The organism is Alcaligenes faecalis, assembly GCF_005311025.1.
Classification (GTDB): domain Bacteria; phylum Pseudomonadota; class Gammaproteobacteria; order Burkholderiales; family Burkholderiaceae_B; genus Alcaligenes; species Alcaligenes phenolicus.
This window is the reverse complement of record NZ_CP031747.1, coordinates 2,498,707-2,554,967: the sequence shown is the minus strand read 5'-3', so window position 1 is coordinate 2,554,967 and position 56,261 is coordinate 2,498,707. Positions and strand designations below refer to the sequence as shown.

Below are 56,261 nucleotides of genomic sequence, written 5' to 3'. Positions count from 1 at the left end.
CGTCACGCTTTTGCTGCAGGTGATTCCCGAGCGTTTGCATCGCCCGTACGAGCTGCTGGCCACCACGATTGGTCTGGTGCTGGCCGCCTGGTGCACTTGGGAGACGGCTCATTTTGTTTATGAGTCCTTTATCTACAAGGAAGTGGCACAGGGCATGGTGGCGGTACCGCTGTGGATTCCGCAACTGGGTATGCCGATTGGTCTGGGATTGTTGACCCTGATGCTGTTGCGGCGCTTGCTGCACGCGGCGCAAGGTCAAACACTGGAGGCAACTGAACATGGCTGATTTATCTCAGGCAATAGTGCTGTTTGTTGTTCTGCTTGCCTTGCTGGCCAGTGGCGTGTGGGTGGCGCTGGTTCTGATCGCTTGCGGTATTTTGTCTATCTTTCTGTATGCCGACGCGCCTGCAGGCATTATTTTTGCCACCAAGGCCTGGGACTCTTCGGCCAGCTGGGCCTTGACGGCCTTGCCCCTGTTTATCTGGATGGGGGAAATTCTGTATCGAACGCGGTTGGCTGAAGACATGTTCAGCGGCCTGGGGCCGTGGGTACAGCGTTTGCCTGGGCGACTGGTGCACGTGAACACGTTTGGTTGCGGTATCTTTGCCGCGGTCAGTGGTTCCTCGGCGGCAACGGCGGCGACCATCGGGCGCATCTCCTTGCCCGAGCTGAAAGCGCGTGGCTATGACGACAGCATCAGCATTGGCTCCCTGGCCGGAGCAGGGACCTTGGGCCTGCTGATTCCACCGTCCATTGTGATGATTGTGTATGCCGTTGCTGCTCAGGTTTCCATCATTCGCCTGTTTGTGGCGGGGGTGCTGCCCGGCATCATGCTGATGTGCCTGTTCTCGCTGTACATCGCGATCTGGTCCTTGCGTCACCCGGACCGTGTGCCTGCTGATGTCGAAACCTTGACCTGGGGCGAGAAAATTCGCCGTCTGCGCTTGCTCTTGCCCGTGGTGCTGCTGATTATGGCGGTGATCGGCTCTATCTACGGCGGTATCGCCACCGCCACCGAAGCCGCGGTGCTGGGTGTGATCGGCTCTTTGGTCATCGCTGCGTTTGGACGATCGCTTAACTGGAAGAATTTTGTGGAGAGTTTGCTGGGGGCGGCACGGACCTCCTGCATGATTTCTTTCATCCTGATCGGCGCCGCTTACCTGACCAGTGCCATGAGCTTTACCGGACTGCCTGCGAATCTGGCCGCCTGGATCGGCTCCCTGGGTCTGAGCCAGTACGCGCTGATTGCAGTGCTGACGGTGTTCTTCATCATTCTGGGGGCATTCCTGGATGGCATCTCGATTGTGGTCTTGACCACATCGGTCTTGCTGCCTGCCGTGATCGCTGCGGGTATTGATCCAATCTGGTTTGGTATTTACCTGATCTTGACAGTGGAGATGGCGCAGATCACCCCGCCTATCGGCTTTAACTTGTTCGTGATTCAGGGCATTACCGGGCGCAACTTGTTCGAGCTGGTGCGCATGGCCTTCCCCTTCTTCCTGGTGCTGGTTCTGGCCACGGTGATTGTGACGATATTCCCGCAAATCGTCATGGTCTTGCCCAACGCCATGTAAGGGGGATGGGAGATGGCAATGGCTTACGTAACTCTGGGTTCTCAGCGCTACAAGGTAGAGCGCGCCTGGACTCAGGCGGACATCAGCAGCATCACCAGTGTGGCGGTGCTGGCTGATGGGCGCATCGCCGCCTTGCTGCGTCGCCCGGCCTGCGTGCTGGTGCTTGCTCCGGATGGGCAGGTGTCGGCGCGCTGGTCCCTGGAGGAAATTCTGTGTCCGCACCATATCAGCGCCCGGCCGCAAGGTGGGGTGCTGGTCACGGATCTGGACGGGCATCAGGTTCTGGCGCTGGACGCCCAAGGCAATGAGCAATGGCGTTTGGGCAAACCCGAGCAGCCTCGCTGGCAAGAGCCTTTCAACCATCCCACGCATGCGGTCGAGTGTGCCGACGGGGGCTTATGGGTCACCGATGGCTACGGCAATACGGTGGTCCATCGCTTTGACCCGCAACGCCAATGGCTGGCGGCATTAGGCGCGCCGGGCGCTGGTCCCTTGCAGTTCAGCACCCCCCATATGCTGGCCTGTGCCGCCGACGGCTCGGTCTGGGTGGCTGACCGGGAGAACAACCGTGTCCAGCATCTGGATGCGCAAGGCCGTTATCTGGGTGAGCTGCGCCCCATGCACAAGCCCATGGCGGTAGCTGTGCAAACAGACGGTGCGGTGTTAGTTAGTGATCAAACGGCCAGCCTGTCCTTGTTCGACCCGGATTCGGGCACCTTGGTGGGACGTTGCCGGGTACAAGGCGTGTACGGGCACGGCCTGTCCGCCGGTTTGGATGGGCGTATTTATATAGCGGAAATGTTGCCGGATTGTTTGACCTGCTTACAGCCTGCTTAATTGTCCACAAAGCATGAAAAAGTAGCCGGCGCTATGGAAGCTCTCAGAGCAAATCCATTAGACTATGCGCATGAATACGTCCGTGCCTCTGTATGTTCGTACAGATTCCTCCGGCCAGCTGCAATTGCTAGGCGATTGGTCCTTGCGTCACTACGAAGCGCTGCAAAGCAGTTTGCGCTCGCTCAGTGACAAGCAGGGCCGTTGGTCTTTGGATTTCAGCGAACTGAAGTCCTTGGACACCACGGGAGCTCAAGTTCTGTGCGAATGGCTGGGTGCCGAGCGTGTGCAGGCGGCGCTGGACAGTGCGCAAGGCTTGTCCAAAGAGCGCCATCAACTATTGCAAACCGTTGCCAAGGCGATGAGCCGCATGGACCATGAGCAGTTGGTTCCGGCGCGTTGGGGCATTACAGATTTGTTCGAACGCGTGGGCCTGTCCATGGTCCATATTTCGCGCAATGTGCGTGAGCTGTTGGGTTTTATCGGCCTGACGCTGGAAACCCTGATTCTGAACATGCTGCGGCCCAGCCAGTGGCGCGTTACGTCGATTGTGGCGCAGCTGGAAGAGACGGCCTTTAACGCCGTCCCTATTGTGGCCTTGCTGACTTTTCTGGTGGGCGCAGTGATCGCGTTTCTGGGGGCGACGGTGTTGGCGGACTTTGGTGCCACCATTTACACCGTAAACCTGGTCGGCTTTTCCTTTTTGCGTGAATTTGCGGTGCTCTTGACCGCCATCCTGATGGCAGGCCGCACCGCCAGTGCCTTTACCGCGCAGATCGGCTCCATGAAAGCGAACGAGGAAATCGACGCTTTGCGCGCCCAGGGCTTGAATCCCATGCTGATTCTGGTCATTCCGCGTGTACTGGCCATGTTGCTGGCCATGCCTATTTTGACTTTCGTGGGGATGGTGGCCGGGATCTTTGGCGGTGGGTTGGTCTGCGCCCTGATTCTGGATATTTCACCCACCATGTTCATCAATATCTTCAATCAGGATATTGATTTGCGGCACTTTGTGCTGGGTATGGCCAAGGCCCCGATCTTTGCCTTTTTGATTGCCGTCATCGGTTGTCAGGAAGGCTTCAAGGTGACCGGTAGCGCACAGTCCGTGGGTGAACACACGACCTCGGCGGTGGTGCAGTCCATCTTTATCGTGATCCTGATTGATGCGCTGGCAGCGCTGTTCTTCATGGAGATGGGATGGTAGAGGCCACCGCTCGTCCCATTATTCAAGTACGTGACCTGGACAATCGCTTTGGCGATCACGTCGTGCACGAGCATCTGGATATGGATGTGTATCCCGGTGAAATCGTGGGCGTGGTGGGCGGCTCCGGCACGGGCAAGTCCGTGCTGCTGCGCTCCATTCTGGGATTGCGCCCACCTACTGGCGGTACAGTACGCATTTTTGATCAGGAAATAGGCACGTTGTCGCCCGAAGCCCGTTCGCGGCTGGAGCGTCGTTTAGGCGTGCTGTTCCAGCAAGGGGCTTTATTCTCCTCGCTGACGGTGGTGGAAAACATTGCCATGCCCCTGATCGAGCATATTGGCTTGTCCCGGTCTTCTGCAGAACATATCGCCGCCATGAAAATGTCTCTGGCGGGTTTGCCGGCCAACGCGGCCACCAAATATCCGGCAGAGCTGTCCGGTGGCATGATCAAGCGTGCCGCTCTGGCACGTGCTCTGGCACTGGACCCGGAAATTCTGTTTCTGGACGAACCCACTGCCGGGCTGGACCCGGTCGGTGCGGGGGATTTTGACCAGCTTATTTTGACCTTGCGCGATGCGCTGGGATTGACCGTGTTTCTGGTTACACACGATCTGGATACGCTCTACACCATTTGTGATCGAGTGGCCGTGCTGGCGCAAAAGCGTGTGCTGGTTAACGACACATTGGCGCGCGTAGAGCAAGTTGATAACGACTGGATCCGGGAGTATTTCCACGGTCCACGGGGACGGGCCGCCGAACAGGCCCAAAACCGTCGTCAGGAGCATAGTTAATGGAACCGCGTGCCCATCATGTATTGATCGGGGTCTTTACCTTGGTAGTGGCTGTGGCTGCTGTCCTGTTCTCGCTTTGGCTGGCCAAGGCGGGGCAAGATGCCGAGACCCGCGATTACGATATTGTCTTTCTGGAAGGTGTGCGTGGTCTGTCTCGTGGCAGCGCCGTGCAGTACAACGGCTTGCGGGTTGGTGAGGTGCGCTCGCTGCGCCTGGACCCGAACGACTTGCAGCGTGTGCGTGCGCAAGTGTCAATTCAGGCCGCCATCCCTATTCACGAAGATACCCAGGCTCGCCTGGCACTGGCTGGCATTACCGGCCAATCCGTGATCGAACTTAGCGGGGGGACACCGAACAGCCCCTTGCTGGAAGCCACCGGCGATAACCTGCCCATGATTGTGGCTTCGCCTTCCCCTCTGGCCCAGTTGATGGCCGGTGGTGAAGAGTTGATGACGCAAATTTCCAAGCTGCTGGAGAACGCCAATACCTTCTTGTCGTCCGAGAACTCCAAGTCCCTGTCCGCCAGTTTGCAAAAGCTGGAAGCCTTGATGGGCCAGCTCTCGACCGCTAGCGAAGGCGTGCCATCCCTGGTCAAGGAGTTGTCCCAGGCCAGCCAGCAAGCCACCACCCTGCTGTCGTCTACACAAGGTCTGGTAGACCGTCAGGGTACGCAAGCCATGAATGCCATCCAGAAATCCATGGAGGATTTCAGCCGTGCCACACAAAGCTTGAACAAGCTGTTGGAGCAGAATTCGGCCGCTATTGGCCGGGGTGCTCAGGGTCTGACCGAGATCGAACCCGCCTTGCGTGAATTGCGTCAGGTGCTGGCCGGTTTCCGTGCCGTCACCTCCCGTTTGGAAGATAATCCAGCCGGCTACCTCTTGGGTCGCGACAAATTACAGGAGTTCACACCATGATGCCCACTGTTGTGCGTCGTTTCTTGCAGGTATCGCTAGTCGGTCTGGCCGTCTTGTCCACCGCCTGCTCGGTCCTGCCTCAGGCCGAATCCCTGACGTATTATCAGCTTCCCGCTACCAGTTTGAAGGCCCAGCAAGCGCCCGCTTCGCATAAGAGTCTGATTATTCAGGTGAACCGGCCCCACGCCGAGCGCCTGCTGGCCAGCTCGCGCATTACGGTTCTGCCTCAAGGTAACGAGCTAAGTGCCTACAAAGGCGTACGCTGGGGTGACGATGTGCCCGCCTTGTTGCGTAATCGACTGGCCGATGCCTTGCGTGACTCGGCTCAGTTCCGGGCGGTTGTGCTGGATACCGAATCTGTCATTGCTGATGTGGAAGTGGGCGGGACGCTGGGAGCATTCCAGGTCGAATATATTCAGGGCGCCCCACGAGTACGGATTCAGTTTGATGCGTTAGTGCGCGATCAGCGCTCGGGCCAGTTGATTCAGACCCGTCGCTTTGTCGCTCAACAGGATGTTGTCGGCACGGCCGTGCCACAGGTGGTTGAAGCATTTGGGCAGGCCACGGATGCCTTGTCCTTGCAGGTCAGCCAATGGTTAGCTTCTTTAACGGTCCAGGCTAATACTCTTTAATGACATGTATGAGTCACGTGATGAGCCCCTGATTACGGGGTGGCAATTTACCAAGCGCCTGTTGGCGCATGCCCTTATCGGTATTGTTTTTGTGGCCTTTTCTCTGATGCTGGGTGCATTGGGCCATATGTGGTTTGAAGAGAATGTGCACTGGCACGATGCGGCCTTGAATGCCGCCATGATGGTCGGTGGGCTGGGGCCGATGGCCTTGCCTGAAACGTGGGCTGGCAAGGTATTCTTTGCCATTTATGGCGCGTATATCAGTCTTGTACTGGCCGCGACTTTCGGTCTGATTATTGCCCCTGTGCTGCATAGAATTTTGCACACCTTCCATCTGGAAGACTAAGCAACAGAAAAAAGGCCCCACACTACGCTTTTCGGTTTGCTGCCGCCCGAGGGGGCTTTTTATTGGCGGCACCGAGTCTTAAGACGGTCTGGCGGCAAAAAAGGCACTGTGTTTTGAGCAGTTCCAACAGGTGGGATCTCCCTCTTTTGAAGAAACTGCCTAAAACACAGCGCCTTTTCTATTGCTTCGCTGTGAATCAGCTTTGTACCCGTTCCTGCTCCAACTTGGCGATCAAAGCGGGTAGCTCGTCCATGCGGCGGAAGGTGTCACGCACACCCAGGCGGCGCAATTCCTCCTCCTTATCAGGAACCGGGCAGTAGCCCAGCACCGTGGCGCCTGCGGCCAGGCCTGCACTTGCGCCAGTCACGCTGTCTTCCACGACCAGGCATTGTTGCGGGTCAACGCCCAGCCCTTGAGCGGCGGCCAGATAGACATCCGGGTAAGGCTTGTTGCGTGGCGTTTCAGCGCCGCTATAGATATGGGTGCCGAAGTAATCCAGCAGGCCGGTCTGGCCTAATTGCAGCACCAATTTGGCGCGGTCTGCGCCAGACGCGCAGGCAATCATGCCGGGCTTGTCGCGCAAGATCGCATCCAGCGTGTCCTGAATACCGGGAATGGCCATGACTTCATTTGTCAGGGCGTGGTTGCGGCGCATGCGAAAGGCCATCACCCATTCCATATCCAGATCTTTACCTGTCATCTTGCGCACGGTGGGCAGCTCGTCGGGTAGCGCCTTGCCAATGAACCAGTCATAGCACTGCTCATAAGTCATCACCCAGCCTTCTTCTTGCAACATATCCCGCAGTACACGAACCGTGATTGGCTCGCTGTCTACCAGCACACCGTCACAATCAAACAGCACAGCGGAAAATGTCATGGGTAATACCTTTTAAGCCAACAAAACTAGAAGACTGTGATGATACAGCAGGCCGTCCGCATACAGAATTCAGGTGCAATATCGGCGCCAGACCTTATGGGCCCGTAGCGCGCTTAGTGAAAACCCCGACTTATAAATAATTGATTATTGATATATTTATATCTAAACTAAAATTTCATAACAAACCTTTCTGCGGAAGTTCCGTCATGGTGAATAAAACAACTCGGGTGGTGGCAGCGGCCTTGCTGGCTTTGGGAATGGCTGGCGCGCAGGCAGCGGAAGTAACGCTGAAAGCGGTATCTGTCTTTACGATGGACACCTTCTTTACCAAGCGCTTCAAACAGTTTGTGGATAAGGTCAACGCAGAAGGCAAGGGCCTGGTGCAGATCAACGTGATTGGTGGTCCAGAGGCCATTCCTCCTTTCGAGGTAGGTAACGCGCTACGTTCCGGCGTGATTGATTTTGCCAATACCACAGCCGTATTCCACGCCAATCTGGTGCCTGAAGCATTGGCTTTGACGCTGACAGAAAAACCCATGAGCGAGCTGCGTCAGAACGGCGGCTACGAGCTGATGGACAAGATTCACCGCGAGAAAGCCAACATCACCTGGCTGGCTCGTACGACAGATGGTTTGCAATACCACATCTATACCAACAAGCCTGTGACCTCGGCAGACCTGTCGGGCTTCAAGCTGCGTGGCGTGCCCGTGTACCTGTCCTTCTTCCGCGAAATTGGCGCAACGCCGCTGCAGATTCCACCGGGCGAGGTCTACACCGCGCTGGAACGCGGCGTGGTTGACGGCTATGGCTGGCCTTCTGTGGGTGTGATGGAAATGGGCTGGCATGAAAAGACCAAATACCGTGTCGAGCCAGGCTTCTACAACGTGGAAGTGGGTTTCTTCATGAATCAGAAGAGTTGGGAAAAACTGGACGAAGACCAGAAAGCCTTCATGCGTAAGCAAATCGAGTGGATGGAGTCGCAGAACGTGACTGAACACCAGATGGCAATTGATGAAAAAGCGGCCACCGAACAAGCCGGTGTGCAAGCCTTGGTTCTGGAACCTGAAGTGGCTCGTGCCTTGCGTACCAAGGCTTACGAAGCAGGCTGGGCCGGTATCGATAAATCCAGCCCCAAATACGCCGCGCAACTGCGTGAACTGTTTGGTGGTTATCAGCCTTAAACAAGATTGCTGATTACGTAGTTTTTGACAGTGGACATTGCGCCCTTGGGGACAGTGTCCACTTTTTGATGGTGCCATACGGGCGGCAAGATGCCCGCCCTTTCAGTGACTTTGATCTGCGGAGAAGACGCGATGTCTGCTGCAACTGCCCCGGAAGGCCAGCCTTCCAACACGACCTGGGGGCGTCCTTACGCCCTGTTAATGAACGCTTGCGGAGCCGTTGCGGCGCTGACTTTCGGGCTGATGAGCCTGCTGGTTTGTGCCGACGTGGTGCTGCGCAACCTGGGTTACGACGCGCTGTCCACCAGCGTGGAAGTAACCGAATACATGCTGATCATTGCCACCTTCGTGGCAGCGCCGTGGGTGCTGTACCTGGGCGGTCATATCCGTATCGACGTGTTGTTCAACAATCTGCCCACGTCTGTCCAGCGCTTGCTGGACCTGATCTCCAACCTGCTGGGTCTGGTGGTTTGTGGTGTGTTGGCCTGGCAATGTGCCGTCGTCGCTCTGGATGCTCACGAGCAAGGAGCCATGGTATTTAAAGCCCTGGTGTTCCCGGAGTGGTGGCTGAATCTGCCTTTGCTGTTTGGTGCATCCATGCTGGCACTGGAATTCCTGCGCCGCCTGATTTCCCGTCCCGTTAAGCAAGGAGCCTGAGCATGGAATGGTACATGGCATTGATCCTGCTGCTGGGGTCACTTTTTCTCTTGATGGCTATCGGTACGCCGGTGGTTTTTGCCTTCTTGTCCGTGAACTTGCTGGGTGCCTGGCTGTTTCTGGGCGAGGCGGCAGGTTTGGCTCAATGGGCGCGTAACACCACCGCTTCCATTGGCAGTTTTTCCTTAACCCCCATCCCCTTATTCGTCCTGATGGGTGAGGTGCTGTTCCACACCGGGCTGGCCTTCAAAGCCATCGACTCCATCGAACGCATGATCTCGCGCGTGCCGGGCAAGCTGTCCATCGTCAGTATCCTGGGTGGAACGACCTTTGCGACTTTGTCGGGTTCGTCCATTGCCAACACCGCCATGATGGGCGGCGTGATGCTGCCGGAAATGCTGCGTCGCGGCTATCACCCCACCATGGCCATGGGCCCCATCATGGCCGTAGGCGGTATTGCCATGCTGATCCCGCCTTCGGCCCTGGCCGTCATGCTGGGTAGCCTGGCCGGTATCTCCATCGAACGACTGCTGATCGGCGGCATCCTGCCCGGCATGTTGATGGCAGCAGGCTTTCTGGCCTACGTGGTTGTGCGTAGCCGCCTGCGTCCGCAAGATGCCCCCATGAGTGACGACGATCCCGCCACCCGCCTGAAAGGCTGGGCCTTGTGGAAACCTTTCGTGTTCAACGTCGTCCCCCTGCTGGGCATCTTCATTGCCGTCGTCGGCTCAATGTTGGCCGGCTGGGCATCGCCTACCGAATCGGCAGCGATCGGCGTCGTGGCCTCGGTACTGGCAACCATCGCCTACCGTGCTCTGACCCTGAAAGCACTGTGGAAGAGCCTGATCGAAACCGCCAAAGTGTCGGTCGTGATCCTGTTCATCCTGGCCGCCTCCACCACCTTCGCCCAATTGCTGAGCTTCTCCGGAGCCAGCGCAGGCTTCCTGGGCATGATCAAAGACTACGACCTGTCGCCCTTCGTGCTGGTGATCTGCATGCTGCTGGTGCTACTGGTCATGGGCATGGTGCTGGACCAAATCTCCATGATGATGATTGCCTTGCCTTTCTTCATGCCCCTGGCTCTGGCCGCAGGTGTGGATACCGTCTGGCTGGGTGTCATGATCCTGATCGCACTGGAAATTGGCCTGCTGACCCCACCGTTCGGCCTGCTGCTGATCGTGATGCAAAGCGTGGCCCCGCCATCTATCCGCTTGCCCCACATCTACAGTGCCGCCGTGCCCTTCCTGGTCATAGAAATCGGCATCCTGGCCCTGGTCTTGTTCGTTCCCTGGATTGCCGTGGGCCTGCCAGGACTGATCGGCTAAGACAGAGCAGGCAGTCTGAAAGCGGGACAATAAGGATGTTGTCCCGCGAAGAAAGCCAGAGTCTGGAAAAGCTTTCCAAAACAAAAAAACCTCAGTTCGGCAGATGCCAAACTGAGGTTTTTTTATGCTCGATAGCGTTGATCACTTTTTGCCGCATATCTATGTGCAACAAAGTGATTTATGTGGAAGCGGCGCATAAGAACTTTAACGATCTTTCTGCCTGTTGCTGAGATCGATTTTGGGGGTGAGCAGGACGCAGGTTGTGTGCGTACCGACAGCGTTCAAGTCAGCTTTTAAGGCTTAAGCGCATAAGCCGCTACGTTTTTAACCTGTATGTATTAAAGCGCACTCAGACATTGGCAAATACGGGCTTAGGACAGCGACTGTCTACTCCTATCTTTCCAAGTAATCCCTTTCATCAAGCAGCTCTACGATCAATCATTTCTACGATCAGCGATCCCGTTAAGAACACTAAGTCGAAGCATTCAAACCCCAATCAACAATCGTCCGATAAAAGATGCTGTGAGCTGATTGAGGGGCTGGCCCGGTGTTGGGGCGGATCAGGTGACTTGCCGCAGGCAGATAATTGCGCAGGGGTGCAAGCACCTTGCTGTTTGAGTCCGACGCTCGTGGTTTGTCCGGGGGACAAACCACCGGACGAGTTCAAGGTGCGCCCGTAGCGATTATCTGACCAGGGCACCGGCGCGCAGCGCCGGCAAGTTGCCAGCCCCAACACGGGGACAGCCCCTCAATCAGCGTCTTATAGTCACCTTCTTCATCGTCTCGAACAGTGGCTGACTCCAAGCCTTGAGTCATCCCGATCTCTACACGCTGGGCATCTAAACCCAACCCCATCCAATCGAGCCATTCCAAGGAAAGCAGTTGAGAAACTGCCTTTACTCTCGCACAGGATCAGCATAGATCCCGCCATCCCGCAAAGCCAAAGCGACCTTATCTCCCCGCTGTACTGCTTCATCCAGCACACGAGCAATCAACACCGGCCCTGCATCGCTGGTCACCGTTGCCAGCATATACACGCTTGGCTCCTCGCCAGAGATGGCACTACGCGTCAGTTCTGTGACCACACCAGACGCACACGTCTGCGCCTCAAACTCATCCCCATGACACTTCGGACACAAGAACCGCGCCGGAAACACCCGATGATCACACTGCACACAGCGAAATACAGAAGGACTCATCACAAGGCCTCCAAAACAAGAGCCGTTGAACACATGCCATAGCGATACTCCACCATGCCGTATCCCGTGACCAAACCATAACGGGCCTGCGCCACCTGACGCTCCCCCGCCTGACCGCTCAACTGACGCATCACCTCCACCAGTCCATGCAGACTGCAAGCAGCCCCGGCCTGCCCAGCCGACAATTGCCCGCCAGAGGTATTCAAAGGCACACGTCCCGTTGCAATCGACTCGTGAATAAACTGCTTGGCGTTATCAGCCCGAAAGAAGCCCAAATCCTGCAATTGCGCCAGAACCATGACGGGGTAGTCATCATAAATACTGAGGACATCCATATCAGCCGGACTCAGCCCCGAGTCCGCCCACAAAGCCGGAGCCAAAGCCGCCAAACCCGTGCTCAAGCCATCGCCTTGCTGATCATCAATATTATGAAAACTGCGTAAAACCTTTACCGTAATCGCCGGCTGATTCTGCGCCGCCGGATGATCCGCGCGCATCACAATCAAGGCATTGGCTCCATCCACCACCGGCACACAATCCAGCCGCGTCAAAGGATCTGCCACTTGAGGCGCATTCAAATAATCATTCAGATTCATGGGGCTGCGATACGCAGCACCCGGATTCATGCTGGCCCATAGCCGCTGGCGCATCACCAGAGCTGCGTAGTCCTCTCGCTCCAAACCCAGCTTGCGCATTTGATTCGCCGTCAGCATGGCAAAGCGATGATTCGGACTGCCCGCGCCCAAAGGTCGCAAATGATCGTAAGTTGTCTGGTTATAGTTTTCGACCAGTTGCTGGAAGTCCTTGGCCTGAAAATGATCCCCGGCCACAATCGCAATACAGCGGGCATCACCCGCCTGTACCGCACGAATAGCGTGCTGCAGAATATTAAGACCACTGGCGCCGCCATTGCTGTCATCCATGATCCAGCCCACCTTCAAGCCCAGCTTCCAGGCCAGATCAATAGCCCGATCCGGTGCATGGGTAAAGGAGGCTACCCCCAGACCATCAATATCGCTGGCCTTCAGACCTGCTGCAGCAAGAGACTGCTTGAAAGCCTGGGCCAGCAGCTCGGACGTGCCCAACTGACCACGCCGGGTGTAGGTGACCTCGGTCGCGCCCAGCAGGCGTACTGTGTCCAGATTGAAATTAGGCGTCATATTGAATTCCTGTGGCAGCCATCAGCGGCGAACCTGATAGCCTGCTTTTTCTCTATCCCAGGTGTCGGGACCAATGCCGCGATCACGCAGGGCAAACTTCTGAATCTTGCCATTTTCCGTGGTGGGCAAGACCTGGGCAAACTCAATAAAGCGCGGCACCGCAAAGTAGGGCAGACGGCGCTCGCAATGCTGCAGCAGCTCCTCGCAGCTGACCGTGCAATCCGGACGCAACACAATCATGGCCATGACCTCGTCTTCGGCCAGCTCGGACTTGGCGGCATAGACAGCAACCGTATGGACCGCAGGATGGCTGGCCAAAGCCTGCTCGACTTCGTAGGAGGAAATGTTCTCACCACGACGGCGAATCATGTCCTTCAGGCGGTCCACAAAGCGGTAGTAACCATCCGCATCGCGCACGACGCGGTCACCCGTGTGGAACCACAGGTTTTTCCAGGTTTCGACTGTCTTGTCCGGTTGACCGTAGTATCCCAGCGCGAAGGCGTAGGGTTCATCGGCGCGCAGTAACAGTTCGCCCACTTCACCGTCTGGCAAGGGGTTGTCGTGCTCATCCACGACCAGAGCCTCAAAACCTTCCGACACACGGCCCATATAGCCATTGCGCTGTTCCTGAATGCCGCGGCCCATGACATAGTTGGTCTCGGTAGAGCCAAAGCCATCCAGCAGATGCATGCGGCAGCGCTCCAGAAACTGGCTATGAAATTGCTCGGGAACACCGGGGCCTAATGCAATGCGCGTCCTGTGCAGCTTCTCTGCCGCCGTCTCAGGTTTGGACAGCAGGATAGGCACCATTGCGCCTAGCAGATAGGTAATCGTGGCGCCGGTTTCATACAGATTGTCGAAGAAACGGCTGGCCGAGAAACGCTTGTCCACCACCATGCAGGCGTCGCTGACCAGAGCCTGGAAAAACGTGTTCAAGGCATTGGTGTGGAACATGGGCAGGCAGGTGTACAGCACATCATCGGGCTTCATGCCCAGCTTGCTGGCGGTGTAAATGCCCCACCAGTAGAACTGGGCGTGCGGGCACTGGACGCCTTTGGAAGGGCCCGAGGTGCCGGAGGTGTACAGAATGGCCAGCGTATCGCCGGGGCCTATATCGGCAGGCTCGCAGTAATCGCCCAAAGCAGGCAGATCGCAGGTGCTCACCGCCAGTGTTTGTGCCGCTTCCTGGCCTTGAATCAACCAGGCTTGCTGGACGGCGGTAGCGCCAAGGTCCACATCGGCCAGCAGCGGCGTCAGATCCGTTTCCACTACCAGCAAACTGGCTTGGCTATTGCACAAGATGTGCTGCAACTGCGCCCCGCGCGAGGCCGTATTGATAGGCACCACAATCGCGCCCAGCCAGCCGCAACCCAGAACCATATCCAGGAATTCGTGGCGGTTGGTGCACAGCAAGGCAACACGGTCGCCACGTTTGATACCGGCGCGGCTCAATCGACTGGCACTGGCAGCGGCCGTCTGCAAGGTTTGCTGGCCGGTGTAGTGAGTGTTGCGGTCTGAAAACAGCGGAGCATCACCCATGCGCTCTGCGCGCAGGCGCAACAGGGCGGGTACCGTGCGTTGCGTGGCAGGTATTGAAAACAGCGGCAATTCAGAAGCAGGAATGGAATGGGCGTGCATGATCTATCTGTCTCCCGGCCAACGCGCGATCAAGGCGGCAAGCCGATATGCATGGGTGAAATTACTAATATCCTACAAACAGTATACTGCAATATATTATTTTGAAATTCCTGTCCTTCACCGGAAAAACCCGAAGTAGCAGAGCTCACCAGGCAGTGGTATTTCGCGCAAACCAGGGGCGGAGCAAGGACAGAAAAGGGGGCGTTTTGCAGGCCGGAGCAGGATGGCCAGCAAGACGGTTGATCAGGTTTATGGACGACAGTCGATCAGCAACAAGCAGGCCAGGCTCACGTGTTTGAGCCAATGTGCTTCACAATGACTTTGAATAAGCCCACAGGGGCAACGGGGATAGAACAATGAAGGTATGGCTTAAATTAGCAACGTGTTGTGCGCTGATGTTGGGTGCACAGGCCCATGCTCAAAACAAGAATGTGACGCTGGTTGTGCCTTACCCACCGGGCGGTGCGGCTGACCAGTTGGCGCGGGTGATTTCCCAGGAAATGGGCACACGCTTTGATCAGAAAGTCATTGTGGAAAACCGCCCGGGTGCGGGTGCCCAGGTTGCCATGAACGTGGTGAAAAACGCCAACCCCAGCTCCTTGGGTACGGTGTTGTTCCTGGCCGATAGCGGTGCTTACTCCTTGAACCGCCACCTGTACCAACGTCTGAATTACGACGTGGCTACCGACCTGATCCCCATGACGCTGGCTGCCAAGGCGCCGGTGTTCCTGCTGGTCAATAAAGACAGCCCCTTCAAGACGGTTCAGGATCTGGTTGCAGCTGGCCAGAAGCAGGAGCTGACATACGGTTCGCCTGGTATGGGTACGGGCACTCATCTTTTGGGCGAGATGCTGCGTAAAGAGACCGGCGCTCGTCTGGTGCACGTGCCTTACAAGGGCGCAGGCCCCGCTTTGATTGATGCCGTCAGCGGCCAGATCGACTTTATCTTTGACGTGCTGACGGGCAGCCGTGGCTTCCTGGAAGATGGCCGCCTGCGCGCGATTGCCGCAGCGACAACGGAGCGCAGCCCTCTGCGTCCAGATGTGCCTACCATTGCCGAAGCCGGTATCCCCAATGTGGCATTCACCATCTGGTGGGGTATTTCGGCCAAAGCTGGTACGCCTGATGAAGACGTAGCCCGCCTGACCGAGCAACTGACGGCTGTCCTGAAAGAGGATGCAGTGGTCAAGAAATTCGTGGACTTCGGTATCCAGATCGAGCCTTCCACGCCCAAAGAGTTTGCTGACCTGATCGAGCACGATGCTCAAGCCATGGGACCAACCATCAAGGCTCTGGAAATCACGCTGGACTAAGACGTGATGGCTTGAAGAAAAAAGGCGCTACGGCGCCTTTTTTTGTTGTGTGTGGGCTGTCCGGAATCATGAGGGGACACTGTCTTCAACACACAAGACAGTTGCTTGGGCTGAAGGGCTAAACCTTGTCTATGGGTTACAGCCGGGGCTTTATATTGCCGGTGCTTAAGCAGGAAGCATCGGCGGCGGCAATCACAGCCTGCCTTGCTGCTTCCTGCTTATGCTGAATCATTAAGCCAGCAGCTCCGCCTGCTTGAGGCAGTAAGCCGAGCAGCAAATGACCAGATTTTCCATGATCAGATGGGCCGCCTGCTCTTCCTGACGCTCGCTGAAAGCCTGACAAATCCCCTTGGCCCGCTGCATGGTTTCCAGACGGAATTGAGGGTCTTGCAAGCAGGCAATCCGGGCCTGATCAGCCTGATCATGCAGGCGCGCCATCGTATCGACTAGTTGCTTGTTGGGCACCATGCTGATCCAGGCGCTGCGGAACGCCCAGTTGGCCTGAATATTGTCGATAGGGTCGCCCTGCTGATGCGTGGCTTCAATGCGGCTCAGGGCCTGTTCCATGGCCAGCATGCCCACTCTGCTTTGATTCATGCAGGCCAGCTTGGCGGCTGGTGGCTCCAGCAACAGGCGCACCGAGAAAATATCTTCAATATCCTGGGCGGTGTAGACCCGCAATACAAAACCGCGCGAAGTTCCTTCCAGCACCCCTTCGTTTTTCAGTTGCAGCAAGGCTTCGCGCACCGGCATGCGTGAGACATTCAGGCTGGCGGCAATTTCGTTATCCACCAGCCGCACATCAAAACCGATTTTGCCCAAGGCAATGTCCTGGCGCAGCATGCCGTAGACTTGTTCACGGATATTGGGTTCGCGTTTTTTATAAGGATTGGCAGCCATAAGCTCGCCCGGCGCCTGGCGCACGGCAAAAGACTCAAAGGGCTATAGGATACCAAGTAAGCACCGGGGACTGACGCGTTTTATGTCAGGCCAAGTTGCAGGATAATACCTTGTTTTCAGACCAGTACGCAGCAGGAGGGCCGAGCGATGCGGTGGCGGCATGTGGAAATTTTTGATGCGATTTGCCGTGGCGGCTCGTTGACGCAGGCCGCGCAGCTGCTGCATATCTCTCAGCCAGCGGCCAGCAAAATGTTGGCGACTGCAGAAATGCAGCTGGGCTTTCGATTGTTCGACCGTGTGCGCGGTCGCCTGATCCCGACGCGTGAGGCCAGCATTCTGGCCCCCTACGTTGCGCGTCTGCATCAGAATCTGGATGACGTCAGCCGCTTGGCGCGTAATCTGCGCTCCCACCATGAAGGCTTGTGGCGTATTGGCAGCAGCCCGGCTTTTGGTCTGGAGCTATTGCCGGTGGCCTTGAGCCGTTGTCGTCGGGCTCACCCGGCCATGAGTTTCGAGCTGCGCACACACCACAGCGGGGAGCTCTTGCAAGCTCTGGAGACGCGCGACCTGGATATGGTGATGAGCTTTGATCAGGGCGAGTCTTCCGGTGTGCAACAGCAGGTGCTGGCCCATACCGAACTGGTGCACGTTACCTTGCCGGGCGTTGCACCCTTACGCCATTGGGAGGAGATGGCCGAGCGTGCTTTCATCGCTTTGGACGCTGACGATCCCGTTGGCGCGATGGTGGAAGATCTGCTGCAAAGCTATGTCCCCGATGTTGCGCCCTTCATGCGTGTGCAGACCCATTACGTGGCTTGTGGTCTGGTTTTACAACAGGTGGGCGAGGCTCTGGTGGATCTGGTTACGGCCCGTGCCATGCAGGGCCGAGGCCTTGCCATACACCGCCTGCCCGAGCCTTTGCCAATTCCAGTCAGCATTTTGACGGCTCACGACGATGCCGGTTCTGGCTCGCGTGAACGTGTGTTGGACCACATCCGGCAGGCTCTGCTGGAATGCCGTTTTCCGGATTGAGTAGAACGCTGATTCCATAACCCAGGGTTATGGAATGCGCCAACTATTCATTGGCGCTCTACAGCGTCCCCCAAGACAATAGAGGCCAGTTATTGGGGGTATTTCCATGCATGTATGTATTATCGGCGCCGGTGTCATTGGGATGAGCACCGCGTTCATGTTGCGCCAGAAAGGGGTGAAGGTCACGGTACTGGAAGCCGGTTCGCAAGTAGCCGGACAGACCAGCTTTGCCAACGGCGGACAACTGAGCTACAGCTATGTGGCCCCCCTGGCCGATCCCGGTGTGTTCAAGGATTTGCCACGCTGGTTATTGAATAAAGACTCGCCCCTGCGCTTCAAGCCTGCGTTGAGCCCGCAGCAGTGGCGCTGGCTGCTGCATTTTCTGAAAGCCTGCCGAGGCGATGTGGTGCGCCGTACCACCGCGCAGATGCTGACCTTGTCCTATCTGAGCCGCGATATCCTGCACGACTGGCAAGAGCGCTTCAATCTGGAGTTTGCCCATCAAAACAATGGCAAATTGATTGTGTTCCGCAGTCCCGGCCCGTTCCAGCATGCGCGTGAACAGGCGCAATTGCAGGCGGATATGGGATCTTCGCAGCAAGTGCTGGAAGCGGCCCAAGTGCTGGAGCTGGAGCCTTCTTTGCAGGCGTTGGGCTCGCGCTTGCAGGGTGCGATTTACACGCCTAGCGAAGAAGCGGGCGACGCTTATCTGTTTTCCGTGGCCTTGCATGAGCGCATGCAAAACGACAGCGACTACCAGTTGAAGTTGAACACGCCGGTGCAGCGCTTCGTGATGGAAGGGCGTGATATTCGTGCGGTGCAAACCGCCGAAGGCGAGATACAGGCGGATCAGTTTGTTGTGGCCAGCGGTATGGGCACGGTGCCTTTGCTGCGTCAGCTAGGTGGCCGTCCCCTGATCTACCCCTTGAAGGGTTATAGCTTGAGCCTGCCTCTGGAAGGCTTGAATCAGGCCGTGCCAGCTATCAGCGTGACCGACTACGAACAGCGCATTGTGTACGCCCGTCTGGGTGAAGTGCTGCGTATGGCAGCGATGGTAGATATTGGTTTTGATGGCCTGGATATTCCCGCTGCCCGTATGGCAACTTTGAAGCAACAGGTGAAGGATCTATTCCCTGGCCTGCCGCTGGAGCAGGCGCAGACCTGGGCCGGTTTGCGCCCTGCTACGCCTTCGGGCAAGCCCGTTGTGGGGGCCAGCAAGCTGGCCGGTCGCTTGTGGGTGAATGCAGGCCACGGCGCATTGGGCTTCACCTTGGCTTGCGGCAGCGCGGCGATTCTGGCGGCTCACCTGACGGGCGAGGCTTCGCCTATTGATGATGCTCCATTTCGTCCTTAGACCTTGAAGCGGATGATGGGTACGTGGCAAATTGTCCGTGGCCGGTCATGGGTTTACGGTAGCAGGGCGTGGTATTGAACGTTTGGCGCTGGGTAACTGGCCGCTAGTAATCAGTAGCGATGATTGCGTACCAGTAGATGGAGATGGGCAAGTTTTCCCTTGGAAGCTTGCCCATTTTTTTTGACGTATTTGTTTTTAGACGGTTGCCCGCAAAACCGGCGTCGCTTTGAAGCCCGCCGTCAGCAACAGGGATAGCCCATAAATAGCTACCGCCAGCACCGGAATCGACCACAGCGCATTGAAATCCAGTGCCGTGAACAGGTAGCGGTACATCAGGTCGATCAGCCAGGGGTGGATCAAATACACCCCCAAGGTCAGCTCCGCCAGATGGGCGCTGATACGCGAGTTGATCAAAGGCTGATCCCAGTCACGCAGCAGCAGAATCAGCGCGATGGACATGGGGATGACGGTGATGCTCAGGTAATCATAAAAGTACGCACCCGTTTGTCTATCGTGCGTGATAGCCAGTGCATAAAAGCCCCAGGCCGTTGCCACGATACTGCTCAGCAGCACCGTGATAGTCAGCCAGCGGGGCACATTCACCGGTACTTTGCGCAGCAGATAACCGAGCAGGAAATAGGGCAGATAGGACAGGAACCAGGTAAAGAAGGGCGCAGAGTGGGTGTTCAAGTCCGGATTGCTGAGGGTGCTAAGGGCGGACAGCACAAAGGCCGCTCCGGTCAGCGCAGCCAGCTGCTTCAAGTTGGTGTTCTGAACCATGCGACGCAAAAAGGGCGTGAACAGGTACAGGAACACAATCATGTACAGAAACCAGAGATGGAAATAAGGCCGACCCTGTAGCAGCCGCTCCAGATAGGGATAGGGGTCCGCGTCCGGCGTCCACCAATGCTGCTTGAAGGCCGTCCAGCCCAGATAGAAAGCGGTCCAGAACAGCAGCGGCAGCAAGACTCGCGATGCTCGCTTCCGATAAAACAGCTTCATGCCTTCCTGGGGACGAGGCTCCAGCAAGAGTGCGCCGCTGACCATGACGAATACCGGCACACACCAGCGGGTGGCAGCATCGTAGAAGTTGCCACTCCACCAGTTTGCAGTACCCAACTCGGCGTTCAGGACGGCATAGGCGGCGATATGCAGGCAGACGACAGAGAAAATCGCCACGATCCGTGCATTGCTGATCCAGTTCATGACAAGACATAAAAATCAGAGACCTCCCCATCCTAACGAGCAGACGTTTCTGATTTGTCCCCCAAATACGGGATTTAGCGTCCAGTTTTATCTGGATGTGACTGCATGGCTGCAGGTTTTCTGTGGATGCAGGCTGGATGAAAACATCCCGCTCTCTTTCGAAGAAGACTGAAAAAGGGTGTATAAATTACCAGCGTTATACGGTTAAATAGCAGGCTTAGCCAGACAGACCCGCCAGGGCATTCCTGAGCGAGCGGTGCTGGGCAGGAGTACGGTAGATGGAGCTGGATTTGAGGGGCTTGGATGTGCTGATTGCCCTGGTCGCCTTGGCGCTGGGTTTGCTGATCGGGCTGTGGCTGCGGGCGCGCATGAGTGCGCCTATCGAGCAGGCACTGGAAGATCGCTGCACACGTCTGGAACAAGATCTGGCCCATGCTCAGGAGCAGACTCAGGATGCGCAGGATAGGGCAGTGGAGCTGGACAAAGAGCTGATACGCCGCGATGCCCAGTTGCAGGCTCAGGAGATGCGCACTCAGACCATACAAGAGGACCTGGAGCATAGCCGCGAGCAGATGCGTTTGCAGTTCGAGTCTTTGGCCCAGCAGATTCTGGAGGCTAAAGGACAGACCCTGCGTCAGGATAGTCAGCGCACTTTGGATGAAATGCTGCGACCATTCCGGGAGCAATTGGCAGGCTTCCAGCTGCGTGTGAATCAAGTGCACGATGAATCCGTCAAAGGCCAGACTGCCTTGAGTCTGGAGCTGCAGCGCATGCAGGAAATGGGTCTGCGCATGAGTGCCGAGGCTCACTCCCTGGCGGTGGCGCTGAAGGGCGACAAAAAGACTACTGGCAACTGGGGTGAAACTCAGCTGGAAAAAACGCTGGAAGTGGCCGGTTTGGTACGAGGTGTCCACTTCGACACACAATGGCAGGCCCGCGACGAGCAAGGCCGCTTGCGATACCCCGACTTCGTGGTGCACCTGCCGCAGGACAAGCATCTGGTGCTCGATTGCAAAGTGTCCCTGGTGGATTACGACCGTGCTATCCGCGCTGAGACTGACGAGGAACGTCAACAAAGCCTGCAAGCTCATGTGCAAGCGCTACGCAATCATATTGATGATCTGGCCTCCAAGGATTACAGCGCCTTGGCAGGCTTGAACAGCCCCGGCTTCGTGTTCATGTACGTGCCCATTGAAGCGGCCTATATGCAGGCTTTGCAGCAGCATCATGGCCTGTTTGACTACGGCCTGGGCAAGAACGTCCTGATGGTCTCGCACACAACCTTGCTGCCTATTTTGCGTACCGTAGCCAATATCTGGATGATGGTGCGCAGCAACGAGCAAGCCCATGAATTAAGTCAGCGCGCAGGGGATATCTACAACCAGGTATCCATCCTGGCCGAGCGCCTGAAAAAGTTGGGCGAAACCCTGGGGCAGGCGGGCAAACACTACAACAGCACGGTGACTGCACTGGCCGGCCAGCAAGGCTTGTACGGCAAAGTCAGCCGCTTTGCCGAGCTATCGGCCAGAGCCAAACGTACCCAGCCCGGCATTGAGCCCTTGCATACGGATATAGAGCACGAACGGCTGGATTGGGTCTTGTCGGAGGATGAGGTGCCTGGCCAAAACAAGGAAGCTGATGCCTGATGGTGTTTAGATCAGTGTTTGGGGGCGAATCAAGCTTTCGGCTGGGATACCAAGGGCGGTGTGCAAGCGCCAGATCATTGGCAGTGTCAGGCCACGTTTGCGATTCAGGACCTCGTAGACGCGATTGCGCTTACCGATCATCGGCTCCAAGTCTTTGGCCGTCAAACCACCTTGTTCCATACGGAACTTGATGGCCTCTACAGGGTCTGGCAAATCAATCGGATAGTGTTTGGCTTCATAGGCCAATACCAGTGTGGTTAGCACATCCAGACGATCGCCATCAGGCGTGCCCAGATCTGGGTCAGACTCCATAAGCCGAGAGATTTCTTTCAGAGCCGACTTGTAATCGGCCTCGGTGTGTACGGGGCGGATTTCCATGTTTACTCCATTTCAATAGTTTCGGCGTCGACCTTGTCGTACTCCTCGTGAGTGCCGACAAATTTTATGTAGACGATGCCTAGTTTGAATGCCACTGCAACAATCAGGCGGTAGTTATTGCCTTTGATGTTGAAGACGACACGCCGATTCTTCAAGATACTGGCACTACGATAGTGAGCCTTGATATCGGTGGGTTGAGTCCATTGCGCCTTAGTCGCTTCATCGACCCATGCTTTGATGGGCTGCTCTGCATCGGGGTGTTTTTCCCAGAATTGGCGAAGGGTGCTGACGGCTATAACTCGCATGATCTGATATTAGTCCCATTTTGGGACTAATGCAAGATTGTTGGAAGGGTGATGCAGGAGCTTACTGCGGCTCCACCGGTCCGCAGTCTTGCTGAATCACTTCCAGCCACTGCTCCACCAATTGCGGTGCGCTGAACAGATAGCCTTGCAGTGCATGGCAGCCGCGACGCAGCAGAAATTCTTTTTGCTGCTCGTTTTCCACGCCCTCGGCCACGACATGCAGGCCTAGCTGTCTTGCCATCGCCAGAACGGTGCGCACAATGGCGTTGGCTTCCTGTTCCATGGGTACGCCCAGAATCAGGCTGCGGTCCATTTTCAGCTCGTACAGAGGCAGGCGGCGGATGGCGGCCAGGTTAGAGTAGCCTGTGCCAAAGTCGTCCATGGAAAAGCGGATGCCCAGGTCTTTCAGCTCTCGCATCATGCTGTTTGCAGAGGCAAAGTCCTCCATCAGCACGCCTTCGGTAATTTCAAAGATCAGGCGGTGGGCGGGAGCACCGCTGGTCTCCAGGATCTGGCGTGTACGGCGGGCAAAGTCGGGTCGACGGAACTGAATCGGGCTGACGTTGATGGAAATGGGGAAGCTGCATTCCTGGGTCTGTAGCAGCAGATCACAGACGGATGCCATGATCCAGTCGCCCAAGGGGGTGATCAAGTCCGTGCTTTCGGCCAGCGGAATAAAAAGGTTGGGTGTCAGCATGCCGCGTGTCGGGTGCAGCCAGCGCAGCAGCACTTCGGCCCCGCTGATGCGGTTTTGCTTGTCGTACTGGGATTGGACAAACAGGCGCAACTGATCCGAACCAATGGCAAATCGCAGGTCGTGCTGTAGGCTCAGGTGTTCTTCAAGCGCCTCTTGCATGCCAGGTTCGTACAAGGTGATCTGGTTGCGGCCATTCTCCTTGGAGCGATACATGGCGGTGTCGGCCTGACGCATCAGGTCCTCAGAGGTCAGGGTGCTGTCGGTAATCAGCGCCAGGCCAATACTGCTGCTGCTCAGATAGGAGTGGCCTTCGATGCTGTAGGGCTCCTCCAGGCGGGTGCGTACCAGTTCAGCAAATTCCAGTGCTTCTTTGTAGCAGTCGCGCACGGTGCCCGGATGCAGGATTTTCAGGATGACGAATTCGTCTCCGCCCAGGCGGGCCACGATGTCCTGGGGATCAATCATCAAGGACAGACGGCGCGCGACTTTGCGCAGCAAGGCATCGCCAATCGCGTGTCCTCGTGCATCGTTAATGTGCTTGAAGCGGTCCAGATCCAGGAAGTACAGCGCACCGGGTCGTTTGTACGGTTCTATGGTCTGCAGGTGACGTTCCAGACGCTGCAGCAGCAGGCGGCGGTTGGGCAGCTCGGTGAGCGGGTCATAGAAAGCCAGCCGGTAGTTCTCTGACTGCGTGGCTTTCAGGGCCGAGATATTCGTGGAGATACAGTACAGACTGGTCTGCCGGGTCTCGGGGTCTTTGACCGGCATTTTGATGGAAAAGAATGTCGCGCGGATATCGCCTTTCCGGTCGCGTACCACTTCTTCCACGGCCAGGCGTTCACCGCTGTACAGCACCTGCTCGTCGTTATGGCGAAACTCGTTAATAGTCTGCTTGTTAGCGTACAAATCCTGGTCGGTTTTGCCCACAATGCTGACGGTCGTGTAGTTCAGGTCTTCGCACAGCTTGCGGTTGGCGTACTGATAACGAAACTGATCGTCCTTGATGTAGACGTACGCATCAATCGCATCCAGTACCGTATGCAGATGGTGTTCGGTACGGACCAGTTTCTTGCGCTGACGACGCAGGCCAATGCGCATCAGGGTGACAGTCAACAGGGCAATGGTCAGCAAGACACCCAGTGTCAGCAAGGCGGGGATAATCCAGGGCTTGGTCGGTTTCTCGATCAGGCGCAGGCCCCATTGGTTCAGTGTTTCTGTGTAAAACGGGTCGTTGTTGTCTTGCCATTGCTTGATGTGGGTATCAATGGCGGCCAGCAGGTCCAGGTGGCGGTCCTTGGCCGTGACAAAGTAGGTGTTGGTTGGCTCCAGCCGGATGGGGGCGGTTTTCAGGCCGTGCTCGCCCGCATGGCGCACTCCAAATAAATGGCCGACTACGGCGGCGTCGGCCTGTTTGCTTTGGACCAGTTTCAGGGCGTTGTATTGGGAGTCAGTAATGACCAGCTTGGAACCCAGCTCCAGTTTTTGCAAAATATTGTAGAGCTGGGTTAGTTGCAGAGTTCCGCTCATGACAGCAATGCGCTTGCCATTCAAGTCGTTCAGTGCACCGATATGGGTGGTTTTACCTGTGAAGATCTGGGACCAGTCCTCCAGCACGGCGCGACTGTGAAAGCTATACAAGGCGGCGCGCTCAGGGGAATAAGCCAGGCCGGGCACAATGTCCAGCAAGTCATTTTGCAGGGCATTTAAGCATTGCTGCCAGTCGCATTGCACGGCTTCCAGAGTCCAGCCTTCACGCTTGGCAATCTCCAGCAGGAGTTCGCCCATGATGCCGCCGGGCCTGGCTTGGCTGTCCAGCAGCAGTTTGGGTGGGTTTTCGTAAATACCCACGCGCACAATATGCTGCTGGGAATGCGGTGCAGCATGGGCGGCGGGGGCGACGAACCCCAGAGCGGCCAGCATGCCTAGCACGTACATTGCCCTGCGCAGCGATAGAGTAAAAAGGCGGGGCAAATTCATAGGGTAGAGGCTGCACAAAGCAGGTAAGCGGGGGCGGGTGCGGTCATGCAACAATGATGCGACTAATTTAACTGAATATTGAGATGCGGGGCGGATGCTGCCACATTTCGGGCACAAATAGCAGGGAGCAGGCTAATGGCGGATTGTGAAACGGTAGAAGTGTGTGTTAAAGGCCGGGTGCAGGGGGTGGGGTTTCGGGCAAGTGCGCTACGCCATGCTCATCTATACGGCGTCAAAGGTTGGGTCAGTAACGCGGCCAACGGCTCGGTCGAATTGGTGTTGCAGGGCAGTACGGATGCGATTGACCAGATGGTTAGCTGGCTGCATATCGGCCCTGAACAGGCCCAGGTCGAGCAGGTAGATATCCAGCGTTCTTACACAGACAAACGCTACGATTTTTTTGATATACGCTAGCTCGGCAGCGTTGACGGCAGAAGCTGGTTGGGCGCATTTCACCGACAAACAAGTGGTTACGTGCCAGATAGTTTGCGGGCAAACCCTAGGAAAACACTTGTTTTTTTTTAGTCGGTTCAGATTACCATTCGTTTTATTTCCAGCAGAACGTCGATGGAAGCCGAATGGAACCTTTGCTGCGACTGCAACGCATTTTGCCAGAATTGACGCCTGAGTTGCTTCGGGCTGCCCAGTGGGTGGAGCGCCATCCTGTTGAGGTCAGCCTTTGGTCCATGCGCAGGCAAGCTCAGGCCTTGTCAGTGGCTCCCGCCACGATGCTGCGTTTGGCACGGGCTGCCGGTTATGACAGCTATGACCGTTTCCGGGCGCCGTTTCAACAAGCCTTGCATCGCAATGACGACACCATGGCTTCGCGGGCTCAATCCTTGCAAGGTAGTCGCGCTGCCGAACAGCAGACCCAGGCCTTGGGCCAGCAGCAGGAGGCAGCGGTGGAGTCTGTCCTTCGGCTTAATCCGGCAGGCAGCCTGGATGCGTGTGCCAAAGCCATTCTGGCGGCACCCAAGGTTGGCTTTCTAGGAGCGGGCGCCAGCTTTGCCTGCGCCTTCCAGATGCATTACGCCTATCAACTGATGTGTGGCAACGGGGTGTTGCTTAACCGTGCCGCAGATGTATTGGTGGAGCTGGAGACTGGCCTGGAAAGTGGTGGCGTGCTGCTTGTGATCAGCCAGGCTCCGTATGTGAAGGCCGTCGTGAACAGCGTTCGCTCTGCGGTGGAGCGTGGCACGACCGTGGTGGCCCTGACCGATAGCGTCTTGTCACCCATTGCACAAGGTGCCAAGCATGTATTGCTGTTTGATCCTCATACGGGCAAGCAGCCCATGGCCAGCTTTTTTCATTCCTTGGTAGGGCCTGTGACCGTAGCCGAACATCTGCTGGCTCGTATCGCTGCACAGGGCGGCAAGACAGTGGTAGAGCGTCTTGCGCAGCTGGAGTCCTCATTTCGCCGTCAGGAGATTTATTGGCAGGATGGTGATGTTGCTGTCACCAATCCGCCTTGAGCACCACGATAGAAAGTAAACCGGACATTCCGGCAATTCAAATGGGGTCCACCCCAAGGGAGACAAAAGATGAAGCACACTGCAAAGAAAACAGGTAAGAAACTGGTGTTGGCATCAAGCACAGCAGCCGCTTTATGTGCCATGTTATTGAGCCCTTTGCCGGCCAGTGCCCAGCAAAAATTTGTCAGCATTGGAACGGGTGGGGTGACAGGGGTGTATTACGCGGCCGGCGGAGCTATTTGCCGGTTGGTGAATAAAGACCGTGGGACCGATGGCGTGCGATGCTCTGTCGAGTCTACCGGCGGTTCGGTGTTTAACGTCAATACCATCAAGGCGGGCGAACTGGATCTGGGGGTGGTGCAGTCCGACGTGGGCTACAACGCCTATAACGGCGAAGGGCAGTTCAAGGACGGCGGTGCCTACACCAAGCTGCGCTCGGTGTTTTCTATCCATCCCGAACCCTTTACGGTGTTGTCGCGCAAAGAAGCCAATATCAGTACCTTTGACGACTTCAAGGGCAAACGGTTTAACGTAGGCAATCCGGGTTCGGGCACACGAGCATCGATGGATCAGTTGTTGCAGGCAATGGGCCTGGATAACAGCTTTTTCTCGCTGGCCTCCGAACTGCGCCCGGACGAACATGGTCCAGCCCTGTGTGATGGCAAGATTGATGGGTTCATCTATGGAGTCGGGCACCCTTCGGCCAATATTCAGGACCCGACCACATCTTGTGGCGCCAAGCTGGTTCCTCTGACGGGGCCTGCTGTAGAAAAACTGGTCGAAACCTATCCTTACTATGCCAAGGCCGTCATTCCGGGTGGCCTGTACCCCAACAACCCAGACGATGTCCAAACTTACGGTGTTTTAGCGACTTTTGTGACGTCGGAGGATGTCCCTGAAGAGTCCGTTTATAACGTCGTCAAAGCCGTATTCGACAACTTTGATGATTTCAAGCGTTTGCATCCTGCATTGGCAAACCTGAAAAAAGAAGACATGGTCAAGAACGGCCTGTCTGCTCCTTTGCACAAAGGGGCTGAAAAGTACTTCAAGGAAAAAGGGTTGCTGTAAGGCGGCCTGATATTGACCAGGCTGGCTACGCTGGCCTGGTCGCAAGTGCCACCGCACCGGCAGTGGTCTTGCTTCTGGTTTGGAGTTCCTGGGCTGCCTGGCCCAGGTGATCGGTGCTTGGTCGTTTGACCCGGCTGCATCGGCGCTTCAAACCAGGCTTTCCTGGAGACATATGCAAATGACACAACAAGAACAGAAGAAAATGGGGCCGGACGTCGCCCTGACACAGGATGAAACGGCAGAACTGGAAAAGCTGGTTGCAGACGTAGACAGGGGCGGGCGCACTGTTGCGGGCGCAGCGGGCATGGTTTTGTTTCTGGCGGCCATAGGCTGGTCCTTGTTTCAGCTTTGGTACGCTTCCCCGCTGCCCTTTGCCCTGAATATGGGCATTTTCAATGACACTGAGGCGCGTGCCCTGCATTTGGGCATTGCCATGTTTCTGGCCTATCTGGCGTTCCCTGCCCGCAAAAAGTCGGCTCGGGACCGTATTCCAATTCATGACTGGGTCCTGGCCCTGATCGCTGCTTTTTGCGGCTCATATTTGTTCTTTTTCTATAAAGAACTGGCCATGCGCCCAGGCATCCCGACCACAATGGATGTGGTCGTGGCCAGTGTTGGCCTGGTGTTGTTGCTGGAGGCTACACGTCGCTCTTTGGGCGCGCCGATGGCCGTGTTGGCACTGATCTTTATCGCTTATATTTTTCTCGGCCCCTGGTTGCCGGATGCGCTGTCTCATCGCGGTGCTTCATTGCAGCGCCTGGTCTCGCATATGTGGCTGACTACCGAAGGGGTTTATGGGGTCGCACTGGGCGTTTCGGTTTCTTATATCTTTATTTTTGTATTGCTGGGCTCCTTGCTGGATCGTTGCGGGGCGGGCAATTACATGATGCAGGTCTCGTTTGCCTTGCTGGGGCATTTGCGTGGGGGGCCTGCCAAGGTTGCCGTGGTGTCCTCGGCGGTGAATGGCATTGTGTCTGCGTCCTCCGTTGCCAATGTGGTGACGGGCGGTATTTTTACGATCCCTTTGATGAAGAAAGCCGGTTACGGCGGTATTCGGGCCGGGGCCATTGAAACGGCGTCTTCCGTCAATGGCCAGATCATGCCGCCTGTCATGGGAGCGGCGGCCTTCCTGATGATTGAGTATGTTGGCATTCCCTATACCGACATCATTCGGCATGCGCTGCTGCCCGCGGTCATTTCGTATATCGCGTTGTTTTATATCGTGCATCTGGAAGCGCTCAAGCTGGGAATACAACCGATGATGGCATCGGGCAAACCCAGAACGTTCATGCAGAAGCTAGCCGGCTGGGGCATGGGTACGGCGGGCACCTTGATTGTGATGGGACTGGTGTACTGGATAGGCGTAGGGGTTCAGGCGGTAGCCGGTGCCGCCGCTATCTGGATTTTGTTGTTCCTGCTGCTGGTTCTGTATGTGTTTTTGCTGAAAGTGGCTGCAGACCACGAGGACCTGCCCACCGATATTAATGTCAACACACCGGTGCGCCCCGAACCGTGGCCAACGGTGCGAGCCGGTTTGTATTTTCTGATCCCTATTGGCATTTTGGTCTGGTGCCTGACGGTAGAAGTGATGTCCGCGGGCCTGTCGGCCTTCTGGGCCGTTGTGGCCATGTTGTTCCAGATGGCAACCCAGCGTCCCATCATTGCCTGGTTCCGCAAGCAGGCGGCGGCTCAGCCATTGCGCCAAGGCGTCAGTGAAGTCTGGGTGGGGTTGCAGGAAGGTGCCCGCAATATGGTGGGCATCGGTATTGCTTGCGGGACGGCCGGCTTGATTGTGGGTGCTATCACCTTGACGGGTCTGGGCCTGCGCATGACAGCCTTTGTGGAGCTGGTCTCCATGGGCAATGTGCTGGTCATGCTGTTTTTTACCGCTGCGGTGTGTCTGGTTTTGGGCCTGGGTATGCCTACCACCGCCAACTACATTCTGATGGCTACCTTGATGGCGCCGGTAGTGGTGGAGCTGGGGGCACAAAGCGGCATGATCATTCCGCTGATTGCCGTCCATATGTTCGTGTTTTATTACGGGATCATGGCGGACATCACCCCGCCTGTGGGCTTGGCCACTTTTGCAGCCGCTGCCATTTCAGGGGAGGACCCGATCAAGACAGGGGTGCAGGGCGTGACCTATGCCATGCGTACAGCCGTGCTGCCCTTCATGTTCATCTTCAATCCCATGCTCTTGTTGATTGGCATACATAGTGTCTGGGAGTTGATTATGGTCGTGGTGGGTGCGACCGTGGCTTCCCTGACATTTGCAGCGGCAACCATGGGATGGCTGCGCATCAAAACAAGCTGGCTGGAGACAGTCTTGCTCTTGTTGGTGACGTTCATGCTGTTCCGACCCGATTGGTTCATGGACCATATCAGCGAAAAGTATCAGAGTCGCCCCGCGTCAGAGTTGATGCAGATTGTTCAGAACACGCCAGACGGAGGCAATCTGGTGGTGCAACTAGCGGGGATGAATCTGGAGGGTAAAGACTTGCAGAAAACAGTGGCTGTATCATTGCCCGGCTTGCCGCAAGGAGATGGGGCGACCGGCTTGGCAGCGGCCAGCAAGCGTTTGTCTCAGGCAGGGCTGACGGTGATGGCTTTTGGAGATACGGCGCAAGTGGCATCGGTCGCTTTTGGCAGTTCAGCGCTTAGAGCCGGGTGGGAGCAGGGCTGGGATATTCTGGAGGTGAAAGTGCCGCATCCGGATCGACCGTCCGAGTTTTGGGTCTATATTCCCTCGTTCCTGATTTTGCTCTGGCTGTGGCTAAGGCAAGGCCGGCGGATGCGTCTTGATGCCATCCCACAAGCTGCAGTCCAGAGCTGAGCGAGCCAGCCGCCCTGAGGGTGGCTGGTAGTACACTGATGGCTCTGGATGTCTGGCCCGCTGCAATAGCGGGCCATTTTCTATTTGGTTTTTGTAATGACACCAACAACAAGTGCGCCGCCTGTCCCTTCGCGCGGTGGGGTCAGCCCCAGCAAAGTATGGTGCCCGCGCGGGCACTGGAACTTGCTGGAGGAGTTCTTGCTGGAACGCTTCCCCCATGTCAGCCCCGAGATTCTGTTGGACAGGCTGGCACGAGGCGACATTCTGGATCAGGACGGGGTGCCGCAACATTTTGGTTCGCCTTATCAGCCCGATCGTTGGTTATGGTACTTCCGCATGGTGGAAAACGAAGCGGTCGTCCCTTTCGATATGCCCGTTCTATACGCGGATGAGCGTCTGATTGCTGTGGACAAGCCGCACTTTCTGGCTACAACGCCGGGCGGTCGCTACTTGTACGAAACCGCGCTGACTCGTCTGCGGCGGGACTTCGGAGAGGATGGCATCAGCCCCATTCACAGGCTGGACAGGGAAACGGCGGGTATCTTGCTGTTTTGTCGTGATCCTGCGGCTCGCGGGGCCTACCAGTCCCTGTTTCAGCAGGGCGGGATCGAGAAAGAATATGAAGCGGTCGCGCCGTTTCAGGAAAAGCTGGCAAATGGGCTGCTGTACAGCAGCTGCATGAAAGAAGTGCCCGGCAAGTTTGTCATGTGTGAGGTTGAGGGCGAGCCCAACAGCAGCACCGAGATTATTTGCGAACGCCACTGGCAGGATGAGCAGGGTCAGGAGCTGGCCTTGTACCGCCTGCGTCCCAAAAGTGGCCGCAAGCACCAGTTACGCGTGCATTTGAGCAGCCTGGGGGCACCTATTATCAATGATGTGTTCTACCCTGAGCTTTTGCCGGAGCGTGACGCGGACGATTTCAGCCAGCCCTTGCAGTTGCTGGCTCGGCACATTGCCTTTGTGGACCCCATAACGGGTGAGCAAAGACGCCTCAGCAGTCAGCGGCAGCTGGAATTGGCTTGAGCCTATTGGCATTGCGCTTGAGTACGCTATTGCCGAACAGCCACAGCCAGCCTTGCCGCCCCTGGCCGTTACTTAGCCAGCGTGTCCAAGCGACAACGGCGAAAGCCCGAACCTTAATAGTCGCGGAAAGCCGCCTCTATCTCATCGTGCTCCAGTTGAGCAGCCAGACACAGCATTAATAAAATTCGGGCCTTTTGAGCAGGCAAGTAATGCGCGGCAATGGTGTTGTGATCCTGGTCATACGCACTGTCTGTCACAGGTCCTGCATGGATGCGAGAAGCCCGCACACACACCACGCCTAGTCGGTGTGCCCGGCTGACACCTTCCAAGGCTCCGGGGGTCAGGCTGCCGTTGCCAGTCGCCGCCACCACAATGCCTTGCACACCGCTTTGTGCTGCGTGGCGGTACAGTTCGGCCAAAGTATCGGGGTGATCATAAAAAATCTGCACTTTAGGCAGACTGTGCAAAGAGCGCACATCGAACAGGCTGCTGTGCGTATGGGGCAGCAGCGTACGCATCATGAAACGCGGCTGCCCGCCTGCAACCAGACCCAAGGGGCCGGCATCGGGTGAACCGAAGGCGCTGGTCTGAGTGGTGTGTTGTTTGCTCAGGAAACGAGCGCTGTGTATCTGGTCGTTCAGCAGTACCAGTACACCTTGATCCTGTGCCAGCGAAGAGCAGGCTACTTGCACGGCCTGATACAGATTCAGTGGACCGTCGGCACTCAAGGCCGAAGCCGGGCGCATCGCCGCCACCATAACCACGGGTTTGTCGGTTTTCAGGGTCAGGTGCAGGAAAAAAGCGCTTTCTTCCAGCGTATCGGTGCCGTGGGTAATGACCGCGCCGTTGATGTCCGGTCGTGCGAGCAGAGCATTGAGCTTGTGGGACAGCTCCAGCAGCATCAGCGAGCCCATGGCCCGGCTGTCCACGTTGAAAATCTGATGGCATTCCAGATCGGCCAGCTCGGTGATACCGGGCACGGCTTGCAATAGCGTTTCTACGCCCTGGGTGATGTCGTAGTCCGTCAGACCAAGATTGGATTGGGTTGTGGCGGCAATGGTGCCGCCGGTGCCTACCAGGGCCAGTTTGGGGCGAGTCGGCATGTGAGGGTGCTCCGCGTCCAGTTGTTGCGCTAGGGGGTGCGGAGAGCCTGGGGTGGCGCCGGTTTAACGGCGCACTTTCAACCAGCGCTCGACCAGGTGCACCACCGATAGCAGGGTAAAGTTGATCAGCAGGTACAGCAGACCCGCAATAACAAAGGTCTCGATGATGGCGTAGTTCTGGTTCATCAAGCGTTTGGCATGACCGGTCAGGTCCATGACGGCAATGGTCGAGGCCAGACTGGTGCCTTTGATGGCCAGCACAATTTCATTGCTGTATGCGGGCAAGGCCTGGCGAATCGCCAAAGGAAACGCCACGCGACGAAAGCGCATCCAGGCGGACATGCCGATGGACTTGGCTGCCTCGATCTGGCCCACTGGCACAGCCTGAAAACCGCCCCGGAAGACTTCACTGACGTAGGCGCCACTGTTCAGGCCAATGGCCAGAATCGCGCAGCGCATGCCGTCGCTGAACAGCCACCACAACGTGGGTGAGTCCTTTACAAAACTCAGGGTGCCCACACCGTAGTACAGCAGGAACAACTGCACCAGCAATGGGGTGCCACGAAATACCGTGCTGTAGCTAAAGGCAAAGCTGCGCAAAATGCGGCTATGGGACTGGCGCATCAGGGCCAGTGACAGGCCGATGAACAGCGACAGCACAATGCCCCACAGACCGATATAGACGCTCATGCCGAACCCCTTGAACAGGGTTTCGACGGTGGTATTGAATAATTCCAGATCAATCATGCCTGGGCTCTCATGCCTTTGCCGGTATAGCGTTCGGCCAGCAAAAACAGGGCCTGACTACAGGCACCAATCAGAAAATAAAGCACGCCTGCAATCAGGTACATGGCCATGGGTTCGCGCGTGTTGGCGGCTCCCAGGGTCGCGGCCCGCATGATCTCGACCAGACCCACCAGGGAGATCAGAGCCGTGTCTTTCAGTGCGGTTTGCCAGACGTTATTGGCGCCGGGCAGGGCGTACCAGAACATTTGCGGCAGGATAATGCGGCGCAGGCGCTGCCAGGGGGACATGCCAATGGCTTTGGCGGCCTCGATCTGGCCTTCGGGAATGGCTTGCAAGGCACCGCGAAACACTTCCACGCTGTACGAGCCTGCAATCAGGCCAATGGCCAAAATGCCGACCAGTGCGGGGAACCAGCGCGTCATCACATCTTCCATGCGCATGAAATCGGCCAGATCGGAGACGACTTGGACCGAGCCAAAAAACAGCAGGTAGATGATGAGCAGCTCGGGGATACTGCGAACAACCGTGGTGTACAGGCTAACGGGGCCACGCAGCCAGCGTGGCCCGTTGGTCTTGATGCTGGCTCCTGTAATCCCAATGACTACGCCCAGGGCCATGCCCAAAACGGAGATCAGCAAGGTCATTGCTGCTCCGCGAAGGAACATCCAGCCCCAGCCTTCGCGCAGCACATTAAAAATGGTCTCTAGCATCAAGTGGTACTTCTCGACTTATTTCTTGCAGATCTCGTAGTTGGCGATGTCGATGTCAAACCACTTTTCGCTGGCGGTCTTGACGGTGCCATCGTCGATCAGCTTGCACAGGGCAGCGTCAACCTTGGCTTTCAGTTCTGCATTGTCTTTGTGAATACCGACGGCAATGCCATAACCCAGAGTTTCAGGGTCGGAAGAGCCTTTGATGACCAGCTTGGACAGGGCAAAGTTGTCCTCGCCGACTTTATGCAGGAATTTGGACTGGGAGGTCAGGTCGGCAAAGGTGCCGTTCAGACGACCGGCGTCCAGATCGATTTGCATCTGGTCCAGGGTCTCGTAGTTCTTGACGGTGGTCTTGGGGGCTTTCTTGGACAGGAAAGCGCCGTGAGTGGTGCCACCTTGAACGCCAATGGTTTTGCCAGCCAGACCATCAAAAATAGCTTGTTCGTTGTCGGCACCGACCAGTTCACTGTTCTTGGGCAGAACGAAAATGGCGTCTTCAACGGCGTAAGGAATACTGAAATTCACGCGCTTGGCACGCTCGGGGGTGTAGGACATGCCCGAGATGATCAGGTCAAAGCGTTTGGCATCCAGCGAAGGAATCAGGCTGTCAAAGGCTTGCACGATGAATTTGCAATCGCTGTTCAGCTCCTTGCACAGGGCAGCGCCCACGTCGGCGTCAAAGCCGGTGACTTTACCGGCTGCGTCCACCATGCTCCATGGTGGGTAACCGCCTTCGGTACCGATTTTCAGGGTGTCTGCCATTGCAGCCTGGGAGCCCAACAGGGCCAGGCTGGCACAGATCAGGGTCTTGCTGAGGAAACTCATGGTCTGGCTCTCCTTTGTGGATAGGCTGGTCAGAGCCGTATTGGCCCTGCTGGTTTTCCAGCCGGTGTCGTATTCACGAAGCGATGATCTTACTGCATTGGTTGTAGAAACTGCTGTAGACGCTCGGATTGTGGCCTATCGAACAGATCTTTGGGATGGCCACGTTCTTCAATCAGGCCGTTGTGCATGAAAATGGTCTCGGAAGAGACGTCACGCGCAAAATTCATTTCGTGGGTGACCAGGATCATGGTGCGGCCTTCCTGGGCCAGCTGACGAATCACACGCAGTACTTCGCCCACCATTTCCGGGTCCAGCGCCGAAGTCGGTTCGTCAAACAGCAAGACATCCGGGTCCATGGCCAGGGCACGGGCAATGGCCACGCGCTGCTGCTGACCACCGGACAGTTCGGCCGGGTAGGCATCGCATTTGTTGCTCAGGCCCACCTTGCCCAGCAGTTCGCGGGCGTATTCAGCCGCTTCACGGGCCGGGCGGCCTTTGACATGGATGGGGCCTTCGGTGACGTTTTGCAGCACCGTGCGGTGCGACCACAGATTGAAGTTCTGAAACACCATCCCCAAGCGGGCGCGGACTTGTTCCAGCAGGCGCGGATTGTCCGTCTGGCAAATGCCCTTGCGATTGCGATGGCTGCGCAAAATGTCATTGCCGATCTGGATTTCGCCCTGATCGGGGACGACCAGATGGTTAATGCAGCGCAGCAGGGTACTCTTGCCCGAGCCGGAAGCTCCAATAATGGAGAGCACATCGCCCTTGTGAGCTTGCAGGGAAATACCCTTGAGCACCTCGTTGGTGCCAAAGCGTTTGTGGATGTCGCGTACCTGGACCGCCGCGTTCAGGTCATTGTTATTCACAGCAACGTCCTTGCGGTCAAAGAGAAAGGGGGTAAGGGTTTCATACGGGTGTCATATCCTGGATGCCCCGATTCTACCGCTTTCCCCCTGTTTTTTTTGCACAAGCGCTGTATTTTGCTCATAAAAAGCGGCATAAACCGGGTACGCCGCCTTATGATCTTATGGATACAGGCCGCGTACCTGACGAGATTCCAGAATGCGGGCGCAACCCACGATAAAGGCAGCGGTACGCAAGGTGACGTTGTGCTCTTTGGCAACTGCCGCCACCGTGGTGTAGGCCGAGCGCATCATCATTTCCAGACGGTTGTTGATCTCGTCCTCGGTCCAGAAGAAGCTGGAGAAGTCCTGGACCCACTCGAAGTAGGACACGGTCACGCCACCGGCGTTGGCCACCACGTCCGGAACAATGATCACGCCCTTGTCGTTCAGGATGTCGTCGGCTTCCGGGGTGGTGGGGCCGTTGGCGCCTTCGATCACAATGCGGGCGCGGATGCGGTCGGCATTGTTCTTGTTGATCTGGCCTTCCAGCGCGGCCGGGATCAGCAGATCGGTTTCGATATGCCAGAAGTCTTCGTTGGAAATGGCCTCGGCATTGGGCGCTCCGGCCAGACCTTTGTGCTGTTCCATGTGGTTCAGCAAGGCCAGTACGTCCAGACCGTTGGGGTTGTATACCGTGCCGGTGTGATCCTGTACGGCCAGCACCTTGGCACCGGCTTCCTGGAACAGGCGGGCAGCGGTGCCACCCACGTTACCGAAGCCTTGCACAATGACGCGGGCGCCATTCAGGTCGATACCGGCGTCGCGGGCCGCTTCACAACCCACGGTATACACGCCGCGGCCAGTGGCTTCCACACGGCCCAGGCTACCGCCCAGGGAGACAGGCTTGCCGGTGACCACGCCGGTGCTGGTGCCACCGACATTCATGGAGTAGGTGTCCATCATCCAGGCCATGGTCTGGGCGTTGGTGTTCACGTCCGGGGCTGGAATGTCCTTGTTGGGGCCAATAATCACACCGATTTCGCTGGTGTAGCGGCGGGTGATGCGCTCCAGTTCGGCTTGGGAGTGGTTGCGCGGGTCAATACGAATACCGCCCTTGGCACCGCCAAATGGCAGGTTCACGGCAGCCGATTTGATCGACATCCAGGCAGCCAGAGCCATCACTTCGGACAGGGTGACATCCTGGTGGTAGCGCACGCCGCCCTTGCCTGGGCCACGGGAAGTATTGTGCTGAACGCGGTAGCCCTCGAAGTGGGCCACGGTGCCGTTATCCAGTTCAATGGGTACGTCGACAATCAGCGTGCGCTTGGGGCGCTTGAGTGTTTCAACCCATCGGGACAGTTTGCCCAGATACGGAGTGACTCGCTCCACTTGTTCGAGATAAATACCCCACGGGCCGACGTCGTCGGCGTTCAGGTATGACGGCAAAGCATGGGTGGGACGATCTGTCATGAGCTCCTCGATAAGGTTGGGGAAACGGGATACGAGTACACAGTGAAGACGTGTGATTGCGCACAGACGCAGAACCTGGCAAACACGCTGTGGATGGGCTTAGCGGTGGCCGTGTGCAACAGTTATGCTATCGGAAATGGCCGCTGTTGTGTTTGCAGCGTTTGCGATGGTTTTATCTGGGTGCGTGTGCATTGATGGCTTCTTCTGACTCTTCCCTTTCTGGTCGCTTGGCGCAATTGCGCCAACGTATCGAACAGGCTTGCTTGCAGGCCGGCCGCCCTGCTGATGCGGTGGCTCTTTTACCGGTAAGCAAAACCTTTCCTGTGCCCGTGCTGGCTCAAGCCCTGGATTTGGGCCTGTCGCGAATGGGCGAGAACAAGGTTCAGGAGATTCGAGACAAGCAGGCAGAGCTGGCCGATCGCGCGGTGCAGTGGGTGATGATAGGCCATCTGCAGAGCAATAAGGCCAAAGATATTGCACGCTTAGCCAGCGAAGTACAGTCTTTGGACCGTTTGTCCCTGGCTCAGGCCCTGGATCGACACCTGCAACACGAGCAGCGTAGCCTGGACGTGCTGATCCAGGTCAAGACCTCGCCCGAGCCCAGCAAATTTGGTTTGGCACCTGAAGAACTGCCCGCTTTCATGCAGTCCCTGCGTTCGCTCGATACCTTGAAGGTCCGTGGTCTGATGACCATGGCCGTCAATAGCGATGACCCCCAGGCAGTTCGCGCCTGCTTTGCCAGCCTGCGCCAGTGGCGCGATCGTCTGGTGGAGTTGGGCCATGAACAGGTGCAAGGCCTGTCCATGGGCATGAGCGGGGATTTCGAGCTGGCGATTCAGGAAGGTTCCACTGAAGTGCGAGTGGGTTCGGCCCTGTTTGGCGCACGCGATTACAGCTAATCGATATCCGCATCGTTACTAATGCCCTGTGCAGGCCTGTCCGCGCATAATGTCTCTGCGCATCCCGGACGGGATGCTTAAAACTTAAAAAAAATAGCGCCAAAAGCGCTGTCTACACGCATGGAGGAGACATCATGCATTGGAAGAACTTTGGAGCCGGTGTGCTGTTGCTAAGCGCCAGCCTGACAGGAACGGCCTTGGCAGCAGACTGGCCCCAGTCTGCCGTCACCTGGGTAGTCCCTTATCCCGCAGGTGGCGGTTCAGATGTGATTGCCCGGCTGGTCGCCAAGCAGCTGGAAAGCAGCCTGGGCCAGACCTTGATTGTGGAAAACAAACCGGGGGCCGCCACCATTATTGGCGCAACCTACGTCAGCAATGCCAAGCCCGATGGCTATACCGTAGGCACGGCTGATTCGGGCACGCTGGCCTTTAACTCCTCTTTGTACAGCAAGCTGCAATACGACCCGGCTGCCTTCACCTATGTGGGCGGTCTGGCCCGCTTCCCCCTGATGCTGGCAGTGCCACAGGAGTCGCCCTATAAAACCGTGGCCGATCTGCTGGAAGCAGCGCGTAAACAGCCTGAAAAGCTGACGTCCTCGTCCGCTGGCAGTGGCTCTCCACACCATTTGGCTCTGGAGATGTTCAAGCAGCGCACGGACACCAAGATCGTGCACGTTCCTTACAAGGGAGCCGCACCCGCCATTCAGGATTTGCTGGGCGGCCAGGTGGATATGTCCTTTGTGGATTCCGCCGCAGCGCTATCCAACATCAAGGCCGGCAAACTGCGAGTGCTGGCGGTTGCCACGCCCGAGCGTAGCAGTCTGTTGCCTGATGTGCCAACCATGGCCGAAGCGGGTATTGCCGACTTCTATGCCTATGCCTGGCAAGGTTTGGTGGGCCCACCCAAGATGGACGAAGGCGCCCGTCAACGCTTGAGCCAGGACTTGATGCAGGCCCTGAAAACGCCCGAGCTGGACCAGCGTATTCGCGAGATGGGGGTGGAACCCATGCCCATGACGCCCGATGAATTCCAGGCTTACGCCCAGCGTGAACGGGCTGAATGGGCCACGGTTATCGAGCGTGCGGGCATCCGTATGGATTGACCTTGATGCGGCCCACAGTGGCCGCATAATCAGGCGGCATATTCATCGCCGTAACGTTTCAGGCCGTCCAGGTCCAGCACCTGGACGCCACCATACTTGATCAACAACAGCCCTTCGTTTTCCAGTTGGCGCAGGGCCTGGTTGGCTCGTTGGCGCGACACACGCGCCAGGTAGCCGATCTCTTCCTGGGTAATGTCCAGGCGCAGACCTTTTCCGGGGTAGAGCAGCGGGTTGAACAGCTCTGCCAGACAGCGTGCCACGCGGGCATCGGGGGTAGACAGGCTGTTGTATTCCGCCTTGCCGATAAATTGCGCCACACGTTCATTGAGCTGATGCAGGAGGTAGCGGTTGAAAGCAATGCTCTGGTCCAGCAAATCGTTAAAACTGTGTACGGGCAAGCGGGCCACCTGGCTGTCGCGCAAGGCGACCACATCGTATTTGCGCTCTTCGTTTTTCAGCAAGGAGCCTTCGCCTATCCAGCCACCGGCAGGTACCCCGGTCATGGAAGCGATCTTGCCTTCGGAATTTCCTACCGACACTTTGAGCAAACCCGAGAGCACGCCAATCCACGCGGTGGCGCGTTCTCCCTTGCGTTCGACGATGGCCCCGGCCTCGTATGCGGTGATCAGTGTGTCGCGGCGGACACGCTCTTGCAGCTCGGGTGTCAACAAGCGAAACCAGGCGGCTCGCTCCGATAAAGCATCTACAACATGCATGAGGATTAACCCTCGATAAAGGTCGAATGTCATGTCCGTGACAATCTTCGGGACGGGCAGCCGATAACTTGATTATTAACAGGCTGCAAATAGCTTGAGGGCATAACATCTGCCTTCTGCCGCAATCATAAGCAGCCTCCTGGACCATAACAAGCCGGGAAAATTCGGAGGAGACATGGTTGTGCGGATGGATAAAGAGCAGGTAGCGGGTTTACCCGGCACCTTCCCAGCCTGGATAGAACACCATGCCCAGGTGCGCGGCAACAAAGTTGCCATGCGCGAAAAAGACCTGGGAATCTGGCAGACCTGGACGTGGCAGGAGCTGGCCGAACAGGCCGAGCAACTGGCTGCGGGCCTGGCCGGGCTGGGTGTCAAAGACGGTCAGCACGTCGCGGTGATCGGTGAAAACCGCCCGCGCCTGTACCTGGCCATGATGGCGGCGCAAATGCTGGGCGCTGTGCCCGTGCCTTTGTATCAGGATGCGGTAGCCCAGGAAATGCTGCACGTATTGCTGGATGCCAGCATACGCGTGGCCGTGGTCGAGGACCAGGAGCAGGTCGACAAGCTGCTGGAAGTCTGGGATCAGTGCCCCGATCTGGATGCGCTGATCTATGACGACCCACGCGGTCTGCGCAATTATCAGCAAGAGCAGCTGCAATACATCGAGCAGGTCATGGAGCAGGGCCGCCTGCAATTGGCGCGGGATCCGGACTGTGTGCGACACATCTGGAAGGCTATTACGCCTGACCATGCTGCTGCCATGTTCTACACCTCCGGCACCACCGGCAAGCCCAAGGGGGTGGTGCTGACTCACGGCGCTCTGGTGGATCGTGGCCTGGCCATTCAGGAACTGGAGTCGCTGACCGATGCCGAGGAAGTGCTGGCTTATCTGCCTCCCGCCTGGATCGGGCAGAACATGTTTTCCTACACGCAGTTCCTGGTCACGGGCTTTACGGTGAATCACCCTGAGTCACCTGAAACCGTGTCCATCGACCTGCATGATATTGGCCCGACCTATTACTTTGCGCCTCCCCGCGTGCTGGAAGGCTTGCTCACGCAAGTGACTATCCGCATGGAAGATGCCGGTGCTCTGAAGCGCGCCTTGTACAAGCGTTTCATGTCTCTGGCGCATCGTGTGGGTGTGAAGATTCTGGACAAGCGTCCCGGCGTGGGGATGTGGGATCGCCTGTGCTATGGCCTGGGCAATATCCTGATCTACGGCCCCTTGCGTAATGCCTTGGGCATGAGCCGCGTGCGTGTGGCCTATACCGCTGGTGAAGCCATCGGACCCGATCTGTTCGACTTTTACCGTTCCATTGGCATCAACCTGAAGCAGCTCTATGGCGCTACCGAGACCTCGGTATTCGTCTGCGTCCAGGAAGACGGCCATGTGCGTGCCGACACCGTAGGCCCACCTGTGAAAGGCGTGGAAATTCGTGTGGCCGATAACGGTGAAATTCAGGTGCGCAGCCCCGGCCTGTTCAAGGAGTACTACCGCAACCCCGAGTCCACCGCCGAGTCCTTTACCGAGGACGGCTGGTACCACACGGGTGATGCCGGTTATCTGGACACCGATGGTCAGCTAAAGATCATCGACCGTGCCAAGGACGTGGGCAAACTGGCCGATGGCTCCTTGTTTGCACCCAAGTACATCGAGAACAAGCTCAAGTTTTTCCCCTTCATCAAGGAAGCCGTGGCTTTTGGCGATGGTCAGGAGGAAGTGTGTGCCTTTATCAATATTGATCTGGAAGCCGTGGGTAACTGGGCCGAACGTCGCAACCTGCCCTATGCCGGTTACACCGATCTGGCCGGCAAACCCGAGGTCTATGCCCTGATTCGGGATTGTGTGGCTCAGGTCAATGCTGATCTGGCTAACGACCCCAAGCTGGCCGGATCGCGCATCAGCGCCTTCCTGATTCTGCACAAAGAGCTGGACCCCGATGACGATGAACTGACCCGTACCCGCAAAGTACGTCGCGGCTTTATCGCGCAAAAGTACAAGGTTCTGGTCGACGCCCTGTTCAATGGCCTGGACAGGCAGTTTGTGGAGACAGAAGTGAAGTTTGAGGATGGGCGCAGCGGTCGCATTTCGGCAGACCTGCACATTGAGCGCATGACAGACGCAGCAGCAAGGAGCGCATGATGAGTGAGGCGCAAATGCCGGGCCGTCGCATTGGCCCAGTGGTACTGGATTTGAAGAATATTTCGCTGTCTTTTGGTGGTGTGAAAGCGCTGACCGACATCTCGTTCAACATCCGTGAGCACGAGATCCGCTCCATCATTGGCCCGAACGGCGCAGGCAAAAGCTCCATGCTGAACGTCATCAATGGCGTGTATGCACCACAACAAGGCGAGATTGTCTTGCGTGACCAGAGTTATGCCCGCATGAACTCGCGTCACACCGCCGAGCAGGGCATTGCCCGCACCTTTCAGAACCTGGCTCTGTTCAAGGGCATGAGTGTGCTGGACAACATCATGACCGGCCGCAATCTGCACATGAAAAGCGGGGTGTTTGCCCAGGCTTTCCGACTGGGCGGTGCCGAGCGTGAAGAGATTCGCAACCGTGAATATGTGGAAGGCATCATCGACTTTCTGGAAATCCAGGCCTACCGCAAAACGCCGGTAGGACGCTTGCCTTACGGCCTGCAAAAGCGGGTTGACCTGGGGCGGGCACTGGCGATGCAACCGAGCATTCTGCTACTGGATGAGCCCATGGCGGGCATGAACATCGAAGAAAAGCAGGATATGTGCCGTTTCATTCTGGATGTGAACGAAGAGTACGGCACCACGATTGTTTTGATTGAACACGATATGGGTGTGGTCATGGATATTTCGGACCGTGTGGTGGTCCTGGACTATGGCAAGAAAATTGGTGACGGAGTACCGGACGAAGTACGACAAAATCCGGACGTCATCCGCGCCTATCTTGGCGCTGGCCATTGAGGGGAACGGACATGGCATTTTTTCTTGAAACTTTGCTGGGCGGCCTGATGAGCGGGATGTTGTACGCCCTGGTCGCGCTGGGCTTTGTGCTGATCTTCAAAGCATCGGGTGTCTTTAACTTTGCACAGGGCGCCATGGTGCTGGTGGCCGCGCTGGCCATGGCCCGTCTGTCCCAGTGGATTCCGCAGTTGCTGGGCATGGAGCCGGGCATCCTGGGCAATGTGCTGGCTTTCATTGTCTCGGCCATCTTGATGTTTGTGCTGGCCGTCGTCATTGAGCGCTGGGTGCTGCGCTATCTGGTGAATCAGGAAGGCACAACCTTGCTGATGGCCACGATCGGTATCAGCTATCTGCTCGACGGTCTGGGTCAGATCGTGTTTGGCAGCTCCGTGTATTCCATTGATGTGGGCATGCCCAAAGATCCGGCTTTCATTCTGGAGTCCATGTTTGAAGGCGGCGTGCTGGTCAGCCTGGAAGACTTGAGCTCGGCCGTGGTTGCAGCCTTGCTGGTTGTGGCCCTGGCCATCTTCTTCCAATACACCAGCGTGGGCCGCGCCCTGCGTGCGGTGGCGGACGATCATCAGGCAGCGCAATCCATTGGTATTCCCTTGAACCGTATCTGGGTGGTGGTCTGGACCGTAGCCGGTTTGGTGGCTCTGGTTGCCGGCATTATCTGGGGCTCCAAATACGGGGTGCAGTTCACCTTGTCGACCGCAGCGCTGCGCGCCTTGCCGGTGGTGATTCTGGGTGGTCTGACCTCGGTGCCCGGCGCTATTGTGGGTGGCCTGATTATCGGTGTGGGCGAGAAAGTGTCCGAGGTTTACCTGGGCCCTTATGTAGGTGGCGGCATCGAGATCTGGTTTGCTTATGTGCTGGCCCTGGTGTTCTTGCTGTTCCGACCACAAGGTCTGTTCGGCGAGAAGATTATTGATCGCGTCTGAGGTGGAGTCGATATGATTTACCGCGAAAATGGTCAGTTCAAAAGCAGCTATCGGGCTGACCAGCAGATTTTTCCCATCCGCCAGGATCGCTATGTGGTGTTGGGTTTGTTGCTGGTGGCATTCCTGCTGGTGCCAGCCATGGCATCCAACTACTTCCTGCAAGCTATTCTGATCCCCTTTCTGATCCTGTCTTTGGCAGCGATTGGCCTGAACATTCTGGTGGGCTATTGCGGCCAGATTTCCATCGGTTCGGGTGCTTTCATGGCTGTGGGTGCGTATGCCGCCTGGAACTTTGGTGTCCGTATTCCGGAGCTGCCACTGGTCCTGCAGATCCTGCTGGGCGGCGTGTTCGCCACCTTGGTAGGCGTGGCTTTCGGTATTCCCAGCTTGCGTATCCGTGGCTTGTACCTGGCCGTCACAACCTTGGCCGCACAGTTCTTTGTGGATTGGGCTTTCCTGCGTATTGCTTTCTTCACGAACTACTCGCCTTCGGGCAACGTGTCGGTGCCTGCCTTGAGCGCCTTTGGCTTGCCGGTTCAAACCCCCATGCAGAAGTACCTGTTCGTGCTGATCTTCGTGGTGGTGTTTGCTCTGCTGGCCAAGAATTTGGTGCGTGGTGCGATTGGCCGCCAATGGATGGCTATTCGTGACATGGACGTGGCCGCAGAAGTGATTGGTATTCGTCCGGTCTACGCCAAGCTCACCGCCTTTGCCGTCAGCTCTTTCATCATCGGTGTGGCCGGTGCCTTGTGGGCCTTTGTGCACCTGGGTTCCTGGGAGCCGCTGGCCTTTGACCTGAACCGCTCCTTGCAGTTGCTGTTCATCGTCATCATCGGGGGTCTGGGCTCGATCGTAGGCAGCTTTTTCGGTGCCGCGTTCATGGTCTTGCTGCCCGTGTTCCTGACCAACGTGCCGCACTGGTTTGGTGTGTCCATTGGCGTGGATACAGCCTCGCATATTGAACACATGGTGTTCGGTGCCCTGATCGTATTTTTCTTGATTGTGGAGCCACACGGTTTGGCTCGACTCTGGAGTATTGGTAAGGAAAAGCTGCGCTTGTGGCCCTTCCCCCATTAACAGCAGGTAGGCAGTTCATTACAACAACAGCCCCGCCATCGGGACGGGGTACTTAGACAAATGGTACTTATCGGAGGACCAGGAGATGACAACACGACTGAAACGCGCTGTGCTCGGTTTGAGTGCTTGCGCTGCAATGCTGACCATGAGTACAGCCGCTGTAGCAGCCGAGGAACAGTACATTCCCTTGCTGACCTACCGCACCGGCTCCTTTGCCCCACTGGGTATTCCATGGGCGGACGGCAAGCTGGACTATCTGGCTTTGGTTAATGAACGTGACGGCGGTGTGAATGGCGTCAAGCTGGTATACGAAGAGTGTGAAACAGCGTACGCCACCGACCGTGGCGTGGAGTGCTACGAGCGCATGAAAGGCAAGAACGGGGGCGCTTCGGGTTTTGATACCCAGTCCACGGGCATTACCTTCGCGCTGACTGACAAGGCCTTTGTCGATGGCGTGACCATTGAAACCATGGGCTACGGCCTGTCGCACTCGGCTAACGGTGCGGTATTCGAGTGGAACTTCCCGCTGCTGGGTACCTACTGGACTGCGGCTGACGTCATGATCCAGGACATCGCCAAGCAAGTGGGCGAGGACAAGCTGAAGGACCAGCGCATTGCTCTGGTTTATCACGACTCGCCGTACGGCAAGGAGCCTATCGCCCTGTTGCAAGCACGCGCCAAGGAACAAGGCTTTAAGCTGGATCTGTACCCTGTGACCGCCCCTGGCGTGGAACAGAAATCCACCTGGCTGCAAGTGCGCAAGAACCGTCCTGACTTCGTCCTGCTGTGGAGCGCCGGGATCATGACGCCTACCGCCATCCGTGAAGCTCAGGCTGTGGGTTACCCACGCGACAAGATCTACGGCATCTGGTGGGCAGCTTCCGAGAGCGATGTGGTCGATCTGGGCCAGACCGCCAAGGGCTACAAGGGCATCACCATTCACAACAGTGCTGGGGACGGTCCGGTGCATGACGCTGTGCGCGAGATGCACGCCAAAGGCAAAGGCGCTGAAAACGGTGACAAGTACGTCGGCACGCTGGCTCACACCCGCGGCATGATGATCTCCATGATGCAGGTTGAGGCTATCCGCACCGCACAAGAGAAGTTCGGCAAAGGTCAGCACATGACTCCCGAGCAAGTGCGCTGGGGCTTCGAGAACCTGAATCTGGACGAAGCACGCCTGAAAGAGCTGGGCTTTGAAGGCATCATGCGTCCCGTCAAAACCTCGTGCAACAACCACATGGGTGATGACTGGGCCCGTATCGTGCAGTGGGACGGCAGCAAGTTCGACGTCGTGTCCGACTGGTATCAGTCCGACAAGAAGTTTGTCGATCCTTTAGTCAAGGAAATGTCGGCTAAATACGCCGCCGAGAAGAAAATTACGCCTCGCACCTGCGAAGGCTAAACCCAGGCGCCCAGGGTTCGCCCTGGGCACTGCATTGCGTGGGGAAGATTATGAGTGAGACCGTAGGCCAAGTGGATGAGACGCCCATCTTGTTGGACGTCAATGGCATCGAAGTGATTTACAACCACGTCATTCTGGTGCTCAAGGGCGTGTCCTTGCGTGTGCCAGAGGGGCGGATTGTTGCCTTGCTGGGCGCCAACGGTGCCGGTAAAACCACGACCTTGCGGGCCGTATCGAATTTGCTGCGCGCCGAGCGTGGCGATGTGACCAAAGGCCAGATCCATCTGCGTGGCGAACGTATTGACCAACTGACTCCGGCGGATCTGGTCAAGCGCGGCGTGGTGCAGGTGATGGAAGGGCGCCACTGTTTTGCGCACTTGAGCATTGAAGAGAATCTGCTGACCGGGGCTTATACCCGTACCTTGTCACGCGGCGATTTAAGCGCCGAGCTGGACAAGGTGTACCAGTATTTTCCGCGTCTGAAGCAGCGCCGTACCAGTCAGGCCGGCTATACCTCGGGCGGGGAGCAGCAAATGTGTGCCATTGGCCGTGCCTTGATGGCCGACCCGGGCATGATCTTGCTGGATGAACCCTCCATGGGCCTGGCACCACAGGTGGTGGAAGAAATTTTCGAGATCGTGCGTGACCTGAATCAGCGCGAGCGCGTCAGCTTCTTGCTGGCCGAGCAAAACACCAACGTGGCTCTGAAGTATGCCGACTACGGCTACATCCTGGAAAACGGCCGCGTCATGATGGATGGACCCTCCCAGGCCTTGGCCGAGAACGAAGACGTCAAGGAGTTCTATCTGGGCGTGTCCGGGGGCGAGCGCAAGAGCTTTCGCGACAATAAATTTTATCGACGACGCAAGCGCTGGCTGGCTTAACTCCCAAGGATTTCCAATGTATCAGCAGGGCCTGGCCTGTATTGAAAGCAGCAGGATCAGCACAGGAGCAGGCCACCGATCGGGATGCACACAAGGTGCCGCCCTGACCCCTTTTGACGTTTTTAGTTTTGGGCAGCTTCTGGCTACACGGGGTGTGGTAGCAGAGCTTGGTATCGACACCTGTCTGTCTGCGGACAGAACGTCGGCTGGGCGCGGGAGTGTTTGAATGCCAATTCATCCCACTGGAGGAGAGATGAGCGAATATTACGACGAGCGCGAAACCCTGGAGCCGGACGAGCGCGAAGCCGATTTACTGTCCCGTTTGCCGCAGGTCTTGCAAGCGGCCGCAAAAGGGGCCCCTGCGATTGCCAAGCAACTGGGTTCGGTTGATCTGGCCGCCGTGCGCAGCCGCGAGGATCTGCTGGCCATTCCGGTGTTTCGTAAAAGCGAGCTGCTGAAAGCTCAGCTGGAAGCACGTGAGCAGGCTCGCTCGGGCGGGCCATCGGCTGATTACGCGCAGTCCGTATTCGGGGGCTTTTCCTCCATTGCCTGGGGTGCGGCCCGCAAGGTGTTTGCCTCGCCCGGTCCCATGTACGAGCCAGAAAGCCGTCGCCCGGATTATTGGGGCTTTGCGCGCGCACTGTACGCGGCTGGTTTCCGCCGCGAGGAACTGATTTTCAACTGCTTTTCTTACCATTTCACTCCGGCTGGCTCCATGATGGAAACCGCCGCACATGCCCTGGACTGCACGGTATTTCCAGGCGGCGTGGGTCAAACCGAACAGCAAGTGCAGGCCATGGCCGATTTGCGTCCACATGGTTATACCGGTACCCCCAGTTTCCTGAAGATCATCATGGAAAAAGCCCAGTCCATGCAGATTGCTCTGCCAGGGCTGAGCAAGGCCTTGTTCTCCGGCGAAGCCTATCCGCCTTCCTTGCAAAAGTGGTTCAGTGAGCACGGCGTGGCAGGCTATCAGGCCTATGGCAGTGCCGATCTGGGCATGATTGCCTACGAAACCCAGGCCCGCGAAGGCTTGGTGCTCAATGAAAACCTGATTCTGGAAATTGTGCGTCCTGGTACAGGCCAGCCGGTTGCGCCGGGCGAAGTGGGCGAGGTGGTCGTGACCTCCTTTAACCCCGACTATCCGCTGGTGCGTTTCGGGACAGGAGACTTGTCTGCTGTCATGCCCGGCCAGTCTCCCTGCGGTCGTACCAACCAGCGTATTCGCGGCTGGATGGGGCGTGCTGACCAGACCACCAAGGTGCGCGGCATGTTTGTGCATCCAGGGCAGGTGGAGCAGATTCGTCTGCGTCACAAGGAGCTGGGCCAGGCGCGCTTGGTGGTGCGTGGTGCCAGCGGCCAGGATCAGATGGTGTTCCAAGTTGAAGTCTCCGCCAAGCCTGAGGGCTTGGAAAGCGCTTTGGCCGACTCGATTCGTGAAATTACCAAACTGCGTGCCCAGGTGGAGTTCATGGAGCCAGGAGCCTTGCCTCGGGATGGTAAAGTCATCGAGGACCAACGCAGCTACGATTAATTAGCCATGTAGATATGCACACAAGTAGCAGTCGGGCTGCGGTACTATGCTGGAAAATAGTCAATACCTATATCTTTGAGGAGAGCCCGATGCGCTTTGTGCCAGTTTCTGCTGTAGTCCTGGCCTTGATGGCCAGCATGCCTGTTGCCCACGCCGACACCCTGGACAACGTCAAACAGCGCGGTCACGTGCTGTGTGGTGTGACCACCGGATTTGCCGGTTTTTCTGCCCCTGATGACAAGGGCACGTGGACGGGGCTGGATATCGACGTGTGTCGCTCGGTAGCCGCCGCCACCCTGGGCGACGCCAGCAAATTCAAGGCGGTGCCCTTGAACTCGCAGCAGCGCTTTACGGCTCTGCAGTCCGGTGAGATTGATCTGTTGGCTCGTAACACCACCGTGACTCAGCAGCGTGACACCGCTGTCGGTGCGATCCACGCCGGTATCAACTTCTACGACGGTCAGGGCTTTTTGGTGTCCAAGAAACTGGGCGTATCCAGCGCCAAGGAATTGAACGGTGCCACGGTTTGTATGCAGACTGGCACGTCTAACGAAAACACCATGGCTGACTGGGCACGTGCCAACAAGGTTGAGTACAAGCCTGTAGTAATCGAGCAGTTCAACGAAGTGGTTAACGCTTTCGTGGCTGGCCGCTGTGATGTGTTCTCTACCGACGCTTCCGGTCTGGCGTCGATCCGTATCTCCAAAATGGAGAACCCGGACGACTACCTGGTGTTGCCTGAAATCATTTCCAAAGAGCCGCTGGGCCCATTCGTCCGTCAGGGTGATGATGCCTGGCTGAACATTGTGAAATGGTCCATTCAGGCCAGCTTCAACGCCGAAGAGCTGGGTGTGACCGCTGCCAACGTGGACGAGAAGCTCAAGAGCAACAACCCCAATATCCAGCGTTTGCTGGGCGTGACTCCCGGTGCCGGTAAAAACCTGGGCCTGGACGAAAAATGGGCTTACAACATCATCAAGCAAGTTGGTAACTACGGTGAGTCCTTCGAGCGCAACGTGGGTAAAGGTAGCCCGTTGCAAATCGAACGTGGCCTGAACGCCTTGTGGATCGACGGTGGCCTGATCTACGGTCTGCCTATTCGTTAATTCTTTCGGGATTTGCGATATGCAAAAAGCAGCTCTCTTTGAGAGCTGCTTTTTTATTGACTGTTTGATCTGGGGGAGATGACGTTGATATGTTTTTTGCCTCGCCCGGCGATATGGGCTGCCCTGAACTCTCGGTGTAGGTATCACCGTGTATTGGAACACGGCGATAGATAGGCTGCTTAACTGCAACGCACGGTTCTCGGTTTATCCCCATATGGTTAGCCGTATGGGGCAAACAGAGAGACTTAGCTCTTGCGCCGCAATACAAGCGAAATCTTGGCAAAGGCCACTTGCAGATCCTGTGTGGCACCCTGAAAAATCACAGGGCGGCCACGCCGGGTAAAGCAGATCAGGCGCTTTGAGTTGAATAGAGGTACAAATTTGGCAAAGTGAATATCCTGCCATTGCACCTCCCGTTTCATGATCCAGTTCTGGCGTATGCCATTCTGGTCAATCGTGGTGACGCCGTGCCACATGTGCCAGGCAATCAGAATCAGGCCGGTAAACAGCAGGACCAGGCAGCCCGCCAGGACGGGGCTGATGGTGGCCCCTTGTGGGGAGCTGGCCACCAGCGCGAAACGCACGCCGATCAGGGCCAGCACAATCCAGGCGCTGGCTGCTACCCATTTGGGCCAGGAACGGCCTTGAATGGGAAGCGAGCCCAGATCCTTCAACATGGCATCAATTTCCTCTTTCGAGGGAGCTTGGCTCATCAGCACGCGGCGGCCCCTTGCTTGCGGGCGGCCAGAGCGTTACCGGCGTTGCTGGCCGATTTACGCTTCAAATGAGCCGAAATCCATTGTCCCGTGTCTACCACGGCGTTCAGATCAATGCCGGTTTCAATATCCAGGCCTTGCATCAGGAACAGAACGTCTTCAGTGGCGACGTTGCCGGTTGCCCCCTTGGCGTAGGGGCAGCCGCCCAGACCGGCTACGGAGCTGTGAAAAATATGGATGCCAGCTTGCATGGAAGCAACGATATTGGCGATGGCCTGGCCGTAGGTATCGTGGAAGTGGCCGGACACATGAGCCGGGTCAATGTGCTCGGTTACCATGCGCATGACGTCATACACCTGGCGGGCCGTGCCTACGCCGATGGTGTCGGCCACGTCGATCTCGTCACAGCCCAGTTCGATCAGGCGTTTGCCCACTTTCAGCACATTGGAGGGAGCCACAGCGCCTTCATAGGGACAGCCGAAAGAACAGCTGATGGAGCCGCGCAGACGCAAACCGGCTTCTTTGGCAGCCTGGGCAACCGGGGCAAAGCGCTCCAGCGATTCTTCGATGCTGCAATTGATATTGCGCTGGGAAAATGCCTCACTGGCGGCGGCAAAGATCACCACTTCGTCAGCCTTGGCGGCCAGGGCATCTTCAAAACCACGCATATTGGGGGTCAGAACCGAATAAATCGTACCGGGACGTCGGTCGATAGCAGCCATTACATCTGCGCCGTCCGCCATTTGCGGCACCCATTTGGGCGAGACAAAGGACGCGGCTTCCACGTTCACAAAACCGGCGTGGGACAAGCGGTTGACCAGTTCGACCTTGATGTCGGTGGGGATGAATTCTTTTTCGTTCTGCAGGCCGTCCCGAGGGCCGACCTCCACAATCTTGACGCGTGATGGGTATGACATGAAGTTTCCTGGAGGGGTAGATGGCTGGGGCTGGAAGGCCCTTACGTAATCGTCATGATACCTCTTGAAGGCCAGGGCTGGCGTCCTAGGAACTGCCCTATGGTCTTTAAGGTTTCAAGCGTTGAAAGCGTCCGTCTGCCAGGGGCTCGATGCAGCCTGCCAGCTCCAGTTCAGCCAGAACGGCGGGCAGTTCGGTCGCCAGCAGGCCTGTGCGCCGCATCAGCTGTTCGGGGCTGAGGGGCGCAAAGTCAATGCGCTCAAGAATAGGGCGTAATTCCTCGGGCAAGGCTTCATAAGGATTGGGTTTTGAACCAGTTTGTGGAGCCGTATCCAGATTGAAGTCGCCTTGCACATTGCCCAGTTCATCCAGAATGTCCTGGGCGCTTTCCACCAGTTTGGCACCTTGGCGTATCAAGGCATGGCAGCCGCGAGCCAAAGGGGAGTGAATGGAGCCGGGAATGGCAAAAACTTCTCGGCCTAATTCTCCGGCCAGACGGGCCGTGATCAGGGAGCCACTTTGTTTGGCCGCTTCAACCACCAGTACGCCTTTGGCCAAGGCAGCCACAATGCGATTACGGCGTGGGAAGTGATGGGGCATGGCCCGGGTGCCCAAAGGAAACTCGCTCAGCAAGAGACCTTGAGCGCTGATCTGATGAGCCAGATCGCGGTGTGCTGCCGGGTAGACCAAGTCCAGCCCCGTCCCCATCACGGCAATAGTGCCTGCGGAAGAAGGGCCGGCTTTTAACGCTCCTTTGTGTGCCGCCTGGTCGATGCCGCTGGCCAGGCCGCTGATGATACACCAGCCTCTGGCGGCCAGAGTAGCTGCAAAATCTGTCGCGATTTCCTGGCCGGATTGGGTGGCATTGCGGGCTCCCACAATAGCCAGTCCTTTGCGTTGCAAGGCTCCCAGATCGCCATTGGCATAAAGCAGCAGAGGTGCGTCGTGCAGGTCCAGCAAGGAGGCGGGATAGGTGGGGTCAGCCAGCGTCACGATATGGTGATTGGCTTGCTTGAGCCATGCCACCGCTTGTTCAATCTGCGCCTGCAGCTCGTCCAGTGGTTCCTGGCTTAGTTGCACGGCCAGTTCGGCCGGAAGATGGCGCGACAGGGTTTGAACCGAGCTTTGATAGATTTGCGGTGGCAGTCCACAGGCAGCCAGCAATTGCCGGGCCTGGGCGGGCGCAAGCTCTGGCTCCAGCGACAGGCGCAACCAGGCACGCAATTCTTCCGAGATTTCATCCGAGCTAAAATGATCAGGCATAAGGTAGTGTGGCACGAAACCGATCTTTGTTCTGTGTGGCCCGGACGTTTGTATCCAGTGTGACTGCCGCTTTGTGGGCTAGGGCTTCATATGCTGCCGGGGCAATCGGGTGCCGCCCTGAAACTTGTTTTATTATATCGACTTATCGCTTTTTCTTCGGACATGACAATGGCTTTGCTTCCTATCCTTAAATTTCCTGACCCACGTCTGCACACGGTTGCCAAACCCGTGCAGGAGGTCGACGACCGTATTCGCAAACTGGTCAAGGATATGGCCGAGACCATGTATGACGCACCCGGCGTAGGGCTGGCCGCGACGCAGGTTGACGTGCACGAGCGCGTGGTGGTCATTGACGTATCGGAAAGCGGCAATGAATTGCTGGTGCTGATCAACCCTGAGATCACCTGGAAAAGCGAAGAGCTGAAGGTTTACGAAGAAGGCTGCCTGTCTGTACCTGATACCTACGACAAGGTTGAGCGCGCCGCCAATATTCGCTTCAAGGCCCAGAATGAAAAAGGCGAGTGGTACGAGAAAGAAGCCGATGGCCTGTTGGCCGTGTGTGTTCAGCATGAACTGGACCACCTGGATGGCAAGGTGTTTGTGGAGTACCTGTCCGTGCTCAAGCGTGAGCGTATCCGCAGCCGTCTGCGCAAGCAGCAGCGTGAAGCACTGAAGGCAGGGCAATAGTCGCCATGCGTATTGTTTTTGCCGGCACCCCGGATTTTGCCCGTATCGCCCTGGAAGCTCTGTTAGCGCAGGGCTTTGATGTTCCTTTGGTCATGACGCAGCCAGACCGTCCAGCTGGCCGTGGCATGAAGCTCAGTCCCAGCCCGGTCAAGCAAGCCGCTGTGAACGCTAATATCCCGGTGCTGCAGCCGCATAGCTTGCGTCTGGATGGCAAGTATCCCGAGGAAGCAGCCCAGGCCCGCCAGACCTTGCTGGATTTACAGCCGGACCTGATGGTGGTGGCAGCCTACGGCCTGATTTTGCCCAAGTGGACTTTGGAGCTGCCGCGCTATGGTTGCTTCAATATTCATGCCAGCCTCTTGCCTCGTTGGCGCGGTGCGGCACCGATTCAGCGTGCAATTCAGGCGGGTGATGCGGCCACGGGCATTACCATCATGCAGATGGATGAAGGCCTGGATACCGGCGATATGCTGGTGCGCAGCGAGCTGGCGATTCGTGATGATCACAGTGCCGCAACCCTGCATGACGATTTGGCGCAGCTAGGTGCACAGGCCTTACTGGAAGCCTTGCAGCAAGTGCGTGATGGCACCTTGCAGGCGACTCCCCAGCCAGAAGAAGGTGTGACCTACGCCGAGAAACTGTCCAAGGCCGAATCGGTGCTGGATTTAGGCCAACCGGCCAAGGAGCTGGAGCGCCGTATTCGCGCGTTTGACCCAGTGCCTGGCTCCACCCTGTCCCTGCCCGGTTTGGAGCAGCCCGTGAAGGTTTGGCGCGCTCAGGCGCTAGAGCAAAAGCATTCAGCAGAACCTGGTGAGGTTCTGAACGTCAGTGCCCAAGGCATTGACGTGGCTTGCGGTGAAGGTGTGTTGCGTTTGCTGGAGCTGCAAAAAGCCGGTTCCAAGCGTCAGCCCGTCGCCGTCTTTGTGCAGGGCTGGCAGTCTCGCTAAGCCTTGCCACCTGGACTCAGGCGCCAGACCTGTTCTGGCGCCGCCACTCCAGAGTCCCAATCACAATGCCGCTGGTACACACCACGGCAATCCCGATCCAGGTAAAGACATCCGGGAACTGACCCCAGATCAGCCATCCCAGCGCGGCTGCGGCCACAATTTGCAGATACACAAACGGGGCCAGCAAAGACGCCGAGGCGCGTTGATAGGCCTGGATTTGCAGCAGGTGGCCCAGACAACCCCACAGTCCGGTCGAAATCAGAATCAACCATTGGAAAAAGCTCAGCTCTTTTAAGGCAGGCAGGGCGGCGGGCAGTAAAAAGGGTAAGGCAATGGTCAGGCAGATGCTGCCGACTGCACCGCTCCAGATCAGGGTGGTCAGCGAATTGTCCACGGCCACGCGACGTGTTGCGATAAATTGCGTGGCGAACAGACAGGCGGTCATCAAGCCAAACATCACCCCTATTGGGTGCAGGCCAGCGGTAGGCCGGATGATGATCAGCACGCCCAGAAAGCCGACTCCGGCAGCTACCCAGCGACTGATGCGCGGTGGCTCTTTCAGAATCCAGGGGGCAACAGACAGCACCAGCAAAGGGGCCAGAAAGTTGATGGAGGTGGCTTCGGCTTGAGGCAGATAGCTCAAGGCGTTGAAAAACGAGAAGGTGGACAGCATCATCACTGTGCCACGCAAAATTTGTGCTTTGGGGCGGGAGCTGCGCAGGATCTTGCGGCCCTTGACCGGCAAGACCAGCGCCAGCACTAATCCCAGATGGATGACGTAGCGAAACCAGCACATCACCAGCAGGGGCACGCCAAAGCCCATGATCCATTTGCCGCTGGCATCCAGACCCGACAGGGCCCAGGAAGACAGAATCAGAATGAGCACCCCCGCCAAGGGAAAGACCGTGGGTGTCAGGGTCTGGGGCAAGGAGGAGGACTGGGGTGTGCTCATGACAGGCTCCTGACGAAAAGCACAAGGACGGCCGAATGGCCGTCCTGGAAGGAACGTAAATCTTAATGGATTAGCGTTTGCGCAGGGGTAATACCCGTTCGATTGCTGAACCTACTGCCAGCAGATGTTCGTCGTGGTAGGCAGGGGCTGCCACCATCAGGCCCACAGGGGCTTCATCAGCGGCATGACAAGGCAGCGACAGGGCGCAGCCGTCCAGGAAGTTGATCAGGGTGGGGTTGCGCAGGACCAGGCCGTTAGTAGCGAAGTAGACGTCGTCCGACTCTTTCAGATCGGCAATGCGGGGAGCGACAACGGGCACGGTAGGCATCAGGACGGCGTCGTAGCGCTCCAGACGGCTTTCCACCGCGCTGATCCAGGCCTGGCGGGTGTCTTGCAGTTCGATGTAGTCGGCGCAATCGATGTCCTTGCCGCGCAGGATGCGGGAGGCCACGCGTGGGTCATATTGCTCGCCCTTGCTTTGCAGGGTGTCGCGGTGCACGGACCAGGCTTCGGCGCAGACAAAACCGCCTTTGCGGTTGATCTGCGGCAGTTGGTCAAACTCGGGCAAGTTGATTTCCTCAACCACAGCGCCTTGCTCACGCAGCAGGGCGATGGCGCGGTCAAAGGCGGCGCGCACGGTTTCATCAATGCCGTCAAACACAAAGGTCTTGGGCACAGCCAGACGCAAGGTGTCCAGGGCAGGTGTTGCCACGGGCACATAAGGCTGGTCGGTCAGGATGGAGTCCACAATGGCGCAACACTCTACCGAGGCAGCCAGAGGGCCATTGGAGTCCAGGCTGCGCGACAAAGGCATGGTGCCTTCGCTGGGAACGCGCTCAGCGGTGGGTTTGAAACCGGTCAGGCCGTTAAAGGCCGAAGGAATACGGATGGAGCCGCCCGTGTCGGTACCAATGGAGAAAACCGACAT

General features: G+C 57.2%; 53 protein-coding genes (2 of these 53 only partly in view). 32 read left to right on the top strand and 21 right to left on the bottom strand.

From position 1 onward, the window contains the following. From D0C27_RS11820 to D0C27_RS11785, 8 genes are all read left to right on the top strand, one after another. Positions 1-286: the 3' portion of a TRAP transporter small permease gene (locus tag D0C27_RS11820; RefSeq protein ID WP_137431053.1), read on the top strand. 206 nt of this gene lie to the left of the window's left edge; the window shows 286 of its 492 coding nt (coding positions 207-492); the start codon falls outside the window, past its left edge; the stop codon is at positions 284-286. Continuing rightward, on the top strand, positions 279-1,574 hold the full coding sequence (locus D0C27_RS11815; RefSeq protein WP_137431052.1) for a TRAP transporter large permease: 1,296 nt from the start codon (positions 279-281) through the stop codon (positions 1,572-1,574). Before D0C27_RS11820 ends, D0C27_RS11815 begins: the two co-directional genes overlap by 8 nt. 18 nt (positions 1,575-1,592) lie before the next feature. Beyond that, positions 1,593-2,411, top strand: a complete 819-nt coding sequence (locus D0C27_RS11810) for a PQQ-binding-like beta-propeller repeat protein (protein WP_115634875.1) — start codon at positions 1,593-1,595, stop codon at positions 2,409-2,411. Between the two features lie 64 nt (positions 2,412-2,475). Beyond that, on the top strand, positions 2,476-3,612 hold the full coding sequence (locus D0C27_RS11805) for an ABC transporter permease (protein WP_009460199.1): 1,137 nt from the start codon (positions 2,476-2,478) through the stop codon (positions 3,610-3,612). Next, positions 3,606-4,403 (top strand): ABC transporter ATP-binding protein, encoded by a 798-nt coding sequence (locus tag D0C27_RS11800; protein WP_009460197.1) that lies wholly within the window; start codon positions 3,606-3,608, stop codon positions 4,401-4,403. The genes D0C27_RS11805 and D0C27_RS11800 overlap by 7 nt, the downstream gene beginning before the upstream one ends. After that, a complete protein-coding gene (locus D0C27_RS11795; protein WP_035268619.1) occupies positions 4,403-5,320 on the top strand; it encodes an MlaD family protein in 918 nt (305 codons plus the stop codon). The genes D0C27_RS11800 and D0C27_RS11795 overlap by 1 nt, the downstream gene beginning before the upstream one ends. Further along, complete coding sequence (locus tag D0C27_RS11790) at positions 5,317-5,952, top strand: ABC-type transport auxiliary lipoprotein family protein (protein WP_035268616.1); 636 nt, start codon at positions 5,317-5,319, stop codon at positions 5,950-5,952. Before D0C27_RS11795 ends, D0C27_RS11790 begins: the two co-directional genes overlap by 4 nt. A gap of 4 nt (positions 5,953-5,956) precedes the next feature. Continuing rightward, positions 5,957-6,298 carry a hypothetical protein gene (locus tag D0C27_RS11785; RefSeq protein WP_088451488.1) on the top strand — a complete coding sequence of 114 codons (342 nt, stop codon included), beginning with the start codon at positions 5,957-5,959 and terminating at the stop codon, positions 6,296-6,298. Positions 6,299-6,494: 196 nt separating this feature from the next. On the opposite strand, the gene D0C27_RS11780 is transcribed toward D0C27_RS11785, so the two are convergent. Beyond that, positions 6,495-7,175, bottom strand: coding sequence for an HAD family hydrolase (locus tag D0C27_RS11780; RefSeq protein WP_035268613.1), 681 nt, complete (start codon positions 7,173-7,175; stop codon positions 6,495-6,497). A gap of 206 nt (positions 7,176-7,381) precedes the next feature. Here D0C27_RS11780 and dctP point away from each other — a divergent pair, with 206 nt between their 5' ends. The 3 genes from dctP to D0C27_RS11765 all read left to right on the top strand — a co-directional run bounded on the left by dctP (position 7,382) and on the right by D0C27_RS11765 (position 10,338). Further along, positions 7,382-8,356: a TRAP transporter substrate-binding protein DctP gene (gene dctP / locus D0C27_RS11775; protein WP_035268610.1), complete on the top strand. Its 975-nt coding sequence runs from the start codon at positions 7,382-7,384 to the stop codon at positions 8,354-8,356. A 132-nt stretch (positions 8,357-8,488) separates the two neighbouring features. Then, positions 8,489-9,013, top strand: a complete 525-nt coding sequence (locus D0C27_RS11770; RefSeq protein ID WP_137431051.1) for a TRAP transporter small permease — start codon at positions 8,489-8,491, stop codon at positions 9,011-9,013. A 2-nt stretch (positions 9,014-9,015) separates the two neighbouring features. Further along, positions 9,016-10,338 carry a TRAP transporter large permease gene (locus tag D0C27_RS11765; RefSeq protein WP_042484669.1) on the top strand — a complete coding sequence of 441 codons (1,323 nt, stop codon included), beginning with the start codon at positions 9,016-9,018 and terminating at the stop codon, positions 10,336-10,338. Between the two features lie 896 nt (positions 10,339-11,234). On the opposite strand, the gene D0C27_RS11760 is transcribed toward D0C27_RS11765, so the two are convergent. Genes D0C27_RS11760 through D0C27_RS11750 form a run of 3 tightly spaced genes read right to left on the bottom strand, consistent with a single transcriptional unit; the run spans position 11,235 to position 14,335 of the window. Beyond that, on the bottom strand, positions 11,235-11,537 hold the full coding sequence (locus D0C27_RS11760) for a zinc ribbon domain-containing protein (protein ID WP_137431050.1): 303 nt from the start codon (positions 11,535-11,537) through the stop codon (positions 11,235-11,237). Next, positions 11,537-12,697 (bottom strand): thiolase family protein, encoded by a 1,161-nt coding sequence (locus D0C27_RS11755; RefSeq protein WP_137431049.1) that lies wholly within the window; start codon positions 12,695-12,697, stop codon positions 11,537-11,539. The genes D0C27_RS11760 and D0C27_RS11755 overlap by 1 nt, the downstream gene beginning before the upstream one ends. A 21-nt stretch (positions 12,698-12,718) precedes the next feature. Beyond that, positions 12,719-14,335 carry an ATP-dependent acyl-CoA ligase gene (locus D0C27_RS11750; RefSeq protein WP_137431048.1) on the bottom strand — a complete coding sequence of 539 codons (1,617 nt, stop codon included), beginning with the start codon at positions 14,333-14,335 and terminating at the stop codon, positions 12,719-12,721. Between the two features lie 356 nt (positions 14,336-14,691). On the opposite strand from D0C27_RS11750, the gene D0C27_RS11745 reads away from it, so the two are divergent. Further along, on the top strand, positions 14,692-15,648 hold the full coding sequence (locus D0C27_RS11745) for a Bug family tripartite tricarboxylate transporter substrate binding protein (protein ID WP_026483815.1): 957 nt from the start codon (positions 14,692-14,694) through the stop codon (positions 15,646-15,648). 231 nt (positions 15,649-15,879) lie between these two features. Here the strand turns inward: D0C27_RS11745 and D0C27_RS11740 are convergent, their stop codons facing one another. Continuing rightward, positions 15,880-16,548 carry a GntR family transcriptional regulator gene (locus D0C27_RS11740; RefSeq protein WP_086061265.1) on the bottom strand — a complete coding sequence of 223 codons (669 nt, stop codon included), beginning with the start codon at positions 16,546-16,548 and terminating at the stop codon, positions 15,880-15,882. A gap of 147 nt (positions 16,549-16,695) precedes the next feature. Between D0C27_RS11740 and D0C27_RS11735 the strand changes: the two genes are divergently transcribed. Both D0C27_RS11735 and D0C27_RS11730 read left to right on the top strand, forming a co-directional pair. Continuing rightward, positions 16,696-17,580: a LysR family transcriptional regulator gene (locus D0C27_RS11735; RefSeq protein ID WP_026483813.1), complete on the top strand. Its 885-nt coding sequence runs from the start codon at positions 16,696-16,698 to the stop codon at positions 17,578-17,580. Positions 17,581-17,686: 106 nt separating this feature from the next. Next, complete coding sequence (locus D0C27_RS11730; protein WP_083055250.1) at positions 17,687-18,934, top strand: D-amino acid dehydrogenase; 1,248 nt, start codon at positions 17,687-17,689, stop codon at positions 18,932-18,934. A 195-nt stretch (positions 18,935-19,129) separates the two neighbouring features. Here the strand turns inward: D0C27_RS11730 and D0C27_RS11725 are convergent, their stop codons facing one another. Further along, positions 19,130-20,140 carry an acyltransferase gene (locus D0C27_RS11725; RefSeq protein ID WP_137431047.1) on the bottom strand — a complete coding sequence of 337 codons (1,011 nt, stop codon included), beginning with the start codon at positions 20,138-20,140 and terminating at the stop codon, positions 19,130-19,132. 278 nt (positions 20,141-20,418) lie between these two features. Here D0C27_RS11725 and D0C27_RS11720 point away from each other — a divergent pair, with 278 nt between their 5' ends. Next, on the top strand, positions 20,419-21,786 hold the full coding sequence (locus D0C27_RS11720) for a DNA recombination protein RmuC (RefSeq protein ID WP_137431046.1): 1,368 nt from the start codon (positions 20,419-20,421) through the stop codon (positions 21,784-21,786). 6 nt (positions 21,787-21,792) lie between these two features. Here the strand turns inward: D0C27_RS11720 and D0C27_RS11715 are convergent, their stop codons facing one another. From D0C27_RS11715 to D0C27_RS11705, 3 genes are all read right to left on the bottom strand, one after another. Next, positions 21,793-22,164, bottom strand: a complete 372-nt coding sequence (locus D0C27_RS11715) for a helix-turn-helix domain-containing protein (protein ID WP_060186538.1) — start codon at positions 22,162-22,164, stop codon at positions 21,793-21,795. A gap of 2 nt (positions 22,165-22,166) precedes the next feature. Beyond that, complete coding sequence (locus tag D0C27_RS11710) at positions 22,167-22,469, bottom strand: type II toxin-antitoxin system HigB family toxin (RefSeq protein ID WP_009460162.1); 303 nt, start codon at positions 22,467-22,469, stop codon at positions 22,167-22,169. Positions 22,470-22,530: 61 nt separating this feature from the next. Next, on the bottom strand, positions 22,531-25,101 hold the full coding sequence (locus D0C27_RS11705; RefSeq protein ID WP_137431045.1) for an EAL domain-containing protein: 2,571 nt from the start codon (positions 25,099-25,101) through the stop codon (positions 22,531-22,533). Between the two features lie 177 nt (positions 25,102-25,278). On the opposite strand from D0C27_RS11705, the gene D0C27_RS11700 reads away from it, so the two are divergent. The 5 genes from D0C27_RS11700 to D0C27_RS11680 all read left to right on the top strand — a co-directional run bounded on the left by D0C27_RS11700 (position 25,279) and on the right by D0C27_RS11680 (position 31,539). Continuing rightward, positions 25,279-25,557, top strand: a complete 279-nt coding sequence (locus D0C27_RS11700) for an acylphosphatase (protein ID WP_009460160.1) — start codon at positions 25,279-25,281, stop codon at positions 25,555-25,557. 164 nt (positions 25,558-25,721) lie between these two features. Next, complete coding sequence (locus tag D0C27_RS11695) at positions 25,722-26,615, top strand: MurR/RpiR family transcriptional regulator (RefSeq protein WP_026483806.1); 894 nt, start codon at positions 25,722-25,724, stop codon at positions 26,613-26,615. A gap of 69 nt (positions 26,616-26,684) precedes the next feature. Continuing rightward, positions 26,685-27,683 carry a TAXI family TRAP transporter solute-binding subunit gene (locus D0C27_RS11690; protein WP_009460158.1) on the top strand — a complete coding sequence of 333 codons (999 nt, stop codon included), beginning with the start codon at positions 26,685-26,687 and terminating at the stop codon, positions 27,681-27,683. 202 nt (positions 27,684-27,885) lie between these two features. Then, positions 27,886-30,516 carry a TRAP transporter permease gene (locus D0C27_RS11685; protein ID WP_137431614.1) on the top strand — a complete coding sequence of 877 codons (2,631 nt, stop codon included), beginning with the start codon at positions 27,886-27,888 and terminating at the stop codon, positions 30,514-30,516. A 96-nt stretch (positions 30,517-30,612) separates the two neighbouring features. After that, the gene (locus tag D0C27_RS11680) at positions 30,613-31,539 is read left to right on the top strand and encodes a pseudouridine synthase (protein WP_137431044.1); all 927 of its coding nucleotides are present in this window, start codon (positions 30,613-30,615) and stop codon (positions 31,537-31,539) included. 113 nt (positions 31,540-31,652) lie between these two features. Here the strand turns inward: D0C27_RS11680 and D0C27_RS11675 are convergent, their stop codons facing one another. From D0C27_RS11675 to D0C27_RS11650, 6 genes are all read right to left on the bottom strand, one after another. Next, a complete protein-coding gene (locus D0C27_RS11675; RefSeq protein ID WP_009460155.1) occupies positions 31,653-32,642 on the bottom strand; it encodes an asparaginase in 990 nt (329 codons plus the stop codon). A 63-nt stretch (positions 32,643-32,705) separates the two neighbouring features. After that, the gene (locus tag D0C27_RS11670; RefSeq protein ID WP_021447100.1) at positions 32,706-33,389 is read right to left on the bottom strand and encodes an ABC transporter permease; all 684 of its coding nucleotides are present in this window, start codon (positions 33,387-33,389) and stop codon (positions 32,706-32,708) included. Next, positions 33,386-34,099 carry an ABC transporter permease gene (locus D0C27_RS11665; protein ID WP_009460152.1) on the bottom strand — a complete coding sequence of 238 codons (714 nt, stop codon included), beginning with the start codon at positions 34,097-34,099 and terminating at the stop codon, positions 33,386-33,388. The genes D0C27_RS11670 and D0C27_RS11665 overlap by 4 nt, the downstream gene beginning before the upstream one ends. An 18-nt stretch (positions 34,100-34,117) precedes the next feature. Continuing rightward, positions 34,118-34,927, bottom strand: coding sequence for a transporter substrate-binding domain-containing protein (locus D0C27_RS11660; protein ID WP_009460151.1), 810 nt, complete (start codon positions 34,925-34,927; stop codon positions 34,118-34,120). Positions 34,928-35,016: 89 nt separating this feature from the next. Beyond that, positions 35,017-35,796 carry an ABC transporter ATP-binding protein gene (locus tag D0C27_RS11655; protein WP_009460150.1) on the bottom strand — a complete coding sequence of 260 codons (780 nt, stop codon included), beginning with the start codon at positions 35,794-35,796 and terminating at the stop codon, positions 35,017-35,019. Positions 35,797-35,955: 159 nt separating this feature from the next. Continuing rightward, on the bottom strand, positions 35,956-37,245 hold the full coding sequence (locus tag D0C27_RS11650; RefSeq protein ID WP_035268560.1) for a Glu/Leu/Phe/Val family dehydrogenase: 1,290 nt from the start codon (positions 37,243-37,245) through the stop codon (positions 35,956-35,958). 194 nt (positions 37,246-37,439) lie between these two features. Between D0C27_RS11650 and D0C27_RS11645 the strand changes: the two genes are divergently transcribed. Together D0C27_RS11645 and D0C27_RS11640 are read left to right on the top strand one after the other, a co-directional pair. Continuing rightward, positions 37,440-38,144, top strand: a complete 705-nt coding sequence (locus D0C27_RS11645; RefSeq protein WP_170978573.1) for a YggS family pyridoxal phosphate-dependent enzyme — start codon at positions 37,440-37,442, stop codon at positions 38,142-38,144. 134 nt (positions 38,145-38,278) lie between these two features. Next, entirely contained in the window at positions 38,279-39,247 is a 969-nt protein-coding gene (locus D0C27_RS11640) for a Bug family tripartite tricarboxylate transporter substrate binding protein (RefSeq protein WP_009460137.1), read from the top strand. 29 nt (positions 39,248-39,276) lie between these two features. Here the strand turns inward: D0C27_RS11640 and D0C27_RS11635 are convergent, their stop codons facing one another. Further along, a complete protein-coding gene (locus tag D0C27_RS11635; protein WP_009460136.1) occupies positions 39,277-39,963 on the bottom strand; it encodes a Crp/Fnr family transcriptional regulator in 687 nt (228 codons plus the stop codon). Between the two features lie 175 nt (positions 39,964-40,138). Between D0C27_RS11635 and D0C27_RS11630 the strand changes: the two genes are divergently transcribed. The 8 genes from D0C27_RS11630 to D0C27_RS11595 all read left to right on the top strand — a co-directional run bounded on the left by D0C27_RS11630 (position 40,139) and on the right by D0C27_RS11595 (position 49,853). Continuing rightward, entirely contained in the window at positions 40,139-42,106 is a 1,968-nt protein-coding gene (locus tag D0C27_RS11630) for an AMP-dependent synthetase/ligase (RefSeq protein ID WP_137431042.1), read from the top strand. Between the two features lie 14 nt (positions 42,107-42,120). Then, positions 42,121-42,906, top strand: a complete 786-nt coding sequence (locus D0C27_RS11625) for an ABC transporter ATP-binding protein (RefSeq protein WP_009460135.1) — start codon at positions 42,121-42,123, stop codon at positions 42,904-42,906. Positions 42,907-42,917: 11 nt separating this feature from the next. Continuing rightward, positions 42,918-43,847 (top strand): branched-chain amino acid ABC transporter permease, encoded by a 930-nt coding sequence (locus D0C27_RS11620; protein WP_009460134.1) that lies wholly within the window; start codon positions 42,918-42,920, stop codon positions 43,845-43,847. A 12-nt stretch (positions 43,848-43,859) separates the two neighbouring features. Then, positions 43,860-44,924, top strand: a complete 1,065-nt coding sequence (locus tag D0C27_RS11615; protein WP_009460133.1) for a branched-chain amino acid ABC transporter permease — start codon at positions 43,860-43,862, stop codon at positions 44,922-44,924. Between the two features lie 136 nt (positions 44,925-45,060). Beyond that, positions 45,061-46,329 carry an ABC transporter substrate-binding protein gene (locus D0C27_RS11610; RefSeq protein ID WP_009460132.1) on the top strand — a complete coding sequence of 423 codons (1,269 nt, stop codon included), beginning with the start codon at positions 45,061-45,063 and terminating at the stop codon, positions 46,327-46,329. A gap of 50 nt (positions 46,330-46,379) precedes the next feature. After that, positions 46,380-47,213: an ABC transporter ATP-binding protein gene (locus tag D0C27_RS11605; protein WP_035268554.1), complete on the top strand. Its 834-nt coding sequence runs from the start codon at positions 46,380-46,382 to the stop codon at positions 47,211-47,213. 253 nt (positions 47,214-47,466) lie between these two features. Continuing rightward, positions 47,467-48,747 carry a phenylacetate--CoA ligase family protein gene (locus tag D0C27_RS11600; protein WP_060186532.1) on the top strand — a complete coding sequence of 427 codons (1,281 nt, stop codon included), beginning with the start codon at positions 47,467-47,469 and terminating at the stop codon, positions 48,745-48,747. Positions 48,748-48,875: 128 nt separating this feature from the next. Beyond that, complete coding sequence (locus tag D0C27_RS11595) at positions 48,876-49,853, top strand: amino acid ABC transporter substrate-binding protein (protein WP_240688350.1); 978 nt, start codon at positions 48,876-48,878, stop codon at positions 49,851-49,853. A 245-nt stretch (positions 49,854-50,098) separates the two neighbouring features. Here D0C27_RS11595 and D0C27_RS11590 read toward each other — a convergent pair whose 3' ends face one another. From D0C27_RS11590 to dprA, 3 genes are all read right to left on the bottom strand, one after another. Further along, on the bottom strand, positions 50,099-50,566 hold the full coding sequence (locus D0C27_RS11590; RefSeq protein ID WP_137431040.1) for a hypothetical protein: 468 nt from the start codon (positions 50,564-50,566) through the stop codon (positions 50,099-50,101). Continuing rightward, positions 50,566-51,486, bottom strand: a complete 921-nt coding sequence (locus D0C27_RS11585) for a hydroxymethylglutaryl-CoA lyase (RefSeq protein WP_137431039.1) — start codon at positions 51,484-51,486, stop codon at positions 50,566-50,568. The genes D0C27_RS11590 and D0C27_RS11585 overlap by 1 nt, the downstream gene beginning before the upstream one ends. A 106-nt stretch (positions 51,487-51,592) precedes the next feature. Then, positions 51,593-52,747 (bottom strand): DNA-processing protein DprA, encoded by a 1,155-nt coding sequence (gene dprA, locus D0C27_RS11580; protein ID WP_137431038.1) that lies wholly within the window; start codon positions 52,745-52,747, stop codon positions 51,593-51,595. Between the two features lie 168 nt (positions 52,748-52,915). On the opposite strand from dprA, the gene def reads away from it, so the two are divergent. Together def and fmt are read left to right on the top strand one after the other, a co-directional pair. Next, positions 52,916-53,434: a peptide deformylase gene (gene def, locus D0C27_RS11575; protein ID WP_009460127.1), complete on the top strand. Its 519-nt coding sequence runs from the start codon at positions 52,916-52,918 to the stop codon at positions 53,432-53,434. A 5-nt stretch (positions 53,435-53,439) separates the two neighbouring features. Then, positions 53,440-54,381 carry a methionyl-tRNA formyltransferase gene (fmt, locus tag D0C27_RS11570; RefSeq protein WP_035268544.1) on the top strand — a complete coding sequence of 314 codons (942 nt, stop codon included), beginning with the start codon at positions 53,440-53,442 and terminating at the stop codon, positions 54,379-54,381. A gap of 16 nt (positions 54,382-54,397) precedes the next feature. On the opposite strand, the gene D0C27_RS11565 is transcribed toward fmt, so the two are convergent. Both D0C27_RS11565 and D0C27_RS11560 read right to left on the bottom strand, forming a co-directional pair. Beyond that, entirely contained in the window at positions 54,398-55,333 is a 936-nt protein-coding gene (locus D0C27_RS11565) for a DMT family transporter (RefSeq protein WP_137431037.1), read from the bottom strand. Between the two features lie 70 nt (positions 55,334-55,403). Beyond that, positions 55,404-56,261, bottom strand: the 3' portion of a protein-coding gene (locus D0C27_RS11560) for an amidase (RefSeq protein ID WP_042484585.1). Its footprint extends 498 nt past the window's final position; 858 of the gene's 1,356 nt are visible here — the last part of the coding sequence; the start codon falls outside the window, past its right edge; its stop codon occupies positions 55,404-55,406.

Bases quoted from the DNA above. Each gene is read 5' to 3' on its own strand.
- D0C27_RS11600 (WP_060186532.1), top strand. From the start codon at position 47,467: ATGAGCGAATATTACGACGAGCGCGAAACCCTGGAGCCGGACGAGCGC.
- D0C27_RS11735 (WP_026483813.1), top strand. From the start codon at position 16,696: ATGCGGTGGCGGCATGTGGAAATTTTTGATGCGATTTGCCGTGGCGGC.
- def (WP_009460127.1), top strand. From the start codon at position 52,916: ATGGCTTTGCTTCCTATCCTTAAATTTCCTGACCCACGTCTGCACACG.
- D0C27_RS11595 (WP_240688350.1), top strand. From the start codon at position 48,876: ATGGCCAGCATGCCTGTTGCCCACGCCGACACCCTGGACAACGTCAAA.
- D0C27_RS11770 (WP_137431051.1), top strand. From the start codon at position 8,489: ATGTCTGCTGCAACTGCCCCGGAAGGCCAGCCTTCCAACACGACCTGG.
- D0C27_RS11750 (WP_137431048.1), bottom strand. From the start codon at position 14,335: ATGCACGCCCATTCCATTCCTGCTTCTGAATTGCCGCTGTTTTCAATA.
- D0C27_RS11650 (WP_035268560.1), bottom strand. From the start codon at position 37,245: ATGACAGATCGTCCCACCCATGCTTTGCCGTCATACCTGAACGCCGAC.
- D0C27_RS11705 (WP_137431045.1), bottom strand. From the start codon at position 25,101: ATGTACGTGCTAGGCATGCTGGCCGCTCTGGGGTTCGTCGCCCCCGCC.
- D0C27_RS11710 (WP_009460162.1), bottom strand. From the start codon at position 22,469: ATGCGAGTTATAGCCGTCAGCACCCTTCGCCAATTCTGGGAAAAACAC.
- D0C27_RS11720 (WP_137431046.1), top strand. From the start codon at position 20,419: ATGGAGCTGGATTTGAGGGGCTTGGATGTGCTGATTGCCCTGGTCGCC.
- dprA (WP_137431038.1), bottom strand. From the start codon at position 52,747: ATGCCTGATCATTTTAGCTCGGATGAAATCTCGGAAGAATTGCGTGCC.
- D0C27_RS11685 (WP_137431614.1), top strand. From the start codon at position 27,886: ATGGGGCCGGACGTCGCCCTGACACAGGATGAAACGGCAGAACTGGAA.
- D0C27_RS11675 (WP_009460155.1), bottom strand. From the start codon at position 32,642: ATGCCGACTCGCCCCAAACTGGCCCTGGTAGGCACCGGCGGCACCATT.
- D0C27_RS11695 (WP_026483806.1), top strand. From the start codon at position 25,722: ATGGAACCTTTGCTGCGACTGCAACGCATTTTGCCAGAATTGACGCCT.
- D0C27_RS11590 (WP_137431040.1), bottom strand. From the start codon at position 50,566: ATGAGCCAAGCTCCCTCGAAAGAGGAAATTGATGCCATGTTGAAGGAT.
- D0C27_RS11625 (WP_009460135.1), top strand. From the start codon at position 42,121: ATGCCGGGCCGTCGCATTGGCCCAGTGGTACTGGATTTGAAGAATATT.
- D0C27_RS11740 (WP_086061265.1), bottom strand. From the start codon at position 16,548: ATGGCTGCCAATCCTTATAAAAAACGCGAACCCAATATCCGTGAACAA.
- D0C27_RS11660 (WP_009460151.1), bottom strand. From the start codon at position 34,927: ATGAGTTTCCTCAGCAAGACCCTGATCTGTGCCAGCCTGGCCCTGTTG.
- D0C27_RS11725 (WP_137431047.1), bottom strand. From the start codon at position 20,140: ATGAACTGGATCAGCAATGCACGGATCGTGGCGATTTTCTCTGTCGTC.
- D0C27_RS11785 (WP_088451488.1), top strand. From the start codon at position 5,957: ATGTATGAGTCACGTGATGAGCCCCTGATTACGGGGTGGCAATTTACC.
- D0C27_RS11745 (WP_026483815.1), top strand. From the start codon at position 14,692: ATGAAGGTATGGCTTAAATTAGCAACGTGTTGTGCGCTGATGTTGGGT.
- D0C27_RS11670 (WP_021447100.1), bottom strand. From the start codon at position 33,389: ATGATTGATCTGGAATTATTCAATACCACCGTCGAAACCCTGTTCAAG.
- dctP (WP_035268610.1), top strand. From the start codon at position 7,382: ATGGTGAATAAAACAACTCGGGTGGTGGCAGCGGCCTTGCTGGCTTTG.
- D0C27_RS11665 (WP_009460152.1), bottom strand. From the start codon at position 34,099: ATGCTAGAGACCATTTTTAATGTGCTGCGCGAAGGCTGGGGCTGGATG.
- D0C27_RS11780 (WP_035268613.1), bottom strand. From the start codon at position 7,175: ATGACATTTTCCGCTGTGCTGTTTGATTGTGACGGTGTGCTGGTAGAC.
- D0C27_RS11810 (WP_115634875.1), top strand. From the start codon at position 1,593: ATGGCTTACGTAACTCTGGGTTCTCAGCGCTACAAGGTAGAGCGCGCC.
- D0C27_RS11700 (WP_009460160.1), top strand. From the start codon at position 25,279: ATGGCGGATTGTGAAACGGTAGAAGTGTGTGTTAAAGGCCGGGTGCAG.
- D0C27_RS11640 (WP_009460137.1), top strand. From the start codon at position 38,279: ATGCATTGGAAGAACTTTGGAGCCGGTGTGCTGTTGCTAAGCGCCAGC.
- D0C27_RS11615 (WP_009460133.1), top strand. From the start codon at position 43,860: ATGATTTACCGCGAAAATGGTCAGTTCAAAAGCAGCTATCGGGCTGAC.
- fmt (WP_035268544.1), top strand. From the start codon at position 53,440: ATGCGTATTGTTTTTGCCGGCACCCCGGATTTTGCCCGTATCGCCCTG.
- D0C27_RS11815 (WP_137431052.1), top strand. From the start codon at position 279: ATGGCTGATTTATCTCAGGCAATAGTGCTGTTTGTTGTTCTGCTTGCC.
- D0C27_RS11620 (WP_009460134.1), top strand. From the start codon at position 42,918: ATGGCATTTTTTCTTGAAACTTTGCTGGGCGGCCTGATGAGCGGGATG.
- D0C27_RS11715 (WP_060186538.1), bottom strand. From the start codon at position 22,164: ATGGAAATCCGCCCCGTACACACCGAGGCCGATTACAAGTCGGCTCTG.
- D0C27_RS11760 (WP_137431050.1), bottom strand. From the start codon at position 11,537: ATGAGTCCTTCTGTATTTCGCTGTGTGCAGTGTGATCATCGGGTGTTT.
- D0C27_RS11680 (WP_137431044.1), top strand. From the start codon at position 30,613: ATGACACCAACAACAAGTGCGCCGCCTGTCCCTTCGCGCGGTGGGGTC.
- D0C27_RS11755 (WP_137431049.1), bottom strand. From the start codon at position 12,697: ATGACGCCTAATTTCAATCTGGACACAGTACGCCTGCTGGGCGCGACC.
- D0C27_RS11630 (WP_137431042.1), top strand. From the start codon at position 40,139: ATGGTTGTGCGGATGGATAAAGAGCAGGTAGCGGGTTTACCCGGCACC.
- D0C27_RS11805 (WP_009460199.1), top strand. From the start codon at position 2,476: ATGCGCATGAATACGTCCGTGCCTCTGTATGTTCGTACAGATTCCTCC.
- D0C27_RS11585 (WP_137431039.1), bottom strand. From the start codon at position 51,486: ATGTCATACCCATCACGCGTCAAGATTGTGGAGGTCGGCCCTCGGGAC.
- D0C27_RS11800 (WP_009460197.1), top strand. From the start codon at position 3,606: ATGGTAGAGGCCACCGCTCGTCCCATTATTCAAGTACGTGACCTGGAC.
- D0C27_RS11765 (WP_042484669.1), top strand. From the start codon at position 9,016: ATGGAATGGTACATGGCATTGATCCTGCTGCTGGGGTCACTTTTTCTC.
- D0C27_RS11645 (WP_170978573.1), top strand. From the start codon at position 37,440: ATGGCTTCTTCTGACTCTTCCCTTTCTGGTCGCTTGGCGCAATTGCGC.
- D0C27_RS11795 (WP_035268619.1), top strand. From the start codon at position 4,403: ATGGAACCGCGTGCCCATCATGTATTGATCGGGGTCTTTACCTTGGTA.
- D0C27_RS11635 (WP_009460136.1), bottom strand. From the start codon at position 39,963: ATGCATGTTGTAGATGCTTTATCGGAGCGAGCCGCCTGGTTTCGCTTG.
- D0C27_RS11690 (WP_009460158.1), top strand. From the start codon at position 26,685: ATGAAGCACACTGCAAAGAAAACAGGTAAGAAACTGGTGTTGGCATCA.
- D0C27_RS11610 (WP_009460132.1), top strand. From the start codon at position 45,061: ATGCTGACCATGAGTACAGCCGCTGTAGCAGCCGAGGAACAGTACATT.
- D0C27_RS11790 (WP_035268616.1), top strand. From the start codon at position 5,317: ATGATGCCCACTGTTGTGCGTCGTTTCTTGCAGGTATCGCTAGTCGGT.
- D0C27_RS11605 (WP_035268554.1), top strand. From the start codon at position 46,380: ATGAGTGAGACCGTAGGCCAAGTGGATGAGACGCCCATCTTGTTGGAC.
- D0C27_RS11730 (WP_083055250.1), top strand. From the start codon at position 17,687: ATGCATGTATGTATTATCGGCGCCGGTGTCATTGGGATGAGCACCGCG.
- D0C27_RS11565 (WP_137431037.1), bottom strand. From the start codon at position 55,333: ATGAGCACACCCCAGTCCTCCTCCTTGCCCCAGACCCTGACACCCACG.